The organism is Halomonas campaniensis, from assembly GCF_002211105.1.
GTDB lineage: Bacteria > Pseudomonadota > Gammaproteobacteria > Pseudomonadales > Halomonadaceae > Vreelandella > Vreelandella campaniensis_A.
Map to the genome: position 1 here is coordinate 1 of NZ_JPUA01000037.1, position 56488 is coordinate 56488.

Sequence of the window (56488 nt, forward strand, 5' to 3'; positions counted from 1 at the left end):
GGTGGTGATCTCCGGCGGCCGCGGGATGGGCAACGGCGAAAACTTCAAGCTGCTCGACGGCATTGCCGACAAGCTGGGGGCTGCCATCGGTGCTTCCCGTGCCGCGGTAGACGCAGGCTTTGTGCCCAACGATATGCAGGTCGGCCAGACCGGCAAGATCGTCGCGCCGGATCTGTATATCGCCGTGGGCATTTCCGGTGCCATCCAGCATCTGGCGGGCATGAAAGACTCCAAAGTGATCGTCGCGATCAATAAAGACGACGAAGCACCGATTTTCCAGGTGGCGGATTACGGCCTGGTGGGCGATCTGTTTGAGATCCTGCCGGAGCTTGAGAGCAAGGTGTAAGCGCATCTAAAAGCAGTTCACGGAAGGCCCCAATCGGGGCCTTTTGCAGATTACCTCACAATAACAACCAGCGAGTTGCCCATGCTAACGCGCCTAACCGCTTCATTAACCCTGCCGGTGATCGGTTCACCCATGTTTATCGTCTCCGGGCCTGAGCTGGTGATTGCCCAGTGCCAAGCGGGCATTCTGGGTGCTTTCCCCGCGCTCAACGCCCGACCTGCTGACGTATTACGTGAGTGGTTACAGCAGATCACTCAAACCCTGGCCGACTATGATGCGCAGCACCCCGAACAACCCTCAGCACCCTTTGCGGTCAACCAAATCGTGCACCCCACCAATGATCGCCTAGAACACGATGTCGCGCTATGCGCCGAGTTCAAGGTGCCGCTGGTGATTACCAGTCTGCACGCGCCTAATCAAGTGGTGGAAAAGGTGCACGCCTATGGCGGGCTGGTGTTTCATGATGTGACCACGTTGCGACATGCCAAGAAAGCGATTGAGGCGGGGGTCGACGGGCTGATACTAGTCTGCCACGGTGCGGGCGGGCATGCCGGGCGGTTAAATCCCTTTGCGTTTGTGGCGGAGGTGCGTCGCTTTTACGACGGCCCGTTAGTGCTGGCGGGGGCGATTAGCAAAGGCGAACAGATCGTTGCCGCCCAGGCGCTGGGAGTAGAGTTGGTGTATATGGGCACGCGTTTCATTGCCACCCAAGAGGCAAACGCCCAAGCGGACTATAAACAGATGGTGCTCGACGCAGCGGCAGGCGACATTGTCTATACCAACCTGTTTACCGGCGTGCACGGTAACTATCTACGGCAAAGTATCGAACAGGCAGGATTAGATCCTGATGCGCTACCTGAAGGCGATAAAACCGCTATGCGCTATGGTTCAGGGGGGAGCAGTAAGGCAAAAGCGTGGCGGGATATCTGGGGTGCGGGGCAGGGCGTCGGTGGCATAAGATCTATGCACAGCGTGGCCGAAGAAGTGGCCACGCTGAGTGCAGATTATCAAAAAGCGCTGGATCAATTTCGGCGACTTTAACGAAATGCCGCCGCTCTCAGGCAACAGTTAACAGCTCGCTGACCGTTTCGAGATGATAGTCGCTGTCTCCCAGGTAGTGATCGAACATTACCAGATGCTTAGCGTAGTTCGCGACATAGCACTCTTCGGTCATACCCATCGCCCCATGCAGCTGGATCGCCTGTTCGGCAATAAAGCGAGCCGACTCGCCACAGTAGGCTTTGGCCGCGGCAATTTTGTAATCCCGTTCGCTGGCAGGGAGTGCGAGGCTAGTGGCGGCTAAAATTGCCATGGAGCGGGACTGCTCCAGGTGCAGGTGCATATCTACCATACGGTGCTGAAGCGCCTGAAAGGTGGAAAGCGGTACGCCAAACTGCTTGCGCTCTTTTAAATAAGCGAGCGTTTGGTCGCAGGCCTCCTCCATTGCACCGATGGCTTGGGCGCAGAGCGCTGCCCGGCCAACGGCCAGCACCTCTGCTAGTACATAGCTAACATCTTCACTCAGGCAGTTGGTTAACGGCAGCGTGACGCTCTCCAGGGTCAGATCACCGGCGGGCTGATCGTCGATAGTGCGGTAGAGGTGGGTAGCTGTGCCCGGGGCATCAGCGGGCACAATAAACAACCCTAGCTTGCCGTTAGCTAATCGGGCGCTGACCAGCGTACCCGCAGCGGCTTCAAGGTTCAGTACCACGTCTTTTCTGCCGGTTAGCTGCCATTGGTCGTCTTGCTGGGTAGCCTGGGTAGCTACCGTAAAGGCGTCGTAACGGGCGCCAATCTCCTGCCAGGCAAGCGCCAACTGATGCTCACCTTCAAGTAGTGGGGCTAGCCATCGGGTTTGCTGTTCGCTGTTGGCGGTAACGGCCAGCAGTTGGCCGGGCAGCACTAGGCCAGCCAGATAGGGCTCGGGCACTAAGCCGCGGCCCAAAGCCTGCATAATAATCATCAGGTCGGTGCCATCGCCCCCTAGCCCGCCCACGTCTTCGCTGAAGGGCATATGCAGCAAACCCAGCTCGGCAAAGGTGCGCCATAGTGCAGAAGCGCGGTTTGGAGCAGCGGCCAGCATAGCGCGGCGCTGCTCGGCGGAAACCTGGTCGGCCACCAAACGGGTGAGCGTCTCTTCGAGCATGCGCTGCTCGTCGGTTAAAGCAAAATCCATGGTGACCTCACATATTTAGAATGGTTTTGGCGACGATACTTTTTTGTATTTCATTGGCGCCGCCATAAATCGACAGCTTGCGACGGTTGAAGTACTGGGCGCTGGCTGCCGCACTTTGGGCACGCTCATCATCCAGGCTGTCGTCGCCATGCAGGAAGTCGGGAAAGAACGGCAGCGCAGCAGGGCCCAGGGCGCGTCGGGTAAGCTCGCTTAGCTCCTGGCGAAGCTCCGAGCCACGTACTTTCAGTAGCGAGCTCTCTGCGCCGGGTACACCGCCATCTCGGGCAGCGGCAATCACGCGCAGGTTGGTCACTTCCAGCGCCATTAGTTCGAGTTCCGCTTTCACCACCCGCTGACGGAAGCTGGGTAGCTCCAGCAGCGGTTTACCGCGATGTTGAATCCGGCTCGCCAGGGACTTCAAGTGGCGCAGCGCCTGCTTGGCGTGACCAAGTCCGGCAATCCCGGTACGCTCATGGGTGAGCAGAAACTTAGCGCATGTCCAGCCCTGGCCCTCTTCACCGACCCGGTTCTCTACGGGTACGCGCACGTTATCTAAAAAGATTTCGTTAACTTCGTGGGCACCATCAAGGGTAATAATTGGCCGTACGGTGATACCCGGTGTCTGCATATCAATCAACAGAAAGCTGATGCCCGCCTGCTTCTTGGCGGCTGGGTCGGTGCGTACCAGGCAGAACAGCATGTTGGCGTGCTGGCCCAGGGTGGTCCAGGTTTTCTGACCATTGACGATATAGTGGTCGCCATCGCGAACGGCGCGGGTATTTAGACCTGCTAAATCAGACCCAGCGCCGGGCTCTGAGTAGCCTTGGCACCACCAATCCTGATTGCTCAAAATGCGCGGCAGGTAGTGCTGTTGCTGCTCGACACTGCCGAATTTCATGATGACGGGGGCCACCATATTAACGCCGAAGGGAACGACCGTAGGCGCATGGGCTGCGGCACACTCTTCGTCGAAAATATGCCGCTGTACCGGCCCCCAGCCTGGGCCGCCAAACTCTTTTGGCCAGTTAGAGGCTAGCCAGCCCTGTTCGCTGAGGATGCTCTGCCAGCGCAGGTGATCATCTGCACGCAGGTGGCGTCCTTGGCGTACGCGTTCGCTAATATCGCTGGGCAGTGCATCGGCTAGAAAGCGGCGTACCTGTTCGCGAAATGCCTGCTCTTCGGGGCTAAAGGTGAGGTTCATGGGCTATACATCCTTAGCTGCAGTTGAGAGCGTGGCCTGGCGGTGTGGCCCTCCTAGGTGACGTGGATAGCCAAACGCTTCCACTGCGAGCAAATCGAGGTCACTTTCCCGGTAGCAGAAGCCCTGTTTCGCCATATTGACACTCAGCTGTTCAAGCGCTGACTGCCTTTCACTGGTCGGGGCTTGCTGAGTGGCAGCATGCATCGCACGAAGCATGCTTTTTTGCTGGCTGACCACGATGTTTAGACGCAGCGCTTTAAGCGTCAGTGCGGCTCGCTGCTGAATAAGTGGTTCTGCGCTTACGTTGATTAGCTCAGCGATATGGCCGTTTTCAGCAATGATCAGGCTTAGCGCACTATCTTTGGAACTGGCGCTGTCGCTGCCGGCGCCAATCTCTTCCAGTGCGATAACCGGGCGCGCCTTGCCCGAATCTCTGGGGGCATTGGGCGCTAGTAGGCAAAGTTCGGTGGCCTCGTCGGGTGCGCTGGTTAAGCTAATACCCGCCTTTTGCGCGGCTTTTTGAAGGCGTACAAAGAGCGGATGCTCACCAATCAGTGCAACGTGTTTAAAAGCACTGGCTTTCTCAACATCGGGCACCAGGTGCGGGCTGCGTGCGGCAAAAAAGAGATGAATAAGCCCGGCGCGCTGGGGGGAGTCCATACAGGCTAGAAACAGCTCTCGCTCGCGGCGCAATCCGGCCTCAAGTGACTCGGCATCCACGCAGGCCTGAATCGCTTCGACAATGCGAAACGGTGAAAACAACTCGGGAGATTGCTGGTTAAGATGTTCCAACGTTTTAGTGATGGCCTGGGAATCCGCCGCCGGGGCAGGAAGTTGGCCGGTGATACGGGGCGTTTGGGCGTCTGCCAGCACTTCCTGGGCGGCGGCTAAACCCGCTTCAAGAGGCGTTTTGGCGTCGCTAATGGCGTCGATGATGCCCGCCTCAAGCGCTTCTTCAGCCTCCACAAAGCGACCGCTGGTAATCATCTCTAACGCCCGCTCAACGCCAACTAAGCGTGGCAAACGTTGTGTGCCACCGGCGCCAGGCAGTAGGCCAAGCTTTACCTCTGGTAGCCCTACGCGGGTTCCTGCCAGCGCGATTCGGTAGTGGCAACCGAGTGCTACTTCCAAACCGCCGCCCAGGGCCGTGCCGTGCAGGGCGGCGATCAGCGGTTTTGGGCAGGCTTCCAGGTGGGTAATCACATCGGGCAGGAGGGGAGCTTGGGGCGGCTTGCCAAACTCACGTATATCCGCCCCGGCAATAAACGTGCGGCCATCGGCCAGCACGACCAGCGCTTTCGCATCTGTGTCGGCAATACCCTCTTTGAGCGCGTTGACTAAGCCGCTGCGCACGCCCTGACCCAGGGCATTAACCGGCGGGTTAGCAATTTGGATAACGCCTATATCACCGTGGCGCTGGTAGTGAACGGACATAGTTAGGCTCTCGTATTTCGCATGATAATGAATTAAAAAATAACCCTGGCGCTCTATCTGTTACGCAGCAGAGGCGCTTTGCGTACGCCGATGGTGGCGCTGGCTTAAGCGCGCCATCAACACGCCGGGCACTAGTGCAGCAAGCGCAAGGCCGATCAGTTCCCACTGGCTAAGGGGGATCATTCCACCGCCAGGCAGTGCCAGTAATAGTCCCGCGACCAGTACCAGGGCGCGAATAATGATCTCCTGCAGCGCGCCATAGCCCAGTCGCCCAACGCCCATCAAGTAGCCTTGCATGGCGGAGGCAAACAGAATGATGCCGAGCACGGCCTGGATAAACACGGCCACGATCACCAGCGGTGCGCCCTGCATAATCAACGCCGGATTAAGCACAAAGAGGAAGGGGATAAAGTAGATCACGCTACCCAGGCGCATGGCCTGCAGACCCGTTTCCATGGGCCGGGCACCGGCCACGGTGGCGGCGGCAAAGGCACCGAGTGCGACCGGCGGAGTAATGAAACTCAGCATGCCCCAGTAAAGGATGAACATATGCACCGCCATGGGATCCAGCCCTCCGCCTTGAATCAGCGCGGGAGCTAGCGCAACGGCGAGGAAAATATAGGCGGCAGTCACGGTCATGCCAATGCCGAGCACGAAACTGGTCACGGCGCCCATAATCAGCAGGAGCGGCACGCTGCCGCCGGCAATATTGATAAAGTCGTTAGCGATGGTGCCAGAAAGACCGGTCATCGAAAGCGCACCGACCAGCATGCCCACGCCGGCCAAAATAGCGATGAGCTCGGCAAATAGCTTGGCGGCAGACGACAGCGTATCGGCCACGTCTTTCCAGCCCCAGCGGTTATGCTTGGAAAGCTGGTTGAGCACTAACAGCAGCGCGGTGGCGTAAAACGGCGCTACGGCTTCGCGCTGCATAATCAGCAGCATCCAGACTAATAACGCGAAGACAAAAATAAAGTACCACCCCTCTTTGAGGGTTTGCCAAAGCGAAGGCAGCTCAACGGCGGGTAGGCCTTTAATATCGTGGCGGGCAGCGTAGGCATCAATCTGAATAAACAGACCCAGGAAATACAGAATCGAAGGAATGGCGGCGGCCAGCGCCACAGCGGAGTAGGGGATGTCCAGAAACATCGCCATGACAAAAGCAGTAGCACCCATAACAGGGGGCATCAATACACCGCCGGTTGAGGCGCAGGCTTCTACACCACCGGCAAAGGAGCGGCTCATGCCGATACGACGCATGGCGGGAATCGACAGCACGCCGGTGGTGAGTACGTTACTGATCACGCTGCCGCTCATGGAGCCCATCAGGCCGCTGGAAAAAATCGACACCTTAGCGGGACCGCCCCGTACATGGCCCAGCAGCGCAAAGGCCAGATTAATAAAAAACTTACCGCCGCCGCTTTTCTGCAGCACGACACCAAACACCAAAAAGCCAATCACCAGGCCCGCGAATGCCTGCAGCGGCACCCCCATGATGCTTTCGGTGCTCATGGTGTGGTACATGGCGGTTTGTTCAAGGGTGGAAGGAAACGCCTGGATAGGGCCGGGGACGATATCGGCCACCAGCGGATAGAGCGAGAATACCCCGGCAATAATCGCAATGGGTAAACCACCCGCCCGGCGTGCTGCTTCGATAATCAGCAGCCAGTAGGCATAGCTGGCATAAATAGCGATTTGAGGCGCAGAAAAAGCCCAGCCGCGCTCCAAAATGGGCACAGCGTTGTAAACAAAATAGCCGCCAACGATAAGTGTGATGGCGCTCAGCGTGTAGTCATACCAGGGAATGGGCTGCTCTTGTTGGCGACTGCGCATGGGCCAAAGCAAAAACACCAGCGGTAGCAGCAGCGCCACAACGGCGTAGTAGAACTGCGTCTCCAGACCCGTAACGAACGTCAGTAAGCCAAGGTTAAACAGATAATCCAGGGTCATCGCCATCAAAATGACGGTAACCGTGGCGGGTATCCAGCGCAGCGCAGGGGGAAGCTGACGAATTTGGCTGATCTTTTCTTTAACCTGCTGATGATTGGCAGGTGAGGTATCTGAGGTCATGGGAGGCATCCGTCAATCAGCAGGGGGCGGCAAGTACCGCCCCGTGGTGTATCACTCAAAGATCGGCTCGAAACCGGCATCGCTAAGCGCGGCGGCACGGGCTTCCATCCAGTCGGCAGTAAAGGTCTCATCATTACTGGGGGCGTCTTGCATAAAGTCTTCCCAGGCGGTTAACAGCACGTTCTGGCGTTCAACGAGCTTGTCCTGATGAGCCTGCATTTCATCAGTCCATACGTCGATCTCTTTGTAGTACTCCACGACCGCATCGTGGAACGGCACTACCCACTGAAGGTCTTGCTGTTCCAAGGCGTAGCCAAGCGCCCCAGGGGCGTTATCTTTATAGTCGTCAAAATTTTCCTGCATGGCTTTGATCAGGCCATAAGCCACGTTGTCGTCCAGGTCTTGGTTGGCCACAACAATAGGATAAGGGTAGCTAGCGCTGGGCACCGGGTTTTCGGCGCTGATGCCGCCTGCCCCGGAAGTGACTTCGTGAGGGCGGAAGTAGGGCGCCACCGCAGCCATACGCTCCCAGCCGGCTTCGTCGTTGGGGTCAAGCACCGGCCAGCTAATGCCGCGGGGGCTACTGGCCAACTGCTGGGCGGGCGGGGTCACCGTTGTGGTGAAGGAGGCATCCACATCGCCAGCGATAATGCCGTCGAACGAGCGGCCGTAGCCGGGGTAATCAACTCGCTCTACGTCATCCCAGGTTAAACCGCCGAAGGCGAGGTACGCCTCTGTGCCTTTATTGAGCGCATCGTCGCCGCGGATATAGGCGATGCGTTTGCCCGCCAAGTCAGCGGGCGTTTCAACGTCCAAGTCGCCCGCGACTGCCAGGGAGAGGCCAAAAGAGGCGGTGGAAGTGGTAATCACGCGTAGTGGCTGAGGGCCCCAGTCACGGTCGGCAAACATCATTACACCTTCCGCGCCGTAGTAGCTGGCGATCCCGCAGGCGCAAAGGTCAACGCGGCCCTGCTTGAGTGGCGTCATGCGTGATACATCGTTATCACCTGGCAGAATACGTACAGACGAATTGTATTTGTTCTGCAGCATATTGCCGATGGCGACGGCTTGGGCATAACCACTTGAGTTGGTGCCATAGGCTGTCCAGGCCATGGTGCCGGGCAGTTCAATTTCGTTGGCATGGCTGACTGCTGCGCCGAGTAGCGATAAAGGTAAGGCGGCAATAAGTAGGCGTTGAGCGAAGGGGCGCATTGGGATGCTCCTTTATTGTGGTTGTAGTGACGTTGATGGTGACGTTTAGTTGCTGGTTATTTGATTGAGGGTGTTTTGCTATGCGGTATTGTATTTTGCTAAATGGTCGAGTGATAGTAGAGAAGCCGCTGGGTGGCTGTCAATGCTGTTGTTAGCAGCGGTGCCCGTTGGTTAACAACAGGCATAAAAAAACCAGACAAAAGCCTGGTTTTTCAGAGCGGTAGCGAGAGCAATACAGTTAAGAAAACTCACGCCAAGCAGCGTAGGTGCTTAGAAATACCCGCCCGGTAAGCGCATCCAGAAAGTCACTCTTCTTAAGCTGATCCATCACCGGGCCTTTGACCTCGGATAAATGCAGTTTTACATCGGAGTCTTTTAAACGGGCGTTGATCGCATCCAGGCTCTCAAGCGCCGAGGCATCTATCAGGTTAACCGCCGAACAGATCAGCACAACGTGCTCAAGTTCGGGGTGACTCGCCACCAGGTTATAAACGGTGTCTTCCAAATAGCGGGCATTGGCAAAATAGAGGCTTTCATCGATGCGCAGCAGGGCAACGGTATTGACCGTTTCGACATCGTGGCGGGTGGTGTTTCTAAAGTGTTCGGTACCGGGCACGCGACCCACCAAGGCGCTATGGGGGCGGCTGGTGCGGTACAGAAATAGCGCAATAGAGAGCGTCACTCCGCTGATGATGCCGGCTTCAACGCCTTCGCAAAGCGTGAGTAGAATCGTCACCGCCATGGCGGCAAAGTCGCTGCGGGAGTAGCGCCAGGTTTGGCGCAGCATGGGAATGTCTACCAGCGTCAAAATCGAAACGGTAATCGTCGCGGCCAGAGTGGCGATGGGCAGATAGTAGAGCCAACCGGTAAATGACAGGGTGACCAGCGCAATACCTAGTGCCGCAAAGGCACCAGCCGCAGGTGTTTGTGCCCCTGCATCGTAGTTAATAACGGTGCGGGACAACCCCCCGGTTACCGGCATGCCGCTGGAAAGTCCGGCGGCTAAATTACTGGCACCCAGGCCCACAAGTTCCTGATTGGGAGAGATGCGCTGGCGCCGCTTAGCGGCCAGCATCTGGCCCATGGAAACCGACTCCACAAAGCCGACCAGGCTAATCAGTAGCGCTGGGATTAACAGTGCCCGCCATAGCGAGTAGTCAGCCCAGGGAAAACTAAACGCGGGTAACCCCCCAGGAATTTGCCCCACCACGTCGACGCCTCTATCGGCCAACTGCCAATGCCAGGTCACCAGGGTGGTAATTACGACGGCAAACACCGGCCCCGCTTTAGCGATCAAGTCCGCCAGGGTGCTTGGCAGGCCCATCCTGATCAGGGTGGCTTTACCATAGCGGCGCATAGCGATTAAAAACAGTAGGGTTCCACCGCCGATCAGTAAAGTGGCTACGTTAAAGGTGTCTAAATTGGGTACCAGCGTGATAAAGCGCTCTACCAAGGTAAAGCCACTGCTCTCAACCCCTAACAAACTGCCAAGTTGGCTAGCGGCGATCAAAATGCCCGATGCCGTCAAGAAGCCTGAGATAACCGGGTGGCTCAGGAAATTGCTGAAAAAGCCCATTTTCAGCAGCCCCATCACGACCAGCATGCCACCGGAAAGTAGTGACAGGATCAGCGCTGCCTGTAAATAGGTCTCCGTGCCCGTGGCTGCTACTGAGGAGAGCGCGGCACCGGTCATCAGCGCGATAATTGCCACCGGCCCGACCGCGAGGGTTTTGCTGGTACCAAACAGGGTATAGAACAGTTGAGGCAGTATACTGGCGTAGAGGCCCACCACCGCGGGTAGCCCGGCCAGCAGCGCATAGGCCAGCGATTGGGGAATGACCATCACGGTGACAATCAAGCCCGCCAAAAGATCGGCCCCCAATAGGCGTTTATGGTAGTGGGGTAGCCAAGTCAGGATCGGCAAATAGCGCTTTAGCATGGATTCCATGTGTTGTAGAAATGGCAGAATAGAGAGAGTAAGGGATATTCCTATTTATTGCAGTGCTTATATTCATTTGCACTGCGCTAACCTAATGATGGCCAAGCGCTTATAGGCCTTCGGTCTTCCCCCAAAGTGCTACTTCTTTCATCAGCGTAACACGCTAAGCTTAGCCGCAAAGAGGAGTTAAGCCCCCCGCTAATAGGGGTTTCGATACTCAATAATGTCAATAACAGAGTACTGCTCATGCGCTTACTGCGACTGTTTGTTCCGGTGCTATTCGTAGCGCTGTCTATAGGGCTTGCTGCACAAGGTGGCCACTGGTGTTATTTGGCGCTCTTTTTTTCCGCACTGGGGGGTGGCGCTGTGCTACTCAATGCGCTGGAAGGTGTGTACCGAGCCGACCAGCGTCGCCTTGAGCAGCGTCAGCGTGGTTTTAAACCGCTACGCGATTACCGTTCGCTACGTGCCATGGCCTACCGGTTGATGAACCGCGCCAGCAGCACTGCGATTGCCTCGGCAGAAGTGTCGCACTACGCCGACCTGATGGATCAGCGTCTAACCAAACAAGAGACCATGGCCCGTGAAGCTTCATCGAGTATGACGGCCATTAATGCAGCCATTATGCAGGTGAGTGCCAGCGCCAGCCAAGTGGCGGCGCTGGCAGAGAGCGCCCGGGAAGCCAGTCATCACAACCATGCAGAGCTGGACGATATTATCCAGGACATGAGCGACGTTGCTGAACGCTCCAACCAAGCGCTGGAAATGCTCACAGCGCTGAACGATAAAATTGAGCGTGTGCGCAGCGTCACCTCCATGATTGAGGATATCGCCGAGCAAACGCATCTACTTTCGCTCAATGCGTCTATCGAGGCGGCGCGCGCAGGTGAACACGGCAGAGGGTTTGCGGTGGTCGCTGGCGAAGTACGCAACCTTGCGCTGAAAACCTCCACAGCCACGCAGAGTGTCGATGAACTAGTCAAAGATATGCATGTAAGTGGCCAAACGGTGGTCGATACCATTGGCGATCTAATGACCCGGGTTAGCGAGCGTTCAAAAGGCTTGCAGGGAGTAGGAAATAGTCTGGGTACAATGACCCAAGAGTTCGACCAGGTGCAGAGCGAAATCACCCGGGTTGCCGACGCAATGGAGAATACTCGCCAGCATAGCCAAACCGTGGCGGACAGCCTGAGCCAACTAGAAGACGATGTAGATGAAGGCAACCGCAATATGCACGATTTGGCCGAACAGGCCCGCGCATTGATGGAGGCGGCGGAAGGCGTCGACGGTGAACTGGCGCAGCAGCATTTAGAGGGACGCCACCAGCAGGTGTTCCACGCTGCACGATCAACCGCCGACAAGTTGGGTAAGCTGCTGGAGAAGGCGATTGCCAGCGGCGAGCTTTCAGGCACCCATCTGTTCCAGCCTCACTATGAGCAGATTCCCGGTACGCAGCCGCCGCAATATAAAACCGGTTTTGACAGCTTCACCGATCGCTATCTGCCCGAACTGCAGGAGCCTTTACTCACTCAGCTGAATTTAAGTTATGCCATTGCCTGTGACCGTAATGGCTATGTACCGACCCATAACAAAGCGGTGAGCCTCGCGCCAACCGGTGACTACGCCCACGATTTAAAATTCTGTCGCAATAAACGGATTTTCGATGATCCGACCGGCAGCCGCTGTGGTGCTCATGAAAAGCCGCTGCTGCTACAAACCTACAAGAGAGATACCGGCGAGATCATGCATGACCTCTCAGTCCCGGTGTATGTACAGGGTAAGCATTGGGGCGGCTTCCGGGTCGGCTACCAGCCTGAACGAGACAGTGTGTCGTCGCCTATGCCTCAAGCTGCTGCCGATGCTAATGGATCACCGCCGTTGGCATTAACTGGTCGCAGCGTAGCGCGGGCGTGATTGCCACGCTGACCAGGAGTAAAGCGCGAGCCCGATCCAAATAAGCACGAACGTTGCCAGCTGTATAACGCCCAGGGGCTCGCCGAACACGGTTAAGGCAATCAGAAACTGAATGCTGGGGTTGATGTACATCAAAAAGCCCAGGGTCGCCAAACGCAACCGGCGTGCCGCGCCGGCAAAGGCCATTAACGGTAGCGCGGTCAAAACGCCACTGGCGATCAGCAGGCCAGTCGAGGACGAATCCTGTAGAAAGTGTGAGCTGCCGTTCCAGCTTAACCATGCTAAGGCGATCAGAGCGAGGGGGAATAGCAACAGGGTTTCTACAAACAGTCCGGATAAACCGTCCAGCGGCACCTGCTTACGAAACAGGCCATAACTGCCGAAGCTTAACGCCAGTAGTAAACTAATCCAGGGCAGCTCGCCAAGCATCACGAACTGCACTGCAATGGCCACACTGGCCAAGCCCAAGGCGACCAACTGCAGCTTGGCCATCACTTCCCGCAGTACCAGCATGCCGAGCGCGACGTTCACTAAAGGCGTTAAGAAGTAGCCCAGGCTCGCCTGCAATACCTGCTTTGACTCCACCGCATAAATATAGATACCCCAGTTAAACCCGATCAGTAGCGCGCAGGCCAACACCCGACCAAGCCGTTTGGGTTCGCCCAATGCAGTGACAACGGGCGGCCAGCGGCGCAGAAGGGTAATCAAACCAACCAGAAACAGACACGCCCAAATGATGCGGTGAATCAAGATTTCAAAGGCGGGAACGCCGTCGAATAGGGCAAAAAATAGCGGAAAGCAGCCCCACATGATGTAGGCGGTCAGCCCAAACGTAACGCCTTTGACGGCAGCAGGATCGCGTGTTGGAGTAGGAAGCATAGCAGCCTCATTATTTAAAGATGCTAATCTAGCATAAACGTTGCCTTGAGACTGACGAATTGGAGGTGTTAAGTGAGTCAACTTAGGAACACGCTAGTGCAGTGCGATCTGCGCTGGGAAGACCCCCAGGCCAACCACGCCCATCTTGAGCAGTTGCTGGGCGAGCTGGATAGCCGCGATACGGATCTTATTGTATTGCCTGAGATGTTTGCCACAGGCTTTACCATGAACTCCCGCGAAATGGCCCAGCCAATGGCAGAGAGTCAAAGCGTTGCCTGGCTACAGGCCCAAGCGAAGGCACGCAACTGTGTGATGACCGGCAGCGTGGCGATCGAAGAGGGTGGCGAGTTTTATAACCGGCTAATTTGGGCAACGCCGGAGGGGGCGTTGACCCACTACGATAAGCGCCATCTATTTCGTATGGCAGGCGAGCATGAGCGCTATGGCATGGGCAGTGAGCGCAAGGTGGTAGAGCTTAACGGCTTCAAGCTGCTGCTGAGCGTTTGCTACGACCTGCGTTTTCCGGTGTGGATGCGCCAGCAGCCAGCAGAGGGAGAGCATTTCGAGTATGATGCGCTGCTGTGTATCGCCAACTGGCCAGCACCCCGTCGTCACCCTTGGCGCACGCTGCTGCAGGCCCGTGCGGTCGAGAACCTAAGCTATGTCATTGGCGTAAACCGCGTTGGAGAAGATGCCAAAGGGCTTGCCTATAGTGGCGATTCCCTGTTGGTCGACTTCAAAGGCGAACCGCTCATTGATCAACCTGCCCATACCCCGTTTATAGAAACGGGCACGCTGGATAAAACTGCCCTTGATGCTTTTCGTGAAAAATTTCCTGCCTGGCAAGATGCCGACCACTTTCAACTGCTGCCAGGAGTGGGTTAATGATGCGCCTTGATCGCTTTTTGAGTGAGACCACACCGTTAACCCGTAGCCTGGCTAAGCGGGCACTCAAAAATGGTGAGGTAACCCTCAACGGCGAGCCGATCAAGCAGTCGGCGACCCAGATCGATACCGATAACGATGTGGTGGTGCTCAACGGCGAGCGGTTGGCGCTGGTTGGCTTGCGCTACATTATGCTGCACAAGCCCGTCGACGTTGAGTGCAATGCCCGCCGAGGACTCTATCAGCGCGCGATAGACCTGATAGATCTGTCCAAAGCCGATCGGTTACAGCCGGTAGGGCGGTTGGATGTGGATACCACGGGGCTGCTGCTGTTAACCGATGATGGCCAGTGGTCGCATCGTGTCACCTCGCCGCGCCATCGCTGCGCCAAAGTGTATATCGCTGAACTCGCGGAGCCTGTCGAAGGTGCCGCCGCCGAGTGGGCGATTGGCCAAGTGGCCGAGGGCATTATGCTGGATGGGGAAGAGACGCCGACGCAGCCCGCAATGTTGCGGTTTTTATCGCCCAACCAAGCGGAGTTGACCATTACTGAAGGGCGATACCATCAGGTGAAGCGAATGTTTGCTGCCTTGGGTAACCATGTGAATTCGCTGCACCGCAGCTCCATCGGGGACTTAGCCTTGGATGCCAACCTGGCGCCCGGTGAGTGGCGTGAATTAACCGCCAATGAAATCGCGCTTTTCTGAGTCAATGGTTTAACGCTTTAGCCGCTTCCTACTATGGCAAGCGGCTCTATTTTTGCTTCGATTTTATACCGTTATCTTACGGATTGACTCAACCTATTGCTAAACTTGAGTGCTCACAGAAAAAAAAGAGTTACCAGCTGCCTTCCGCCAGAGCAGTTAGCAGCATACGGCTTTTTAAGAGGTTAAGTGCGCAGCGGCAATCAGTGCTTGGGTGTAGGCGTGCTGTGGCGCTGAAAGAACCTCCAGGCAGGGGCCCTGTTCGACCACTTCGCCATCCTTGAGCACAATAATACGATGGGCCATGGCGCGGACCACGGCTAGGTCATGGCTAATAAACAGATAACTCAGCTGGCGGCGCACCTGTAGATCGCGCAACAGGGCGACCAGCTGTTTCTGGACGGTGCGATCTAACGCCGAGGTTGGCTCATCCAGCACCAGCAGTTCTGGTTCTAATATTATCGCTCTTGCTACAGCAATGCGCTGGCGCTGACCGCCGGAGAACTCATGTGGGTAGCGCGCGGCACAGCTCTCGGGCAAACCTACTTCGTGCAGCGTTTGTTTGACCCGCTGGGCGACTTCTTCAGTGGTGAGATGGGGGTAGTGAAAGCGCAAGCCCTCGCTGACGATATCAAACACCGGCATGCGGGGTGAAAGGGCGCCATAAGGGTCTTGAAATACCATCTGTAGGCGATGCCGGTGACGGCGTAACGCATCGCCGGTTAGGGCGCTGAGTTTATCACTGCCCAGCGTCACATCGCCTTGACTGGTGACCAGCCGCATGACAGCCGACGCTAGCGTGGTTTTACCCGAGCCGGACTCACCCACAATGCCCAGGGTTTCTCCCGGTGCAATGTGGAAATCAGTAGGTTGAAGCGCCACGAAAGCGGGCGGCTGGCGCTTGAATAAGCTGGTTTTAGGCCGCTTGAAACTGACGCTCAACTGACGTGCTGTCAGTAGCGGCGCTTTTTGCTCAATATCCTGGGGCCTCCCTTCCGGCTCTGCGGCTAGCAGCGCCTTCGTGTAATCGCTCTGCGGATGTTGAAAGACCTGCTCCACCGGGCCGATCTCCTGAATGCGGCCCTGGTACATGACGCAGATACGATCCGCATAACGGCGCACCAGGTTCAAGTCGTGGCTGATAAACAGCATCCCCATGCCATGGTGATCGCGCAGTTCACGCAGTAGAGCCAGAATCTCTTGCTGTACCGTGACGTCCAGTGCAGTGGTGGGCTCATCGGCAATGAGTAGTGAGGGATTGTTGGCGATCGCCATGGCAATCATGACCCGCTGGCGCTGCCCACCCGAGAGCTGGTGAGGCCAGGCATCCAGCAGCTCATCGGGTCGCGGCAACTTCACCTGCTCCAATAGCGCTTTGCTGCGTTGGCGGGCGGCCTCGCCACGCAGCCCCTGATGAAGGCGGAGCGCTTCGCCGATCTGCTTACCCACGCGATGCAGTGGGTTGAGGGAGGTCATCGGTTCTTGAAAGATAAAACCGACTCGATTACCGCGTATAGCGTTCCACTCACTTTCCGTTAAATTAGCCAGATTGGTATCACCCAGCCAGCGTTCACCTTTAACGCTGGCATTACTGGGCAGCAGGTTCACCATGCCCAGCGCCGATACCGATTTACCCGAGCCGGACTCGCCGACAATGGCGAGGGTTTCACCTGCTTGGAGGGTGAGTGAGAGTGAGTGAACCACCGGGGTGTTATCAAAGGTGACATCAAGATGTTCAATGCGCAGCAGGGGATTAGGCATGCTGACTCTCCTGGGCTGGGCCTGCTTGGCGCTGTTGTACGTGGCGGGGATCAAAGGCGTCACGCAAGCCCTCACCGATAAATACCAGCAGTGACAGCATGATGGCCAGGGTCATAAACGCCGTGATGCCCAGCCAAGGGGCGTGCAGATTGTTTTTGCCTTGGGCGGCAAGCTCACCCAGCGAGGGAGCACCCGGCGGCAGGCCGAAGCCGAGAAAATCAAGAGCAGTCAAGGTGCCAATAGCGCCGGTAAATAGAAAAGGAATAAATGTCAGCGTGGCGACCATGGCATTGGGTAGCACGTGACGCCACATGATCAGGCGTGACGGCAGCCCCATGGCTTTGGCCGCGCGCACATACTCCAGATTGCGCGCACGGAGGAACTCGGCACGTACGATGTCGACCAGGCCCAGCCATGAAAAGAGCAGCATAATCCCCAGCAACCACCAAAAACCCGGTTGTACAAAGCTGGCCAAAATAATCAGCAGGAACAGCACCGGTAAGCCGGACCAAATTTCAGTGAAGCGCTGACCGATTAAATCAACTTTTCCGCCAAAGTAGCCCTGTACACCGCCCACCACCACACCGACGACTAACGATCCTGCAGTGAGTACCAGGGCAAAGGCTACCGAGAGTCGAAAGCCATAAATCACCCGTGCGGTCACATCCCGGCCCTGGTCATCGGTGCCCAGCCAGTGGCGGCTATCTGGCGGTGCTGGAGAGGGGCGGGTCATATTCATATCCAGGGTCTGGTATGAAAACGGAACGATGGGCCATAGCGCCCAGCCGTGATCATCAATTTGTTGCTGAACAAAGGGATCCAGATAGTCCGTTCGGGTGGGTAGAAAACCGTCAAACTCTGTTTCTGGGTAGTCCACCAGCATGGGAAAGTACCACTGACCGTCGTACTGCATGATGATCGGTTTGTCGTTGGCTATTAGCTCGGCAAACAGGCTGAGGATAAACAGCGTGGCAAATAGCCAGAGTGACACCCGGGCACGGCGATTGGCTTTGAAAGCCGCCAGTCGACGGCGAGTGATCGGTGATAAACGTGATGATAAAGAGGCCATTATCACGACTCCCGTGTCGAAAAATCGATACGCGGGTCGACCCACACGTAAGTCAAATCGGAAATCAGCTTGAGGATTAAGCCGATGACGGTATACAGGAAGAGGGTGCCGAATATCACCGGGTAATCCCGCTGCATGACCGCCTCAAAACCGAGCAGGCCTAGCCCATCAAGGGAGAAGATAACTTCGATGAGCAGCGCGCCGGTGAAGAAAATACCGATCATGGCGGAGGGCAGACCCGCAATAATAATCAGCATGGCGTTGCGAAACACATGGCCGTAAAGCACGCGTCGCTCGTCGGCACCTTTGGCGCGTGCGGTCATCACATACTGCTTGTGTATCTCATCGAGAAAGCTGTTTTTGGTCAGCATCGTCAGCGTGGCAAAGCTGCCAATCGAGGCGGCGATCACCGGCAGCGTGATATGCCAAAAGTAGTCTTTGACTTTGCCCCAGGCTGAAAGCTGGTCGAAGTCGGGGGAGGTCAAACCGCGTAAAGGGAATAAGTCCCAGTAGGTGCCCCCGGCAAACAGCACAATGAGCAGGATGGCAAACAGGAAGCCTGGGATGGCATAACCAACAATCACTAAGCCCGACGACCAGACATCAAACCGGGAGCCGTGGCGCAGCGCCTTTTTAACCCCTAACGGGATAGAGATTAAATACACCAGCAGGGTCGTCCAGAGCCCCAGCGAAATAGAAACTGGCAGCCGCTCAATCATCAGCTCGATGACCGGGCGGTCACGGAAGAAACTGGTACCAAAATCGAGGGTGAGGTAGTCCGCCATCATGCCGATAAAGCGCTCGTGGGCGGGTTTGTCAAAACCAAACTGCTGCTCTAGCTGCTCGATAAAGCGCGGGTCAATTCCCCGGGCGCCCCGGGAGTCATCGCTGACCTGAACATCGGCGCCGCCCATATCCAGACGAGTGCTGGCCATGGCGTTGGCGCCTTCAAAACGCGCCAACATTTGATCAATTGGCCCGCCCGGCGCCGCCTGAACAATTATAAAATTGAGAAGCATAATCCCGAAAAGGGTCGGAATCATGAGCAGCAGTCGGCGTAAGGTATAACGGGCCACAGAGCACTCCGAGGTTTATGACGATGAAACCGTTGAGGATAAGCCGTTGCGATTAAGTCGTTGTCATTCAGCCAGCGTTAGCGGCCACGCTGACGGCGCTGCAGTTCTGCTTCACGGTCAGTGTCGACCCACCACGCATCCAGATCCATGGCATACTTTGGGAACGGTTCGGGGTAGCCGAACTTATCCCAAATGGCGATTCGGGTCTCCCCAGAGTGGTAGTGGGGAATGACATAAAATCCCCAGCGCAGCACCCGATCCAGCGCGTGCGTGGCGGTATCCAGCTCTTCGCGGCCACTAGCACTAATGATCTCCTCCACCAGAGCATCGACTGCCGGATGCGCCAGTGACATCCGGTTACGGCTTTGCGGTGCCTCGGCGGCGGCACTGGTCCAGAAGTCACGCTGCTCATTGCCCGGATTGTTCGACTGCGGGAAATGGCTGATCACTATGTCATAGTCATAATTGCGCTGCCGGTTTAAATATTGATTAATATCAACGATACGCAGCGATGTCTGCACCCCCAAGCGGGCCATGTTGCGAAGCATGGGTTGAACGACCCGTTCAAGGCCTGAGTCATAGAGCAATACTTCGAGGCTTAGCGGCCGTCCAGTCTCCTGATTGACCAGCACGCCGTCCTCTACGCGATAACCTGCCTCACGCAGCAGGTCGAGCGCTTTACGCAGCCTCTCGCGCAAATCAGTGGGCTGCTCAATGGGCAGCGGCTCGGTAAAGAGACGGTCAGAGCCGTGAGAGGCTATTAACGCTTCGCGGAAAGGCTCCAATAGGGCCAGCTCTTCTTCAGAAGGTAAGCCGGTGGCTTCCATTTCAGAGTTTTGGAAAAAGCTCTCGGTGCGCTGGTAAGTGCCGTAAAAAATATTGGTGTTGAGCCACGGAAAATCAAAGGTCAGGCTCAACGCTTCCCGCACCCTCGGATCCTGAAATTTCTCTTTACGAAGGTTGAAGACAAACGCCTGCATCATGGAGGGGTTCACATCAGGCACTGTTAGCCGCTTAACCAAGCCCTCTTCATAGGCTGGAAAATTATAGCCAATCGCCCAGGTGGCGGCGCGTGCATCGGTACGGAAGTCTGTCAGTCCCGCTTTAAAGGCTTCCCAGGCAATATCGCGGTCACGGTAGTAGTCGTAAACGATGCGATCAATATTGTAACGACCAACGTTGACCGGCAAATCCTTACCCCAGTAATTCTCATCGCGCTGGTAAACAATTCGCCGACCAGGGTCTACCTCGCTAATACGGTAGGGCCCGGAACCTGGGTGTGCTGCCAGCGTCGGCGAGGTGAAATCTCTGGGCTCCCAGTAATGGCGAGGAAGTATGGGCAGTTGGGCAACGATTAACGGCAGTTCCCGTGACTCGGTATCGTTAAAGGTAAAGCGTACCTGATGCTCATTCAGAGCGATGGCTTCTTCTACGCCAGCGTAGTAGCTGCCGTAAAACGGATTACCCTCTTCACGCAGCAAGTTAAGCGAGAACACCACATCGTAGGCGGTGACCGGTTCGCCATCCTGGAAGCGAGCTTCCGGCCGCAGATCGAACTCAATCCACTCCCTTTCCGGGTCAAGACGCACACCCTCAGCCAACAGGCCGTAAAGGCTAAAGGGCTCATTGGGGTTGCTGGCCATTAGGGTGTCGTAAATTTGTGAGATGCCGGTTACCGGCGTGCCACGAATGATAAACGGATTGGTCGAGTCAAAACTGCTCCCCACGGCAGTATGGGTGATGGTGCCGCCTTTGGGGGCCTGGGGATTTACATGGGGGAAGTAGGGGAAGCCAGCCTCTAGGGCAGGGCTATCGTAAAGCGATAGCCCGTGAACTGTTTCAACCGGTACGCCATTGTTTGCGTCTGTATTTAGATCGCCTACCACGTTGTTAGCGCTAGAGGTGGTGATAGACGAATCACTGCTAGACGTCGACTCTGACGCTATCGTTTCTGAAGCCAGTATCGATGCGTTGAACAGCAGGCCACTGATGAGTAGAAGCGATTTCGCAAAAAACAAACCACGCGGCATTGGAGACATCCCATGTGAACAAAGCCAATTAGTTAACCCGGTTTAACGCCCTGAAAGTGTCAGCAACTGGCCTGGTTGTAGAGCGCCGGGGCGGTCAATCGCATTCCAGCGGATAAGATCTTGTTGATTGACATTATACCGGGCAGCAATCGCGGAGAGACTATCGCCTCTTTCAACGCGATGCGTATCGGCAGCGCTATTTTGCGCTACTGCCTGAGTGCCACCCTGGGAAAGTTGCGCAAGCATCTGTGTATCCACTTCTTCAGGAACCAGCAGCGTCTGGGCACTACGAGGGTCAATACTGCCATTCAGCAGGCCAGGGTTTAATTCGGCTAATGCGGTTTGGCTGACATCCAGCAGTTGGGAGGCTTCGGAGAGGGTCACCGCATGGGCCAATTTAACTTTCGCGAACGCCGGATCAACATGTATTTCCGGCAAGCTGACGCCGTACTCTTCAGGGGCATTAATGATCGTCGCGATGGCTTTTAGTTTGGGTACGTACTGCATGGTTTCATGGGGCAGTGAGAGATCCCAGTAGTCACCCTTCAGGCCTTGACTTTGAGCTTGCCGCAAAGCGCGATTAACCGTTCCCGCTCCAGCGTTATAAGCGGCTAATGACAGCATCAGGTCGCCTTCGTACCACTGATCAGCCTGCATTTCCAGGTAGTCCAGCGCTGCCTCGGTGGAGGTTAAAACGTCTAATCGGCCATCGTAGTTACCATTGCGAACCAGGCCCAGTGCATCTCCGGTGCCAGGCATAAACTGCCAAAGCCCAGCGGCACCGCGATGACTTCGCGCACCTGGATCAAAGGAACTCTCTACGAAAGGAATGAGTGCGACTTCACCCGGTAGACCACGTTCGCTAACCTGTTGGGTAATCCAGGCAAGCCAGGGCGTGGCGCGTTCGGTGATGGTGGCAATATTGTCGGGGCTGGACAGATAGTACTCAATCCACTCGTCTACCCGTGCTTGGGCCTCGGCTGATAGTGACTTCTCCTGCCACTGAAAACTCTTACGCAGCGTCGTCCAGGCGTCTTGGGGTTCTAGCTCCAGCGCCTCCCAAAAATGGATTTGAAACGGGGTGGGGTGAGGTTTTGTGGCGTCTACTGATGTACTTGTTGCAGCAGTAGATCCTTCATAAGCTGTAGCAGAGGCTTGAGAGCTTGCCGCAGCGGCTAACATTAGGCCCATAATTACGGTACTGCCAGCGCTCAGCATTAAGCGCTGGCGAATCGTTCGATAGGTCATAGTTGCATTCGTTTGGTTTCGATAGCGTTCTTAAAAACGGTTCTTCCACTCGCGTAGAGTGGTGAACGTTGCGAGGTCGTCATTATTAACACCCTGGGTACCTGCCGCTTGGCGCACGCTATCAGTGCCCACGCGAAGGTAGGGATTAATTTTCAGCTCGCGTCCTATCGTGCTGGGTAAGGTGGGGCGATCCAATGCCCGCGCCTTCTCACACTCCTGCAAGGCGTGTTTGACGTCTTCGTTTTCAGGATCCGCAGCACGGGCAAACGTTAGGTTCGCCTGAGTGTACTCATGAGCTGCAAAGACCAGCGTATCTTCAGGGAGTTCCGCAAATTTTTTCAGTGACGTGTACATTTGCTCAGGCGTACCTTCGAATAAACGACCGCAGCCTGCGCAAAAAAGGGTGTCACCGCAGAACAGCAGTGCAGGGATACCCGCTGTGAAGTAGCTGATATGATCCAGCGTGTGGCCGGGGGTCGCTATGACGTCAAACAAACGGCCCATAATGCGCACTTCGTCGCCATCACCCACGTGTTCATCAATGCCTTCAATTTCAGGATTGGCTGGGCCAATCACATGCGGGGCGTAGCGTTTAATTAATTCCGCTAAACCACCGGTATGATCATGATGATGGTGGGTAATCAGGATGCAACTGAGGGTTAGCGACTCACGCTCAAGAAACTCGATCACCGGGGCAGCTTCACCGGGATCCACCACACAAACACTTTGACTGGTATCTTGTCTTAATAGCCAAATATAGTTGTCGCTAAGGGCGGGGATCGGTGTCACGCTCATCATCGGCGAGATCCTTTAAGTTACGAAAAAACACATCAAACATTGCGCTTATTAGCGCTAAATCGGTGCGTAAAAGGCGTTAAAAAGCCGTTACTGTGGAGGGAAGCGCTGTTCATGTCAAATTCGACGACGGCCACGACACTGGCTAAGCGCTTACAAAGTAGCCAGCCTTATTGGCAATCAGAAGCGGGGCGTTCGCTTTGGGAAACCCAGCGAGCCTGCTTAGGACCCGTGGTGGAATCACGTGTGGGCGGCCATAGCCTGGAAATGAGCATGGGACCGGCGCTGATGACCATGTCGGCTGTTGCGCACCCTATACGCTGGTCGCCTACGCTTCAGTTAGCCGAAAACGATAGCACCTTGGTATGCCCACCGGATCAGCTCGCGCTGCCCGATCGCTGCCTGGATGTAATGGTCATTCACCACTGGCTTGAGTACTTAACTGATGCCCACTTCACTCTGCAAGAGGCCGCACGGGTGACCGCGGACAACGGCATATTGGTGCTGTTTGGCTTTAACCCAATAGGTGTGAGCGGTCTTGCCAGGCAGTTGCGCAAGCATCAGCAGACGTTTCCCTGGAGCGGAAGCTGGCGCTCCGCAAGTCGTCTGCGCGATTGGTTGGCGTTTGTCGACTTTGAGGTGGAGCGGGTAGACTATTGCTGCTTTCGAGGGCGAATGAGCGCCAAGTGCGGAGAGTATTGGGAGTCGTTAGGGCGTAGGCATAATCTGCCGCTGGGCGAAAGTTATATGATTCAAGCGCGCCGACAGCAGCGCCAAGCGCCGGTGCAGCGCTTGAAATTTGGCTTGAAGGCGCCAGCGTCTCCGGCGTCGCTGGGGGTTACCCGCTCTGGCTCATCCGCCCACTATCAATCCCGTCAAGCACCTGCAACGCATCAGGATCAAGCACGGCAAACTGATTTACAGAAATCTGTTTTACAGAAACCTGTTCTACACAAACCTGTTCTACACAAACCAAGGGATCAAGAGATTGACTAAAGAGGCGGCCGGACATCTACCTCGGGTAACGGTGTATACCGATGGGGCTTGTAGAGGCAATCCAGGCCCCGGCGGGTGGGGCGTCGTGCTGGCAAGTGGCGAGCATGAGAAAACCTTGAAAGGCTATGAGGCCGAGACCACTAATAATCGCATGGAGTTAATGGCTGCGATTATGGCGCTACGCACGCTCAATACCCCTTGCGAAGTGGCGCTCTGGACGGACTCTCAGTATGTTCGCCAGGGCATCACCCAGTGGATTCATAACTGGATCAAGCGCGGCTGGAAAACCGCTGCCAAGCAGCCGGTCAAAAATGCTGAACTGTGGAAGACCCTCCACGAAGAGACCCAGCGCCACCAGGTCGAGTGGCACTGGGTGAAAGGGCACAGCGGCCACCCTGGCAACGAGCGCGCCGATGCGCTGGCCAACGAAGCGATTGATGAGCACCAAAAAAGGAGAGCATGATGCGTCAGGTGATCTTGGATACTGAAACCACGGGTATCGACCCCAAAGATGGCCATCGCTTAGTCGAAATTGGTGCTATTGAAATGGTTAATCGCCGCTTCACTGGTCGCACTTATCACCAATACATCAACCCCGAGCGGCATATCGACGCTGAAGTCGTCGAAGTTCACGGGATTGATGACGCCAGAGTTGCTAACGAGCCGGTATTCGCGGCCATTGCCGATGAGTTTTGGGCATTTATCGAAGGTGCCGAGCTCGTGATTCATAACGCCCCTTTCGATGTGGGCTTTATTGATCATGAGCTGAGCATGTTGAACCAGCAGCGGAAATCCCCTGTATTGGGGCCGGTTAGAGATCATTGCGGCGTATTGGATACGCTGACCATGGCGCGCAAGATGCACCCCGGCCAACGCAACAGCCTGGATGCCTTATGCAAGCGCTATGATATCGACAATGGCCACCGGGTATTGCACGGCGCACTGTTAGACTCTGAGATCCTGGCCGAGGTCTACCTGGCGATGACCGGTGGGCAAACCGCGCTAACCTTGGACGCGGCCACCGCCGCAGAGCAGGAGCAGGCGGATACCTCCAATGAGGGGATGTCGATTCAGCGTCTCTCTTTAACGCCCGGCCAGCTGCGCGTGGTGCGCCCAACCGACGCAGAACGCGCTGCCCATAAGGCCAAGTGCGAAGCGTATCAATTGAACTGGTTTGAAGGTGCGGCCAGCGATGCTTAGGCGAGAAATACCCCATCACGAACAAGCCGGTAGGGTTATCCGACTGTCGCGTAGCCTGTTGGCGCCCGCACCCTTAAACGGTAGTGAAGAGCTCACCCCGCTGCAGCCTTATCAACCGTGGACAGAGCAGATGCAGCCGCTCTGTTACTGGAATGATGAGCCAGTGGCGTTGCTTGTTGAGCCTCAGGCCGGTAGTGGTTGGATTGATGGTCGCCAATGGATGAGTGAACTTTCCACCGCCTGGTTTAGCCTACTCTCCACGGCGCTGCAGGTGGGGGCTTGGTTAGAGAATCACCGATTCTGCGGCCGCTGTGGTGCACCGGCCACCAAGCTGACTGCGGAATTCGCTATGCACTGCCACGCCTGTGGGCACCGCAACTATCCGCGTATTTCACCGTGCATTATCACGCTGGTGACCAGCGGGGAGGCGATGCTGTTGGCCCGTAGTCCGCGCTTTCCACCCGGGCGCTACTCCACCTTGGCGGGTTTTATCGAGCCGGGTGAGTCAGCGGAAGAGGCGGTGCACCGGGAGGTGTTTGAGGAAGTGGGCGTGCATATCGATCAACTGCGTTATCACCAGAGTCAGGCGTGGCCATTTCCGCACTCGCTGATGTTTGGTTACTTCGCCGAAGCCACTACCCGGCGCATTCGCATCGATGGGGTGGAGATTAGCGATGCGGCGTGGTTTTCGCCTCGTCAGCTGCCCTCTCTGCCGCCGCCTTACTCGATATCCCGGGAGCTGATCGAAACCCATTTGGCACGCTGGCGCGAAGAGTAAGCGGCGCCGCGTGCCGATATGATGATTACTCGCTAGGGAATAAGCTAGTCAGCTTAGTGGCCAGCATGACATTACCGGTCGCTTTTAGCTTACCGGTCATAAAGGCCGTCATGCCATTGATCTCACCGCTCATAATGCCTTTTAGCGTGTCAGTGGTAAGGCTCAAGCTGACAGAAGGATCGTCATGCTCACCCTCTTGTACGTCCAGCGTGCCATCCTGGATATTTAAGTAGTAGCTGCCTGCATCGGTAAAGTGAAACTGGAAAACTTCATCCATGCCCTTTGCTGCTGCAGGATTAAAACGCGCTTTTAGCTTCTCAAGGGTGTTGTTTGACATAACATATCTCTCGGTTAAGTAGATCAGGCTAAGGCTAGCGACCATAGCCAAAAGAAACAATCGTAAAGGCAAGCGAGGTTATTTCATACGGGCGTTCCAATCAAGCGCGCTAGTCACTATCAACAAACGCATATACAACGCACGAGCTATAAAAGAATTAATCCTCTAATGGAGAACGTCAATGAGTGAATGGGTAGCAGAGATAGGCACCTTTGTTGTGCAAACCACCATCGTGATGGCGCTAATAGGCTTTGGCCTGCTGCTGATTGCACGAACCAAGCAGGACAAAGAGAGCGAGCTGAAACTCACGATCGAGCCACTTAACGATCAACGCCGCCGTCGTGTTCGGCGTTTGCGGCTGGCTGCCACGCTTCCTGGTGCACGCAAAAAACTGCTGAAACTATTTCGTAGTGAAGATAAAAAACGTCACAAAGAGCACAAAACGGAGCAGGATGCCGCCTCAGCGGCGCGGGTTTGGGTGCTCGACTTTCACGGCGATCTGAAAGCCTCGCAAACCGAGCATTTTGCTCAAGAGGTGTCTGCCATCATCGGTGTCGCTGCTAAGGAAGACGAGGTAGTGGTGCGGCTTGAGTCCGCGGGTGGACTGGTGCATGCCTATGGCTTGGCGGCGGCACAGTTAGACCGGCTGCGCACGGCGGGGCTAAACACAACCGTGTGTATCGACAAGGTGGCGGCAAGCGGTGGTTACCTGATGGCCTGTACCGCGCAGCACATTAAGGCCGCGCCCTTTGCAGTGATTGGCTCTATCGGCGTGGTGGCGCAAGTGCCCAATATTCATCGTTTGTTAAAGCGCCACGATGTTGACGTAGAACTGCTGACCGCCGGTAAATACAAACGTACCTTAACCGTGCTGGGTGAAAATACCGAAGAGGGCAAAGCAAAGTTCTTGGAGGACTTGGAGAATACGCACCGCTTGTTTAAACGCTATGTGGCAGAGCGGCGCCCCTCCATGGATATCGATACCCTGGCCACAGGGGAGATTTGGTACGGTAGCGAAGCACTGCCCCTTCAGCTGGTCGACAGTGTGGGTACCAGCGAAGCCTATTTGGTTGAGCGCATGGCCGAAGCGCAAGTATTAACTGTCAAGCTGGAAGCACCTAAAACCGTCAGTCGTAAGCTGGGATTGGCCATATCGGAAGGCGTCGAGAAAGCCGCGCTGAAAGCACTGGGGCTAATCGACGCCGCTGGGTGGCAGCGGCGCTGAGCCTAAACCTCACATCGTTATGCAGCGTAATGATGCGCCAAGGTCGCAATGACGGCCTTGGCGCTTTCACTGCTCAACGAGTAGTAAATCGTTTGTGACTCCCGCCGGGTATCGACGAGTTCATCACGCCGCAAAATAGCCAGATGTTGAGAAAGCGCCGACTGGCTTAACGCAAGCTGTTGATTAATTTGCGTCACTGACAGCTCTTTCTCGGCAAGCAGGCAGAGGATTTGCAGCCGTTTTTCATTGGCCAACGCTTTTAGCAGGTTGGTTCCCGCCTCAATAGCGCGACAGTTATGTTCAAGCAGGCGTGTAGCGGCGCTTGTAGAAGCAGACATAATGATCTCCTTGCCTACACTGTTGCATCAGCGTTTTATAAGCATTGTTTTAAAGGCGTCGTTTTACGTTGTCGAGGCATCGTCGCGTCGCGAGGATCAAGTTGTTTAATGATCAGTAATTTAGCGAGTTTTGTCCAAGCCGCTGTTTAACGATTAATCAATGGTAGTTTTTCGCCACCTTGTCGACAATGTTTTGTTCTGTCTACCGCTTTGGTCGCTATTTAGCCCATAGTATGAGGGCGGAATGTCGGTTTCCTTTATACAGTGTCAACAATCCTGCTTAATCGTTACTACAAAAAAGATAGGGACACCATGAGCCGCTACCAACACACCTTCCAACGCTCCATCGAACACCCTGAATCGTTCTGGGCCGAGCAGGCCAAACGTATTCCCTGGTACACGCCGCCTCAAACCATCCTCAGCTACGACGGGCAGAGCCCTGGGACAGCGCATGCCCGTTGGTTTAGCGACGGTGAAATGAACCTTAGCTACGCTGCGCTGGATTACCATGTCGAAAATGGTCGAGGCGACCAGGCGGCGATTTTCTGGGACTCGCCTGCGGCACAGGCCAAGCAAACCATTAGCTACCGCGAAATGCGCGATAAGGTGGCGCATTTCGCGGGGGCGCTGATGCAGCTAGGCGTTACTAAGGGTGATCGTGTGGTGATCTATATGCCGATGATCCCCGAAGCGCTGGTGGCCATGTACGCCTGCGCCCGGCTTGGCGCCATACACTCGGTGGTATTTGGTGGCTTCGCCCCTCATGAACTGGCGGCACGTATTGAAGACGCCGAGCCTAAAGTGGTTGTTGCCGCTTCCTGCGGTATCGAGCTGGGTAAGGTGTTGCCCTATAAGCCAATGGTAGACCAAGCCATTGAATTAAGCGCCTATAAACCGGATGCCTGTGTCGTTTATCAGCGTGAAGCGCACCGGGCTGAATTGGAGGAGGGCGATTACGACTGGGAAGAGTTGGTTGCAAAGGCGTCATTTGCTGAGTGCGTGCCGGTAAAGGGAACCGACCCGCTGTATATCCTCTATACCTCAGGCACCACAGGAAAACCCAAAGGCGTTATGCGCGATACGGGTGGTTACGCGGTGGCGCTGGCCTATTCGATGCAAGCGATCTATGCCATGGAGCCAGGTGAAGTGTTCTTTACCGCCTCGGACGTGGGCTGGGTCGTTGGGCACTCCTACATTGTTTACGCCCCCTTGCTAGTGGGTTGCACCACGGTGGTATACGAAGGGAAGCCGGTAAAAACCCCTGATGCGGGCAGCTTCTGGCGCTTGATCGAGGAGTATCGGGTGAAGAGCTTCTTCACCGCGCCCACGGCGTTTCGCGCGATTAAGAAAGAGGATCCCGATGCCAAACTGCTACAAAACTACGATATTAGTAGCCTAAAACATCTTTACGTGGCCGGTGAACGCCTCGATCCACCCACGTTTCACTGGCTGGATGACCTTTTGGACGTGCCGGTCATTGACCACTGGTGGCAAACTGAAACCGGCTGGCCGATCGCTGCCAACTTGCCCGGCATTGAGGCCGTTCCCACCAAGGCGGGATCCGCAACGTTCCCCGTTCCTGGCTTCAATGTGCAGGTGCTCAACCGTGACGGCGAGCAGGCAAAACCCATGGAGCAGGGCAGTGTGGTGATTAAACAGCCCATGCCACCTGGTTGCCTAACCGGCGTATGGCGCGATGAAAAGCGCTTTCATAGTGCCTATATGGCGGCATTCCCCGGTTACTACTTAACCGGCGATGGCGGTTATTTTGATGAGCAGGGCTATCTGTTCATTATGGGCCGCACAGATGACGTCATTAACGTGGCAGGGCACAGACTCTCGACCGGTGAAATGGAAGAGGTGGTGGGTGCCCACCCAGCAGTGGCCGAGTGCGCGGTGATTGGGATTCATGACGACCTTAAAGGACAACTGCCGATTGGTCTGGTGATCCCCAAAGATGGCTTTAATGGTGATGAAGCCACCCTTGAGGCCGAGCTCATTGCCCGGGTTCGCGAACACATAGGCCCGATTGCCTGCTTCAAGCAGGTATTAGTGGTCGAGCGCTTACCCAAAACCCGCTCGGGTAAAATTCTGCGCAAACTGCTGCGTACGATTGCCGACGGCAAAGAGTTTGGTATTCCCTCCACCATTGATGACCCCACCAGCCTGGCCGATGTTCACGCCGCCATGCGCGAACGCTCGGTAGGCGCTGCGGACAAAGCCACACCACTGGATTGATGCGTCTAAATTAGCCAAGTGCGAGGGCAGGTTGAAGCGAGGGTCTTTCGCCATGGCCGGAAAGTGTTCCCGACAATTCCGGCATTTCCGCCATCCATGGCGGTCAGATGGCGAAAGTAGCGCCCAAGGATGGGTTCACAGCGCCCTCGCGGAAACCTGCCCTCGCCACGAGTGGATACAGATTGGGCTTTCATTGCTTGGCTTTTAATATCATTCAGAAGCCGTATAATGCGCTCCCCAGACTGGCGTACTGTTTTGTTATAAGCTGACCGACTGCGCTTACTACCCCGAGGGTTCCCTAACCCCTCTTCTCTATTAAAAAAAGGTCTACCCGCATGTTTGCATTGAGTGAGACTCAGCACCGCCGTTGCCTACTGGTGATGGTGGCTTTCCATATCGGCATTATTGCCGCCAGTAACTATCTCGTTCAGCTGCCGTTTACGCTGTTTGGCTTTCATACCACCTGGGGCGCGTTTAGCTTCCCGTTTATCTTTCTAGCCACCGATCTCACGGTGCGTCTGTTTGGTAAAGGGCCGGCGCGGTCGATTATTCTGCGCGTTATGCTCCCCGCGCTGCTGGTCTCCTATGTGGTATCCGTGGTATTTCCCCGCGGCAGCTTTGCCGGCATTGAGGCACTTTCGGAGTGGAATCTGTTTGTCGCCCGTATCGCCCTGGCCAGCTTCCTGGCCTATGTCATTGGCCAGTTGCTGGACGTTCAAGTGTTTGACCGCTTGCGCCAGTGGGCATGGTGGGTAGCGCCTGTTTGCTCAACGGTGCTGGGCAATCTGGCCGACACCTTTGCATTCTTCTCGGCGGCGTTCTATAACAGCCCAGACCCGTTTATGGCCGCCAACTGGGTGGAAATTGCCGCCGTCGACTATGCAATCAAGCTCGCTATCAGCCTACTGTTTTTCCTTCCGCTGTATGGCTTGCTGCTTGCCTGGCTAACGCGCCGCTTGGTGGTTTGGACAGGCCAGGTGGATGCCGAGCCCCGCACGGCGTAATCGCGTAAATAAACAGAGTTCGCAAGGCTGAGGAGCTAGCATGACTGACGTTGCCATCGTTGATCTCCACTTTATCGATATGCCCGCCGAAGAAGCCGCGGCGGATGCCACCCCGCTGGTAGTGATTCATGGGTTGCTGGGCAGTGCCGATAATTGGCGTTCGCACTTGAAAGTGTGGCAGCGCAGCCGCCGGGTGATTGCGCTGGATCTGCGCAACCATGGCCGCTCGCCCCACGCAGAGGGAATGCGTTACGCCACCATGGCAGATGACGTGATTGCGCTATTGGACAAGCTCTCGATTAAACGTGCTCACGTGCTAGGCCACTCCATGGGCGGCAAAGTCGCGATCAGTCTGGCGCGCTTGGCGCCTGAGCGGGTGGCGTCGCTGATTGTGGCGGATATTGCCCCGGTGGCTTATGACCACGGTCATGACGATGTCTTCGCCGCGCTAGAGAATGTGCGAGAAGGGCGGCCCAAAAACCGCCGTGAAGCGGACGATCTGTTGGCCGAGCACGTGGACTTCCGGCCCACGCGTCTGTTTTTGGCCACGAACCTCGTTCGTAACGATGATAACGTGATGGCGCTACGAGTAGGCTTAGATCAGATCAAGCGTGGCTATAGCGACATTATCGGCGTGCCGGATGGTGAGCAGCCTTACGATGGTGCGACGCTGTTGCTGCGCGGCGACGATTCCCATTACGTGGCTGACGATATGATCCCCACACTGCGTGAAGTGTTGCCCCGCGCCCGTGTGGTAACGCTTAAAAATGCCGGCCACTGGCTACACGCTGACCAGCCAGAAGCCTTTCAACAGGCGGTCTTGGCGTTCTTAGACGCCCAGTAGCTGCGCTTGCAGTAGGTGAGGAGCAAGCCGTGCGGTGTTTCAGAGTGGCGTAATCGTCAAGCCGTGCTGCGCCGGGTAGCGCAAGAAGCGGTTCAAAATTCGGTAGCTATCCACATCGAAACTTGCCGGCGTTGCCGCCAGGGTTTGCGCTTTCTTAAGGCTTGACGCACTGCCTAGGTAACACCATTGGCGGACAACGTGCCAGGCGGGGGATGCACTGCCCGTTGGCTGTTCTTCAATTGCGATACTGCCTGGCCAGGGCCAGACATTGACCTGAAGCTGTTTGAGCGCTGCCTTTGCCCGCTGGGTATGTGCTGCTATTGACTCCTGACCATTGCACGCTCCAAGGCACTTGCCCACCTGGTTGGCAAAACAGCGCCCCTTACCTTTTTCAAGCCCCAGCACCCGAGGGCAGAGTTGTTGCTCCTCGGCAATCGCGCGCAGCGCGTTCTTGGCCTCCCGGGCATTGCGAAACAACCCATACAGCGTGCCACCTAGTGGCATGCTCAGCGGCTGGCTGAGGGCGCTCCCACTCAGCATTTCAGGGTGGTCGGTTTCCTCAGCCCAGTGCCAGGTCGTTAACTTACGCTGCTTGCGTAGTTGGCGGTTCATAATCGGCATTAACGTTTTCACCAACTGCGCTTCACGCAGCTGGGCGCCTAAATCACCAGCGGTCTCTTCCCACTCGATATGCTGCACCTGCTGAGCAAGACGCATCTCTTTATCGTCCTGGTGGTCGCGCTGAAAATGCCCGAGCACCCGGCTACGTAGATTGATGCTTTTGCCCACATAGAGTGGCAGCCGGTTATGGCCGTAAAACAGATAAACGCCGGGGCAGGCGGGTAACCCTTCCAGCTGTGCGCTATCCAGGTGGGCGGGCAGCGTGCGGTGGCGGCGTTCATCCCCCAGCAGGCGCTGCCACGCTTCATCGCTGTGCTCTACCTGCCACGCTTGCCAGAGTGACCACAGCGCTTCCACGTCGTCTCCAGCACGGTGTTGGCGGATGGCGGTGATGGCGTAGCGACTCAGCAGTGCTTTCAGGTTGTGCTGGCGCTCTTGAGGCGCTATCCGGCGGGATAAGCGTAGCGTGCATAGCAATGACGCGCGGTAATCCTGCCCGGCGCGCTTAAATTCGTTGCGCAGAAAGCCATAGTCAAAGCGCGCATTGTGGGCCACTAGCTGCCCGTCACCTAGCCACTCCCGAAGTGATTCGGCTATCTGCGCAAAGCGGGGCGCATTAACCAGCATGTCGTCACGAATCCCCGTCAGTTGGGTGATCTGCGCGGGCACCTTGCACCCTGGATTTATTAAGCTCGTCCAGCGATCCACTAGCTCGCCGTTGACGACTTTAAGGGCGGCTATTTCAGTAATCCTATCCCGTGTCGTCCGGGTGCCGGTGGTCTCAACGTCTACAAAAATTAAAGCTGTTTCGCTCATGGGCCGCCATGGTAGTGGATGGAAAGCGATCAATACGTGGTTATAACGTGTGGGGGTCTACCGCTAAGCGCGTGACGGGGAGTGTCGCGTCTGTAAGGCCCATTTGGTTTAAGAAGGTTTCAAAACCAGCGTAACGGCGGCTATCTAACGCAGCGGGGCTCAGCGCTATGCGACGTAGGATATCCTCCCAGGCATTGGCGTTAATGTCGTTGTCGAGTACAGGGTGCGCGCTAATCAATTGCTCCCAGGCGGCGTCAGGGTTGTCGATAATCCAGTGGCTCGCCTGCTCAAGGGCAAGCACGAATCGAGACCAGGTATCGGCGCGGCGAACAAGCGTATCACTATTGGCCAGCACTACCAGACCATCGCTACGGGGAATGTCCAATTCATTGAAGCGAATGACGTGAGTGTTGATACCTTCAGTCGCCAACTGCTGGGGGAGGTAGTGGTAAAAACCATCGGCGACGGCGTCAATCTGGCCTTCGCGCATTGCACGAATGGGATCAAAATGCAGATTGGCGGGTGGGGTAAAATCATCGGTTTGTCGCACGGAGCTGGGTATTAAACGCGGAATGCTCAGGTCGCGACCTTCACCGGTGGTATAACCGTAATGTAACCCAGCCAGGGTACTCTCTGTTTCCGCCTGCGCTTGACCTGCCACGATGACCGCTGATAACGATGTTTCAATTAGTGTCGCGATGCGTGTAATGGGCGCGCCGTTATGGACATACAAGTGAAGCAGTGGCTGGCGGGTTAACGCCAAATCGACTTCGCCTGCGGTTAATAGCTTGATGGCAATAGAGGGGTCGGCTGGAGATTGAATGTCTACCTCAAGCCCTTGAGCTGCGTACAACCCCCGCTCCTTGGCGATCACCAAAGCGGCATGTTGTGGGCTCAAGTACCAATCCAGCATGAGCGTGATGTGCTTAACCGGCGGCGGCTCTAGAGGTGGCGCCGGGGTCTGCGCCATGGTGGGCACTTCTTCGGCACTTTCGCTGTCAATGGGTCGCCAAAATGCTTCTGGCACTTCGACGTCACTGTCCAGCGTCAGCGGAGTGCTTTCTGGAGAGCTTTCTCCATCTTGCAGGGATTCTTCTTCTAGAGAGCTTTCTTCTTTAGCGCTTTCTTCGCTCTCTTCATTTGCGTAAATAACTGAATTAGAAAACAGTACGGTAATGATGATACTCAACAGAATAGGGTGCCAACAGCGTGAGAGGCAACGCAACATAGTCAGTAACTCCAGAGGTTGTAGCGGCGAAGTGTAGCCGCCCGGGAAAGCTTCTGACCAGCCCCTTGAGCACAAGAGGGCACTGAGAAGAGACAGTAAATTCAACGGTTACATGCAATAATAGCGCTGTATTGATGTAGAGACGGAGAGTCATGGACGCAATTTATATGTTCTTTTTGGTAGGCGGTTCCCTTATGGCCCTCAGTATTCTGGCCAGCCGCTTATCGTCGATGATGGGTGTTCCGCTGCTGCTGATCTTCCTTGGGTTAGGCATGCTGGCAGGCGAGGAGGGCGTGCTGGGCGTCGTGTTTGACGACTACTCCATGGCCTTTGCCATTGGCCACCTCGCGCTGGCCATGATTTTGTTGGATGGTGGTTTACGTACCCGCCTCAAGACCTTCCGGGTAGGGTTTAAGCCCGCGCTCTCCCTAGCGACCTTTGGTGTTTTTATCACCAGTGCCATTGTTGGCATTATCGCCATGTGGATTTTTGACCTAACGATAGTGCAAGGCCTGCTGGTCGGCGCCATCGTAGGTTCTACCGATGCCGCTGCGGTTTTCTCCATGCTCAGCGGCCGCGGGGTTAATCTCAATGAGCGGGTAGGTGCAACGCTGGAAATCGAGTCGGGTACCAACGACCCGATGGCGATTTTCCTGACCTTGATGCTGGTTGAGCTGCTTGTCGGTGATATTGGCGGCCCTGTTGAAACTCTACTGTTTTTCCTTTCTCAGTTTGGTATTGGTTTGATTATTGGCCTTGGCGGGGGCTGGTTGAGTGCCAAGCTCCTGCGCTGGCTCGATTTAGCCCCGGGCCTTTACGCCATGTTAGCGCTGGCGCTAGGGTTCAGCGTGTTCGGCTTAACCAGCGTGCTGGGCGGTAGCGGCTTCTTAGCGATTTACCTGGCCGGGCTGATGATTGGTAATCAGCCAGGACGTCACCTTAATTTTATTTTGCCCGTCCACGATGGCTTGGCGTGGTTAAGCCAAATCGGCCTGTTCCTGGTGCTTGGCCTGCTGGTTACGCCTAGTGAGCTGTGGGACGTGGCACTGCCCGCGGGTTTAGTGGCACTGGCGCTTATTTTTATTGCCCGCCCGCTGGCCGTGCTGATCACTATCAAGCCGTTCTTCAAGTTCCGCTGGCGGGAAACCTTCTTTATCGCCTGGGTAGGCTTGAGAGGGGCGGTGCCTATCGTACTGGCTATTTTCCCGGTTATTGGCGGGGTCGAAAACGCCTCGCTCTACTTTAACGTTGCCTTCGCTGTGGTCTTGATGTCGCTGCTGATCCAGGGCGGCTCGCTGACACTGATGGCCAAGTGGCTGAAGGTGGAGGTGCCGGTGGGTACCGTACCTAATCGACGCGGCCCGCTGGGCATATTGCCGGAAAATGACTTTGAGCTATTTGTGTACGGGGTCGAGAACCAGGATTTAGAGGACGTGCCCATCCGGCTGCTGCGTTTTCCGTCAGGGGCGCTGATCTCGGCGCTATTCCGCGACCATACCATGCTGCACCCCAAGGGCAGCACACGCTTAAAGCTGGGCGATGTGATTTGTGTAATCGGCCGCTCAGAAGACTTGTACGCCCTTAACAGACTCTTCAATGGCGATGCCAAGCTCAAACAGGAACGCGCCTTCTTCGGTACCTTTACCCTGGATGGCAGCGCGCAAATGCAGGACATCGCCCAAGCCTATGGTCTAACGCTCAGCCCCGGCGAGCAGAACATGACGCTGGCGGAGTTTATCGCCCTGCGCGTGGGTGGACACCCGGTGGTCGGGGACGACGTAGACTGGCACGGCATCCATTGGGTAGTCAGCGATATGGAAGGCGGAAAGATTACCCGCGTCGGGTTACGTTTGTACTAAAAGGCGTTGACTTCCAAGGAAAAGCTGTTAGTATACGCACCCATAAGCCGGAGGGATGGCAGAGCGGTTGAATGCACCGGTCTTGAAAACCGGCATAGGTTAATAGCCTATCCAGGGTTCGAATCCCTGTCCCTCCGCCACCTTATCTCGAAAAGCCCCTGATTCTTCAGGGGCTTTTTTAGTTTTTAGGCCTTGCGATTGCTGCCTAATAGCCCTTCCATAGAATGCACCGGTCTTTCACTGTGTTCAGAATGTGTCTGGGAATTCTGAATTACCTCTGCCTGGGCGTGGTACATACCTCGATTTCCTAATCTCATTAAGAGAGATCAGTCAGTGCTTCAGGGTGTTTTTCAGCGACTCGCAGCAGTGTCCGTGCAGTGCCGGTGGGCACGCGACGGCCTTGCTCCCAGCCGCGAAGGGTGCCAGGGCTTACGTCCAGTAGCTTGGCAAACTCACCTTGAGAGAGCCCCATGCGATGGCGAATTTCTGCGGCCTTGGGTACTTCTACCTGCGTCTCACGAGCAGCTTTGCCTTGCTTCATTTGGCGTATGGAAGCCAGCAGCGTATTGCCAAGCTCTTCACCGGTCATAAAGTCATCACTCTGCATCTTCAATCTCCTCTTTAATCTGCTTGAGAATGTGAGAGGGGATATTCCCACGTACTGATTTAGCGTATATCACCAATAGCCAAATCTTCCCATCCGGTAAGCAGTTGTAATGAATGACACGTACACCGCCACTTTTCCCTTTACCCTGTAGCTTCCAACGCACCTTTCGGCACCCACCCGATCCTGGAATAACATCACCAGCTTCAGGGTTTTTGGCTAGCCACTCGAAGAAGGCTGTTCTTTCAGCTTCACTCCAAAGTGAGTCAGCGCTGGCTTTAAAGATATCTGTTTCGGCGATCGTGTACATGAACTTATTGTGCGTCACTGACGTATAAATGGCAAATGTAAGTTTTCAGATGGGTACTAGCGAGGTGAAGCTCGTCGCTCGGCAAATGCTGGCTGTGCCTCAAGAGCAACGTAAAAGCGGGATTCAACCAGTGGGCAAAAGTGTTTACGAAAATCATGCAGAAAAAGGTGAAAAGCGTTTGGGATCAAGTCGTTGACGAAAGAAAACGAAACGCCAAAGGCAACAAAACGCAACAGTTGCGCAACAACGCAACGGTAGGGGGAAGTGATGCGATATATCTCAGCTCGACAGATGATCTTTGACGCGTATCACGAGCAGCGTGGCAGTGTGATGGCTTATGCGCAGGAGATTGCTCGAATGGGTGCGCAGGTGCAGACTACTCAGCGCAATAACAATGATTGGCGCATTGTTAATGGGCTGGAAGCGGGCGCAGTGATCAGCGCTGTTGAGCGCCAACCTCAGCACCTTCAGGCGTTGGCTCGGTACTGCTTTGGGCCGTTTACCAAGAATGAGCTGGCAGGGGATAGAGAAATTGTCGAGATTGCGCTGTACCAGCAAATGATTCATGACGGTGTGAAACTACCAGGGCAGGGCAAGGGCAAGCCAACTGCCCAGCAGCTTGAGACCCTGCGATACCTCTGCATGGCTGCGCTTTATCACCATAGCGAGACGACATGGCCTTACTTAAGAAAAGGGCTTAAAAATCCAAGAGACTTGAAAGAGTGGATGTATGATAGTTTTGGGATCGAGCTTGATATAAGGCGTTGGAGCTCAATCTCCCATGGAGCTCAGTGGTCTAAATCATGGAAACAGGCTCTAGACTGCTTGGATTCGTGGGAAGCTGAGGGCTTAATTCCGGTCGCGAGCCTGATAAAATCTAAAGCAGCGTAGGGGGTAGTATGGGAAGTTTTTGGGGGGCTGTAGTAGGGGCTATATGTGCAGTTGTTGTAACCACTATGTATCACCAGTGGCGCCATAATGTTGAGGTGTCTAGAGAACTATTCAAGAATTGCCAGAAAACAAAAAAAGATTTCGCACTTATTGCTAATGGTTATTTAGACGTCATTGAGCAGCGCAATAGCTATCAGCAATCTCTAGATTTTTTAATAAAAAATAATGTCTTGCAGAGCGATGCACAGCATGACCTTCGAGCCATCTTGGAGGTCGAGCCCTTATTTTCTGACCAAAAAAACACCCATGAGGAGTTGATTGTTAAAATTCAAGAGCTTACTAAGTTTGGGACAGGGGTTGCTTTAAACCATCCGCTTTATTTGGATCAAAATGCCAAGGACGAATTGTTAGTTTTAAAGGGTGAATTAACTAACCTCATAGATGAGGTGCGTAACAGGGCCATAAAAGAAGCAAAGGTTACATTTTTAGGGTACTGCATTCGAATGGTTTCAAGCTGGTTCGTCAAAGCTAAGGAAATGGCGTTAGCCATATGGATGTGGTTGACAAATCTGCCTGAGAGGTTAAGATAATATCACTATCTAATTCTACGCCCTGGCTTTGAGCTGGGGCGTTTTGCTATGAGGCCCTGCGAGTGCCACGTGACAATATTGCTGACTTTAACCTATGTGCGGGCTTAATTTTTTCTCAAACACTCGCAGCTTTCCCTAATGAGATTTTTTTAGATAAGAAAGCTATCTGCGAGGTTTTGCTAAATAAAGAGCTGCAAGAGCATAAGCAGGACGCTTATGGACAGTTATATCTTGACGATTCTGAGCATGAAGAAGCTTTAAAATTTGTAAATGGAACGGGGCGCTGGCTTGTTGATGAAGGCTACTTGCGTTCGCGCTCTCAATTCCACGAGCCCGGCGCAGTGACTCTTACTCAAAATGGTTTTTACATTCTGGGCACTGAGGCGCTAACTAGTCGAGGTGAGCGCTTAGGCCGCAAGCTTTCAGAAAACGTGGAGGCAGGAATGTGGGATGCTGTACGTGAAGTAACCTCTGATGTTCTCCTTGCTGGTATTAAGCTAGGCTGGCAAGAGCTTATTAAAGCGCCAGGATCAACAAGCTAATAGCAGGACTATTTTGCTAAAACATACCTAAAGCCCTGCCAACCGGCGGGGCTTTTCACTTTCTACTGTCGTGAGACAGCAGGTGTCCCTATGCCCCGTATTACTCCCCAAGCCGCTGGCGGCGAGAACGTCTGCGCGTTTCTAGATGTGTTGACGTTCGCTGAGATCGGCAAGCCGATGCTACTAGACCCACGCACCGATGACGGTTACCGCGTCATTGTGGGCTCTATCCCTAGCAAGCTTATTCTGCTGGATGATTACGCCGACCACCCGCGCCAAAGCGTGAAGGTGCGTAAAGGCCTGCACTCAACAGCAGCAGGCCGGTACCAGCAGGTAAGCCGCTTTTGGCCCCACTACCGCGACCAGCTTGGCTTGCCCGATTTCGGGCCAATCAGCCAAGACCGTTGTGCTATTCAGCAAATTCGAGAGCAGCGTGCCTTGCCACTCATTCAAGTAGGCGAGATTGCAGAGGCTATTCATCGGTGCCGGAATATCTGGGCATCGCTGCCAGGTGCAGGCTACGGCCAACATGAGCATTCATTAGAGCGCCTGCTGCTGGAGTTTAAGCGCGCCCAAGGTGAGCTGTGTGCTAACGACCAGACCTGGTACGAGCGAGCCAAGTTACGGAGGGCGGCGTAATGCCCCAGGAGCGCGACGTGAAACCCTCAGTTTTCGAGCGGCATATGCAGGCAGGAATCCAAGTGCTGCTGGTGGCACTGATCATTTGGGCGGGTACCGAGCTTGTGAAGCTTGGGCAGCAGTCGGTCGTTCTTGAGGAGCGACTGACAACCCAAGGCTTGATGCTCAATGAGCTACGCCAAGAGCTAAGGGAATGGGGTGATACCTACTACCGAACCACGGATGCCAGGCGTGAGCTGGATGAGAGAGAAGGGCGTATCGATAACTTGAACAGCCGTGTATCGGCGCTGGAGACTAGGCAATGAGCATCGCAGCTAAAGCGTTATCGGTGATTACCGGCCCGCTGTTCAGCGTGATCGACAAGGCCGTTACTGACAAAGACGAAGCCGCCCGACTGAAGCACGAGATCCAAACTCAGTTGATCGATGCCGAGAACAGCGCACTCAAAAGCCAAATGCAGGTGATATTGGCAGAAGCGGCTGGAGAGAGTTGGCTGCAACGCAACTGGCGCCCGATTCTCATGCTCACGATTGTGGCTATCGTCGCGAATAACTACCTGATCGCGCCATATCTGTCTGCGATGTTTGGCGTGGGGCTAACGCTGCCATTGCCCGAAGCGCTGTGGAATCTCATGACGCTAGGTGTTGGTGGCTATATCGCTGGCCAAACCGCTGAGCGTGGTATTTCAACCTGGCAAAGTGGGCAGGTGGCCCGTGAACAGGCTAAAGCGCAGCAGGGCATTTACCAACAGATTCCAAAGCAATAACCGATTCTCGCCGAGAGGCGACAAGGCAACGCTGTGAAGCGCCGCCTAAGGCCATGTCGTGAGGCATTGCCATCAAGCGCCCGGCACGTCGTGAGACGTCCCGGGCATCTACTATTTATCTAACATTTTCCGTAAATATCTAATTGACCTATTCTTTTTTCCGGCTCTTCCTAGCTCAAAGAAGGAATGAACTGTCATGATAAGGAGAATCATTAGAAGAGCTGTATAAGCATAAATTTCATTGCTGGTATTAAGAGTTATCGATTCTGGCTTAAAAAACATCAGAAACCAGAGAGATACAATTGAGACAAGGTAGTAAGTAAAGATCAAGGTGGATTTAATGATATCAAGTGTTTTGTTGCTTGATATTCTGATAATGCTTTTAGATTTTGGGTGATAAATAAACAAATGGCCAGCGTGTTTCAAGCTTTCTATTGCTTGTTCTGAATCTGGTCGATTTAGACACACAATAGTCATCATGAAACAGACTTTTCTGTGGTTGCAAAAATCGTAAAGGGCATTCCGCATTAAACCGACATCAACATGATTGCTGGGGTATTGATTATCCCATTGGCTAGCCAGGTCAAGAAGTCTGTTCTTTTTTTCACAGTGGTGCTGTTTTTCAAAGGTAAAGTGACTGTGAAAAAGCTTTATCAAAGTGATAATTACAGCTAAGGCAGCGATTGCCATTGCGAATACGTCATTAATAGGAATTGATTCCATATCCAATTTTTCCCTCAGTAAAATTTGATAGATCGTTAATTAAAAATGAAAAGGGCGCTGCCAGCAATGGTGGTGTTTTTTTATGGCCAAACGACACGACTGGGAGCTGATCGAGCGGGAATATCACACCGGTCGTTTCTCTCTCGCTCAGCTAGAAGCGCGCCACGGCGTGAACCGCTCGAATATTTCTCGCCGTGCCAAGGAGTATGGTTGGCAGAAGGATCTTACCGAGCGTGTACGTGAACGCACCCAGGAGAAGATTACCCGCGCCACGTTGTCGCCTGAAGCGCAAGCCGCTTACAACCAGGACGATGAGCAGGTAGTTGAGCAAGCGGCCAGTGAGGATGCTGCAGTGGTTAAGGGGCACCGAAACCTTGGATCGATGGCGGGGTATTGCTGAGCGTTATGTCGAGCGGCTGGAGAGTCAGTTGGCAGAAGGCAAGATCAAGGTTGAGCTATCCTCGCCATCATTTCACCGTGTGCTTATGGAACCTATTCCTCTGTTCGCAGTTAAACAGGGTTGGGTACGGCAAAAGGAGATCTGCCATGCAGCATTTCGATAAGTGCGAACAGTGCGGTAAGGAATACAACCCCGTCGTTAATAAAGACCTAGAGGAAATCCCCAAATGCGATGCTTGTGGTGCTGAGTTAAACGTGCGTGACTCTCGCTCTACGTTTGATGTAGACGTAGAGAAAGATGATGAGCATCTCGTTGAAAAGGGCCTGCGAAAGGTGACTGATGGAATTACCGGTAAAAAGACGTAGTTAGTAGTCCAATGATCAACGTCTAGTAAACAAACTCTTAATTGTGCTTCTTTCATGATGCCCCCTTGATCTGATAGCAATAGGGGGCATTCTGGCTGGCTCGCTCACTGGAAATGCTCAACGAATAGATCGTCATAGATGATTATATTTATGAATGAACGTTTTCGATGCCAAAATGGCCGGTGGCTGTCCGCCTATCTCCCATTATTCATGTGGTTGAATAAGTGATTGATACTCCCCCTTGGGAAGTGCCTGCAGGTTCATATACGAAACGTGAACGGCCATTTCCGTCATTTTGAACGTTGCCAGCTCATCAATCAGAGAAAGGGAAAGGTCGTAGTTGGAGAGGCTAGAGGCAATGCCAGGTGTCCAGTGGTGAGCTTTGATGGCGCGGACTATTAGCACGTCCCGATCAGAGTCGAGGGGGAGTGCAGCACCTCGGTAGGCATCACGCCAGTGGTCGCAATAACAAGCAATGACAAACTCCCGAAAGGTGTTAATCAGCATTTTGTGCAGTGCTACGATATTTTCGACGCCAGACTCCGGCAGATTGCTATATTCCCGCTGCATCTGCTCTAGCTGATCCCAACGCTTGTGGTAGGCGGCCTTATCCAACGCTGTCCCCTTATACTTAGTTTAGAAACCAGCAATATAGCGGTGTTAGATGGCTTCGTTCAATTCCTCTTTGGCCTGAGTGCTCGGTGTGCCAATACCGTAAAACCACTGCCGACTTCCGCAGCCTGGGGGGCGTTGAACAGCTAGCGACGCGCAAGCAGTCTATATTTAAGCATTAGTATTGATAGCAGACCGTTTGCTCCATGCGCCTGACCTAACTCCTAAAACTAACACCATGAATTCGGCTAGGTTTCCAGCTAGTCTAGACAGAGATTGATGCCCAATCCGTTACCACGAGGGGAGAACGCTATGCGGCAACGTGACGAATTCGTTGAAGAAATGAAAGCCAGGCTCGACGAGTGGAATGCTGATATCGATAAGCTGACTGCCAAGGCGCGTCAGGCGAGCGACGAGGCGAGGGTGAAGTACCAAGAGGACATCGAGCGGCTCAAGAAGCGACAGGCGGAAACCCAGCAACGGCTCGAAGAGCTCCAGCATGCCAGTGGAGCGGCCTGGGAGAGTGTCCGTCAAGGGATGGAAGACTCTTGGGAGCTAATGCGCAAAGCCTTCCGGGACGCCTCTGATCGTTTCAAATAGCTATTATCGTTTCAAATAGCTATCAACTGCCACAGTCAGCTGGGGTCGCGACCCTCCTGAGGTTGCGACTTGTTACCTTCTTGAAGACGCTCAATGGAGGCATTGCCCTGCTTCGCCAGGGCCGCCATGCGGTTGATTTGCTCGTCCAGGCGGGGCAGGGCGTCTTGCCGGTAGCTGGATAGATCGTCAATGGCACTCATCACCTCGCTGAAAGCCTCCTCGAGTACTTGCATGTCGAGCATTGCGGAGGAGGCCCGTTTCTGGATATCCACGCCTTGTTGACGTAGCGCTTTGGCGGTGCCGCCAATCATCTGTGCTGTGGTGGTGTTAAGGGCTTCGATGCGATCCAGCACTAAGCGCTGATTCGCCATCGCCATCGCCACAGTGACCGCGACGGTGAGCGCCGAGACGGTGACGTTAATCGCCCTGTCCACACCGCGCATCAACTCTCGGTTGTTGCGGATGATGACCTCCAGCGCCAGTACGCCTTGCTGACTTATAGCCAGTTGCTGCTGTAGGTCGACAATGCGCTGACGAAGGGGAAAGAGCAACTCCTCCTCTAGGAAGTGACGCCGCGGATCATCACTATCGCGAGCGGCGATTTCATCTTGCAGACGGCGATCGATTATGCGGCCCAGGGTAATCTGGCGGTTCAGCTCGCCTAGAATTTTAGTTAACGCCTGCTGGTCATCGTTCAAGGTGAGGTTGTCACGGTGTAGCATGTCGCGGCCGCTTTCCAGATCTTCGATGATCGCGTCCAGCGCTTGTTGGGTATTCTCGAACTTGCGAAAGTAGCGCTGGAGACGACTGTCGAGGCCGGGAATGACCGCCAGAACGCGATCCAGCGTGGTCGGAGACAAGCGGTGGCGCGCGGGATCGAGCCCTTCCATGCGCCCACGCAAATCGGTCAGTGCCTTGGCAACTGGCCCGCCTTCGTCACCCTGGTGGGCCAGCTTGCGCAGCGGCGTCTGTAGCATGGCACTGCGATGGGCTGCCTGCTGTTGCAGCTCAAGCCCCATCTCGTCTACGGCACGGCGCTGGCGAACCGTAGACTCCTCATCTCCTTCGGCAAGGATATCCTCGACAAAGCGGTCGGCCATGGCTTCAAGTTCAGGGTCTATCTCAAGGTCTATGTCATGCGCGTCAGGGGCGGTCGTATCGGCCTGGCTTGCTGCGAAGTGACTGGCTTTCAACTGGTCAGCGATCTCGTCCACCGGCGGCAGGGAGAGGCGACGTCCGTCATCAGGTTGCTGAGCCATAGAGTTCTCCCAAGCTATTAAAATGAGCGGTTTAAAAAGCGCTATCAAAGTAAACGATTAACGAAAAATATAAAGAAAGCTACGCGGTGGCAATGAAGGTTGGATTACTCCTTGCGGGCATAACGATCGGCGCCTTCTACAAAGAGGCGCAGATCCTCCAGCGCTTTCTCAGTGGTGACCGACGCCTGGGGGCGCGCCGTCTCAATACGCGCCATGGAAACAGCGGTATCGTCGAGGACGGTCAGGGCGGACTCGATGCGCGCTGAGAGCTTATTCAGGCTATGTTCGGTCTCCACGAGCAGATCAAGGCGTCGTACCAGGGCGGCCCGCTCCTCATCGCTTAACCGTTTGCCCTCCCGCTCCAGCCGACTTCTCACGTAGTTGCCATCCACACTCACCACGCCACGTGCTTGTGACGCCATGGTTGTCAATGTATCAACCGCGCCAAAGCACACTTGAGTGACCAGCCCTTGCGAACGTTCGAAGGCCAGCTCGCCAGTGTGGAACCGCTCACCCAGCACGTCCATCACGTGACGGTAGCGGCTGTAGAGCCGGTCGGAGAGGATCGCTAGATCAGGGCGCTGGACGTCGAGTAGGCGCTGCTTGGCCCGGCACATGGCCAATACCAAATCGTTGGCTCCCTCGGGTGGTCTTGCGGGATCGAGCACCAGGACGCCCGCTTCAAAGGCATTGCGTTCCTCTTGAGCACGGCGACGCTGTGCTTCAGCCTCTCTTTGGGCCTCATGGCGACGCTGGCGACGGCGGGCCAGCCAGCCGCGTAGCGTTCGCTCGGCGGGGAGTGCCATAGGAATGGCGACAAGGCCTGTAAGCCAACCAAACAGGCTAGGGCTGAACCCACCCCACAGGGATGTCAGCCACAGCAGCATGCTGATGGAGGGGACTACCAGGCAATAGCGGGCGATCACCTGGAGGCGACTGGGCGCCATCACTGGAACCGCCAAGCCAGGATTGAACAGGCCGACCAGTAGCCAGGGCAGACAGGTCATAAACAGGCCATAGGAAAATCCCTGCAGGAATCCCAACATAGATACGGCTATCCTTCAGTCATGGAGCGCAAACAGAAGTGTAGAGTAACCGAGGTTGGGACGCTAAGCACCCGTTGTGCAACGGCAGGCCGCTGACTGTGAGCCGCTATTTCATCTTGCAGGTATTGAGACCGAAGAGCTTGTAGCGGGGCAGTAGTTAAATAACCCGGTGGCTAGGAGCAGCACAACCGATCCAGCCCCAGACGCCAATGGTGCCTGTTAGAGCCAGTACGATCAGTACAATGATGTTGCGGCTTCAAGTACCCATAGCGGGGCGTGCTTAAACCGTGACATTATCTGCGGCAATCTAGGCCGGTATAACTGGGATTTTCCACGTTACCGTTGCCGCGCTTTAGGGGTTTCATATTGTTAACACTTCTTCTCTGGATCATCCGTTTGTTGTTGCTCTTGATGGTAGTGGTGGCCTTGCTGCCATTAATACCCAGTGGTCAGTGGTGGATCAGGCTGTGGGATTTCCCACGCCTGCAGCTAACGAGCGCGCTGGTTTTGCCAGCGCTCCTTCTGGGCGTTCACGCTTGGCTTAAACGCCCACGAAAAGAGCACGCCGTGTGGGGAGTGGTCATTCTTCTGATAGCCGGATGGCACTTAACGCACATCCTGCCGTTCACATCCGTTTGGTCGACTGAGGTGCCCACCGCTGAGGTAGAGCCCGACGAAGGCCAGATAACGTTAAAAGTGCTGACGGCAAATGTTGATTACAAAAATGATCAGTATGCTGAGGTAGTGGCAATGGTTCAGCGGGAGGATCCCGATTTACTGTTGCTAATCGAAGTCAATAACGCCTGGGCCGAAGGCTTGGCGCCGCTAGACGAAGAGTACGCCCACCGAATAGGGGAGGTTCGCGATGAGGGTCTTGGGATAATGCTTTGGTCGCGGATTCCGCTGCTGGAGCAGGGAGTAGAATATTTAGTCTCAGACCGTAGACCCTCCATTTTTGCAACGATTGACGTACCAGACATCGGGCCAGTGCGCTTCGTTGGCGCCCATCCGGTTCCGCCAGGGCTGCAGGAACGAACTGTCAGCAACGAGGACGAACGACGGGACAGCCGAGAACGCGATGCAGAGCTCATGCTTATTGCTCGCCATGTGGAAAAAGACCCAGACAACCGTTGGATCGTCACCGGTGACTTTAATGACGTTGCGTGGTCTGACACCACCAAGCTTTTCGCTGACTTGAGTGATCTCAAAGATCCCCGCCGTGGTCGGCGATTGCTCAGCACCTACCATGCCGAATATCCATGGTGGCGATACCCGATTGACCACCTGTTCGTCTCTGACGGTTTCCATCTTATTGATATCGACAGAGTGAAGGTGCAAGGCTCTGACCACTTCGGTCTCTCTACTACGCTAACCGTTGGCCGCAAAGATCATGGGAAGCCTGAGGCTTCCGCAGAAGAAGAGCAGGAGGCTGAAGAAATGGTCGAGGAGGGAGCTGAAGACGCCGCTGAGCATGATGATGGTTAAGCGAAGACGCATAAATAAAGGCTCGATATTCTAAATTTTTTTGGATGTGTGTGGTTCTGTTGGTCAACAACGCTTTAAAAATTATGCCCATCTATCAGTGAGATAACTTCTACAGTTATTCAACAGAAACTCTACAGATTAATTGCCATATGTAACTGGATCGACTAACTTAGTTACACGGGTGCGCTAAAACTTTCCTAATGCTGGCTTACTCAATCGCTCCTGAACACAACTGACTGTGGCTCAGTTCACTTGGTGCGCTCCAATCTCAGCCCAGCCAATGTGGGTCAACCAGCAAGGAGGACATCGAATGTCGATATCATCAGAAAAGCAAATGCCCGAAGCAGTAGCGGCTTGGCGTGATCCTGAAATGGACTCGGTCAAAGGCACGGAGACCCCTAAAGATCCGAACAAAGGTTATATCGCTCTACTGGGCTGGAGCATCAACGCGATCAAGGCGGCGCAAAAGTTTGACCGCCGTTATATCGTTGTGGCTCCCGAGTGGGCAGCGGATTTCTGCACCGCCAATAACATTCCTTTCATTCCGTGGGACTTTATTCGTCTGAATGATCGCTCCATGGAAATTGCCGAACGGTTGAAGGAGGAGGGAGTCGATGTTGCCATCCCGCTGTTCGAAGAAACCGTTGAGTGGTCTGGCGCGATCAACTCTGTTCTCCTCGACAGCCCGCGCATGTTCGGGCAGTCCATTCTGTTCCGCGATAAGGCGTTGATGAAGCGCCGCGCGCAGCTGGGCGGTATCCGCGTAGGGATATTCGAAGAGGCGCACGAGAAAGAGGACATCGTCCGTTTTATGAAGCGCGTCAATCAGACGTTGCTGAAACTGGATGGTGATCCGGATGACCCGATTCACGTCAAAGCGTTCGACAAGGCCGGTTGTCTTGGCCACCGCATGATCCGCACAATAGAAGAGATCGATAACATCCCGGATGAAGAGTATCCACTGCTGATGGAAAGCCACTTGAGCGGCTGGGAGTTTGCCGTTGAAGCCTGGATACACGACGGGAAAATTCAGTTTTTGAACATTTCGGAATATGTGACGTTAGGTTACTCGGTATTTGTACCCGCAACCGCAGAACTCGAGAGCTGGCGCAATGCGATTACCAAGCAGATCGAGTTACTGATCAAAACCTTCGATATCCAGTTCGGCTTGATTCACCCCGAGTACTTCGTGACGGCTGACGGTGAAATGTACTTTGGCGAGGTTGCTTACCGCCCACCCGGCTTTAAAGCGTTTGAGTTGATTGAGAAGGCCTACGGATTTAACGCCTATCAGGCGTCAATGCTGGTGTTCGATCCGAAAAGCAGCAAAGAGGAGGTGGCTGCCTTCTTCCCCAAAGAAGTTGTCGATGCTAAGGGGTATGCAGGCTGCTTTGGCGTATATCCACGCCGTCGTGTGGTCAGTAAGCTGGAAATGCCCGAAGAAACGATTAATCACCCTTACTTCGAGTCACATGAACTGGTAGCACCCGCTGAAGAGACGGTGCCTGACCGGTCAGCCTTCGGAACACACTGGGGCCTGATCTTCTTCTTTGGTGACGACCCCATCAAAATGCGCGATCTGCTGAAAGCCCAAGAGGATCTGGACTTTTACGTCTAACCTTGGTTAATGCATTAAGCTGAACCATGGGCGCTTTTATCAGTATCAGGCGGTCTCAATACCCTGATGCTGGTAGCAGCGCCTTTTTTGGCTTTTTCATTTAAGTATTTCGCGACTACTCTACCTGCTCCAGCAAGACCGCCATGATATCGTCCATGGTGACAAAACCTAGCAGGTCGTTGTCTTCCAGTACCAAAATGCGCTTTACCCGGTGTTCGGTCATCATCGCTGCTACCTGCCGTACCGACAGGCTCTTGCCGACCGACAGCGCTGGTTTGGCGCAGGCGTCATAGACGTTAAGAAGGTCGATATCGCCTTCCTCTGCCACCACTGTTTTCAGAACATTGGTGTAGGTGATAAGCCCATAGGCATCGTTGGGATGCTGTTTGTCAACAACCAACGATTTTACGCTGTGCTTCTTCATCAAGCTTAGCGCTTCGCGAAGCTTAGCAAAGGGAGAAACGCAAGCCACATCGCTAACCATCACATCTTTGACCAGTTTCATCACTGAAGCTCCTCAAATATTCTCTTTCAAGTGTTGTTCAAATTTATGGAACTGGGATACATCAATGCCGCCGAGATGCTCTAACGGAAAGGTAAACACCAGCCCCTGAGAGTCGTTTTCCTGGGGCATCAGTTGCTGTTGGATGGCTTTTAGAATTTGCAGCGACAGGCTTTTTTCGAGCACCATCAGTAGAACGCTCTGGCTACCGTCGTAGGTAAGCCCGAAAAAGGTTTTCTTGGCGGTATTGCTTATGCCACGACCGGTCATCACCGTAATGCCTCCGGCGCCAAGATCACGGGCGGAATCGATGCATTCCTGTTCCTGATCTTCCGGAACAATGGCCACGAGAACGGAAAATTTCATGAGCGCACCTCTCTGCGATTTGTCCACCAATGCATCACAATGGCATAGGTCATAACGGTAACAATAGGGAAAATAGACGCGAAAGCAATCAGGCCGAAGCCGTCAATCAGGACGCTGCGGCCCTCAATATTGGCGGCTAAACCAATGCCCAGCGCGGTTACCAGCGGCACGGTGACCTCTGAGGTAGTGACACCCCCCAAGTCGTAAGCCAGGGCAACGATGTATTTAGGCGCTAGCGCGGTCAGGATGATCACTAGCGTGTAGCCACCCATGATGTAGTAGTGCATTGAGCCACCGACAATGATGCGGTGCACGCCAATGCTGATGCCAATGGCCACGCCAAGGGCAACCAGTAGTCGGATGACGTTACCATTAATCCGCCCTGCGGCAGCTTCTTCTGCTTGCTTGCCCACCGCCAGCAACGCCGGTTCGGCCATGGTGGTGGCAAACCCAATCATAAAGGCAAATAGATAAATAAAGCCGAAGCGTTCCAGCTCAATGAGTTGTTCGGCCATGCTGGTGCCGATCGGGAAAAGCCCCATTTTCAGGCCCACCACAAAGGCGTAGAGCCCAAAAATGACCAGCACAAAGCCAAACACTATTTTGCGAGGGTTAGAGAGTCCGCGCCGCAGCACAATGTATTGGAAAAATAGGATGGTCAGTATAATGGGCAGCACGTCTCGCACCATCTCCGCCAGCTCCAATAGCATCTTAAGCGCGCCGGAAATAGCGTTACCTTCATCCTTTTGAGTCAGTACCTGCACCTCGTCTGAGCCCTCGCCGCTGTAGACGATAATGCCGTAGAGCTGCACGGTGATCATCGGCACCATGACGGCCAATGCAACCAATCCAAAACCATCGGTCAACGGGTTTCGGCCGCGGATGGACGCGGCCAGGCCAATACCCAGGGCAGCAATCAGGGGAACCGTGACAATATTGGTGGTAACACCCCCTGAGTCATAGGCCAGGCCGATAATTTCTTCCGGGGCAAACCAGGTGACAATGACCACCGTGATATAGCCAATGATCATAAACCAGTGCAGAGGGTAGCCGATGATGATACGGAAAACCCCCAGCGCAATGACTATGCCGACGGAGGTGGCGACCAGCAAGCGGAGAGTAAGCGCATCGATTTTGCCCGCGCTAACATCCTGGGCCTGCTGAGCGACCGCAATGAGCGCCGGTTCGGCGACCACTGCAGAAAATCCCATCGCAAACCCAAACGTCAGCAGGATCGGCACCGAGCCTCTTTTGGCAAATTGATTGGACAAGCTTTTGCCGACCGGGAAAATGCTCAACTCAAGGCCCTGCAGAAACAGCGCAACGCCTACCGCCACGATTAACAAACCGACTGCCATGCTCAGCGTGTTTTCAGGCGTTTGTTGAAGTACGACCAATTGAAAAAACACCACGACCGCCACAATCGGCAACAAGTTTTTCAAGGCGTGTAGCAACGATTGACCGAAAGCGCGGACGTAGAACACTGAGTACCTCTCTGTTAAAGGTGAGCTGTGTGCTTGTGATCCACCAGGTGGCTAAACCATAGCATGTTACCGCCCGCTGAAGATGACTTGAGTCAGAGTTGATCAGATTCGGAGACTTCCCAATCTAAGCAACCAGCCACCCACCTAGATTGCGGGCGTTAATCTCGCACCTACGTGGTGCCTATCGTCAAGCGGTGGAGCCTTCGTAGTGAAAAATAAGGTTCGCTGACGCCTTGGCGTTATCGGCTAATGACTCCTATGTTGTTGGAACGACAGGGGAGGAATAATAATGGATGCACTAGCGAGGAAACTGGGTCTCAAGACGGATCCCACTATTTTTTTCACGTCCGCAGGGATCATGATCCTTTTTCTTGTGGTGCTACTGATTGCGCCGGATCGCATAGGGGCGGCCTTTGGTGCAGGGCGGGAGTGGATCGTTACCAACCTTGGCTGGTTCTTTATCTTAGGGGTGACGAGCTGGGTGGCCTTTCTGCTGTGGGCGGCGCTTAGCCGTTACGGAGCGATTCGTTTGGGTGGCAATGATGCAAAGCCAGCCTACGATAATATTTCCTGGTTCACCATGCTGTTTGCGGGGGGGATTGGCACGGTGTTGATGTTCTGGGGGGGTGGCGGAGCCTATTTCCCACTTTTCTAACCCACCCAGGCCGGATGTTGTGCCTTTCTCTGTGGAAGCCGCCGACGATGCCATGAGTTTTTCGATCTATCACCTGGGACTGCATACCTGGGCGATTTTCACGATGCCAGGGTTGGCGTTTGCGTACTTCATCTATCGCTACAACCTGCCGATGCGCTTTAGTTCAGTATTTTATCCGCTGCTAGGAGAGCGTATTTACGGGCCTCTTGGCAAATCCCTTGATGTCTTCGCGATACTGGGCACGCTGTTTGGGGTAGCTGTCTCTATCGGCTTGGGCACCCAACAGATCAACGCGGGGCTAACGGAACTGTTTGATATTCCAGATGCCGTTATCACCAAAGTAATCATCATCGCCATACTCACCTCTGTCGCCGTGGGGTCGATTGTCGCGGGTCTCGATTCAGGCGTGAAGCGCCTCTCTAATATCAATATTGCCATGGCCGTTGGCCTTTTGTTGTTTGTGCTCTTTACCGGTTCGACCGTTTTCCTTTTGCGTGCTGTAGTCGAAACCTTCGGCCTCTACATAACGAACCTGCTGCCGATGGCGTTCTGGAATGACACGCTTGCAAGCTATTCCAGAGAGGGCGGCGCCTGGGGGTGGCAGGGTAGCTGGACAGTCTTCTATTGGGCCTGGACGGTAACGTGGTCGCCATTTATCGGTATCTTTGTTGCGCGCATTTCACGTGGGCGTACCATTCGCGAATTCGTTCTTGGCGTGCTTTTCGCCCCCTCCATCTTCACGCTGGTCTGGTTCGCGATCTTTGGTTGGTCGGCAATGGAGATTGATGGGATTGGCGCTGATGCCCGAGAAGCACTGGGTGAGCAGGCTGGCCTTTTATCCGCCGCCGTAGATGAAAGCATTCCACTCGCTATGTTCGCTTTCTTTGAGAATTTCCCGGCCGCCACCTTAATCCAGGGGTTGGCCGTTGTGATCGTCGCCATCTTCTTTGCCACCTCATCCGACTCTGCATCCCTGGTCGTCGATATGCTATGCACCGGCAGCGCGGATCCCGGCCCATGGCACCAACGCGTGTTTTGGGGCGTCTCAGAGGGCATGCTGGCCGCGATGCTCATTGTGCTTGCAGGTGATGCCGGGCTTACCGCTTTGCAGGAGGTGATTACGGTAGTTGGCCTGCCGATGTTCATTTTAGTGTTTGCTATGATGTTCGCGTTGTACCGAGGCCTATCCCATGAGGATCTCAGCGAGGTGAGGGTGGGTGCCCCACCTAAGCGGAAAGAGTTGGCGCCAGATGAGTAAGTAAGGGAGCGCTTTTTAGCCTGCATTGTTGAAAACTCCCATTGCTATGTTCGATAGCGCACGGTGAGTGTTTGCTTTAAGGGCCATCCTACAGGTGAGCGAGGCAAAGGATATGCCTAAACAAGGACGTTGCGCTATGCGCTTCAGGGGACGCAGCGCCCCTTTCTCATCGTAAACCGATTGTTCGATAGTATCTCATTCTTCGTACTGCGCTTTGCCCTTGGCATTAGGGATCGTTACCTGGCGCTGCTCTCAACGAGTGGTTTCTATCCTCGGTTTGGCAGAAGTAAACTGGTAAAGGAGGACATATGCCGACATCTTCAGTTAGCCACGCTCGTCTTACCGACTTGAAGCAATTCGGAACTGACCCTGGGTCGTTGCATGCGGACACCTATGTACCGAAGAATTTCCCAAAGAACGGACCGCTAGTCGTTGTGCTACACGGCAGCACCCAATCGGCGGAGGGTTATAACCGCGGATCAGGTTGGTCTTCCCTCGCTGATGAATGCGGGATAGCGCTTCTATATCCGGAGCAAAGAAAAACCAATAACCCGCTTAGTAGCTTCAACTGGTTCAAGTCTGGCGACAGCCGCAGAGGCGATGGTGAACCACTCTCTATTCGTCAGATGATCGAGCAGGTCGTTGATGATCATGACATTGACCCCACTCGCATCTTCGTCACGGGGATGTCTTCGGGGGGCGCCATGACATCTGTGATGCTGGCCACCTATCCTGAAGTGTTTGCAGGCGGGGCCATCATCGCTGGATTACCCTATCGCAGCGCGGACAACCTGATAGAGGCGATGGTTCGTATGAAGGGATATGGTGGCCCATCGGATCACAGGCTCAACAAACTTGTACGCGAAGCCTCGACCTTTGACGGTCCTTGGCCAACAATATCGGTTTGGCATGGCGGTAGCGATTCGACCGTCGATAACGCCAATGCCGATTCCATTGTTCGGCAGTGGCAGCAGATCCATAAGGTTGAAGGGCCACCGACACGTGTAGAGGAGCTCGATGGTTTTCCCCGCCAGATCTGGTGCAACGCGGGTGGTCAGGAGGTGATTGAGGAGTACATCATCGAAGGAATGGGGCACGGCACGCCGATCATGGCCGGCGGAGAAGAAGGTCTCGGGGAAGCAGATAAATATATGCTGGAAGTAGGTATTTCTTCGACCCGGCATATAGCGCAATTTTGGGGCCTAACAGAGTAAAGAAGCGGTGGTCGTGCATGTACCATTACCACCGCTTTATAAGATTCCCACTGTGTTTGATCGTTACCTCCTAGAGTTCACACCAAATCCGCTCTTTAAAGTCTTCGTTGAGTTCCGATACCCTGCGTATACGGTTAAATGTTGCTTCTGTCATCTCGCCAGCGATTTGATGGTAGCAGGATGTCATCGATTCCGGCGTCAGCGGCCCGTTGAAGCCCAGCATGCAGTGTGTGATCTTGCTGTAGACAGGCGCCATGGTCGCAAGGAAGTCGATTTCATGGCGAAATGCGTCGTTAAGTGTTTCTAGCCAAATACATTGTAGCTTGGCTGCCGAACTGGACGTTTCAACCCAAGGTTGATACCAAAAAACAAGCAAGTCATTGTTATTAAATACGTTGGTATTGGCTGTATTAGGGGAAGCTTTTTGAAACACCGATGTTGTCATTGTCTGCCCTCCTCACGTGAGTAGAGAAGTATAGTATTCACCGCTTTTACTGAAAAATTTAATTGTTACTACGTTGATCGATATCAATGTTTTAATGCGAAATAATTATTAGCAATTATCCGGTAAGTATAATGGATGTTTGCTGTAATACGATTTATACCTCCGTTTTCAATAAGTTTTCTCTTTATCCTGGTAGGTGTGAAGAAGTTATTTTGAAATATTTACAGCTAATTTAGACTAAATAATAGAAGGTGAAAATTAGCATTTTTTAATTAGGATATGACAGTGAGCTTTATCTAGCTCTTTGCTCAGGATCAATGAGTTGCTTGTTTGGGAGACAGCATGGAACCCCCCACTGCCAATACCGGTGCGCCATCAGAAAGCTTGCCACAAGCAGTGCATGCCAGGCTTGCCGAGGATGTCCTTGCCGACTTGAAGACTTCACCATCTGGGCTGAGCGTAGATGAAGCGGCAAGGCGCTTGGAGAAGTATGGGCTTAACCAGTTGCCGGCAGTTGCTGGCCGGCATCCGCTGCTGCGCTTCTTCGCGCATTTTCATAACGCACTGATCTATTTCCTGTTGGCGGCTGCCGTCGCTGCTTCTTTGCTGGGGCATTTTGTGGATGCGTCGGTCATTGTTGCAGTGGTTTTGGTTAACGCCGTGGTCGGCTTTGTACAGGAAGGCAAGGCAGAGAAAGCACTCAATGCAATCGGTAACCTTATCGCACCACACGCCCACCTGATTAGGGAAGGGAAACATGTGGAAGTGCCCGTCGATGAGATTGTTTTGGGTGACATTGTTTCGTTGGAGGCAGGAGATCGCGTGCCTGCAGACCTGCGTCTGATTCGTGCCAGCTCATTGCAAATCGAGGAAGCTATCTTGACCGGCGAGTCGGTGGTGGCAGAGAAGCGGGTGACACCAGCGCCAAAGGAGGCCGCGTTAGGCGACTGCCACTCTATGGCTTATTCGGGCACGCTGGTAGCCACTGGGCAGGCGACAGGGGTTGTGGTGGCCACCGGGAGTGATACTGAGATCGGGCGAATCAGCACGTTGCTGCGCGATGTTCAACCACTCACCACGCCGCTGCTGCTGCAGATCAATCGCTTCGGCACGCAGTTCACCTGGGTTACGTTGGCTGTCACGGTCGTACTATTTGCCTTCGCAGTATTGGTTCGCGGCCACGTCTGGTCGGAGGCGCTCTTAGCGGTGGTGGCCTTGGCCGTCGCGGCGATACCAGAAGGCCTGCCAGCAGTCATTACCATCACCCTGGCTATCGGCGTTCAGCGTATGGCACGTCGCAACGCCGCTATTCGTCAGCTTCCTGCGGTGGAAACGCTGGGAGCTACGTCGGTTATATGCTCCGACAAGACCGGCACGCTAACACGCAACGAGATGACCGTACGCCGGCTGGAAGCCTGCAGTGGCCGAATAATGGTGTCCGGGGCTGGTTATGTACCGGAAGGGCGACTGACAGCGGAGACGGTGGGGAACGTCGAGGATACCCGGCCGGCGGATATCGACAGCCTGATCCTGGCCGGGCTGCTGTGTAACGATGCCCAGTTAAACCATACCGCCGGAGAGTGGCATGTGATTGGCGACCCCATGGAAGGGGCGCTGGTGGTGTTGGCTATGCAAGCTGGCCTGGAACCCGAGTCTACCCGGCATGAGTGGCCCCGCCTTGATGAGATTCCTTTCGATGCCAAACATCGCTTTATGGTCACGCTCAACGGCCATGCATCGGAGGGAACTCGGATCTTTGTCAAAGGTGCCCCAGACGAACTGCTGCAACGATGCTCACTTCAAGAGACTGATGAGGGGAGTGTGCCGCTGGAAATGGATGCCTGGACGGCACGCATCGCAGAGGCAGCTGCCCAGGGCGAACGGGTGCTCG

Annotated in this window: 56 protein-coding genes and 1 tRNA gene (1 of these 57 cut by a window edge); 30 read left to right on the top strand and 27 right to left on the bottom strand. The window is 54.6% G+C overall.

All coding sequences use genetic code 11. The annotated features are described in order from the left end of the window. Together JI62_RS17295 and JI62_RS17300 are read left to right on the top strand one after the other, a co-directional pair. Window positions 1-346: FAD-binding protein (locus JI62_RS17295; RefSeq protein WP_205737548.1), on the top strand; the 346-nt coding region annotated here is incomplete at its 5' end. Between the two features lie 81 nt (window positions 347-427). Further along, complete coding sequence (locus JI62_RS17300) at window positions 428-1387, top strand: NAD(P)H-dependent flavin oxidoreductase (protein ID WP_088701372.1); 960 nt, start codon at window positions 428-430, stop codon at window positions 1385-1387. A 16-nt stretch (window positions 1388-1403) separates the two neighbouring features. On the opposite strand, the gene JI62_RS17305 is transcribed toward JI62_RS17300, so the two are convergent. The 6 genes from JI62_RS17305 to JI62_RS17330 form a co-directional block, all read right to left on the bottom strand. After that, the gene (locus JI62_RS17305; protein ID WP_088701373.1) at window positions 1404-2522 is read right to left on the bottom strand and encodes an acyl-CoA dehydrogenase family protein; all 1119 of its coding nucleotides are present in this window, start codon (window positions 2520-2522) and stop codon (window positions 1404-1406) included. 7 nt (window positions 2523-2529) lie between these two features. Continuing rightward, window positions 2530-3723: an acyl-CoA dehydrogenase family protein gene (locus JI62_RS17310; RefSeq protein ID WP_088701374.1), complete on the bottom strand. Its 1194-nt coding sequence runs from the start codon at window positions 3721-3723 to the stop codon at window positions 2530-2532. A gap of 3 nt (window positions 3724-3726) precedes the next feature. Beyond that, entirely contained in the window at window positions 3727-5157 is a 1431-nt protein-coding gene (locus JI62_RS17315; protein WP_088701375.1) for an enoyl-CoA hydratase/isomerase family protein, read from the bottom strand. Between the two features lie 60 nt (window positions 5158-5217). Next, complete coding sequence (locus JI62_RS17320; protein ID WP_088701376.1) at window positions 5218-7227, bottom strand: TRAP transporter permease; 2010 nt, start codon at window positions 7225-7227, stop codon at window positions 5218-5220. A gap of 51 nt (window positions 7228-7278) precedes the next feature. Further along, complete coding sequence (locus tag JI62_RS17325; RefSeq protein ID WP_088701377.1) at window positions 7279-8439, bottom strand: TAXI family TRAP transporter solute-binding subunit; 1161 nt, start codon at window positions 8437-8439, stop codon at window positions 7279-7281. Window positions 8440-8677: 238 nt separating this feature from the next. Next, complete coding sequence (locus tag JI62_RS17330) at window positions 8678-10378, bottom strand: SulP family inorganic anion transporter (protein WP_088701378.1); 1701 nt, start codon at window positions 10376-10378, stop codon at window positions 8678-8680. A gap of 246 nt (window positions 10379-10624) precedes the next feature. Between JI62_RS17330 and JI62_RS17335 the strand changes: the two genes are divergently transcribed. Next, on the top strand, window positions 10625-12292 hold the full coding sequence (locus tag JI62_RS17335) for a methyl-accepting chemotaxis protein (protein WP_088701379.1): 1668 nt from the start codon (window positions 10625-10627) through the stop codon (window positions 12290-12292). Here the strand turns inward: JI62_RS17335 and rarD are convergent. Further along, a complete protein-coding gene (gene rarD, locus JI62_RS17340; protein ID WP_088701380.1) occupies window positions 12263-13171 on the bottom strand; it encodes an EamA family transporter RarD in 909 nt (302 codons plus the stop codon). The two genes, JI62_RS17335 and rarD, sit on opposite strands and share 30 nt — an antisense overlap. Before the next feature lie 72 nt (window positions 13172-13243). On the opposite strand from rarD, the gene JI62_RS17345 reads away from it, so the two are divergent. Further along, window positions 13244-14056 (top strand): amidohydrolase, encoded by an 813-nt coding sequence (locus tag JI62_RS17345; RefSeq protein WP_088701381.1) that lies wholly within the window; start codon window positions 13244-13246, stop codon window positions 14054-14056. 2 nt (window positions 14057-14058) lie between these two features. Then, the gene (locus tag JI62_RS17350; protein ID WP_088701742.1) at window positions 14059-14763 is read left to right on the top strand and encodes a pseudouridine synthase; all 705 of its coding nucleotides are present in this window, start codon (window positions 14059-14061) and stop codon (window positions 14761-14763) included. A gap of 174 nt (window positions 14764-14937) precedes the next feature. Here the strand turns inward: JI62_RS17350 and JI62_RS17355 are convergent, their stop codons facing one another. The 6 genes from JI62_RS17355 to gloB all read right to left on the bottom strand — a co-directional run bounded on the left by JI62_RS17355 (window position 14938) and on the right by gloB (window position 22742). Further along, window positions 14938-16521, bottom strand: a complete 1584-nt coding sequence (locus tag JI62_RS17355; RefSeq protein ID WP_088701382.1) for an ABC transporter ATP-binding protein — start codon at window positions 16519-16521, stop codon at window positions 14938-14940. Continuing rightward, window positions 16514-17590, bottom strand: a complete 1077-nt coding sequence (locus tag JI62_RS17360; protein ID WP_088701383.1) for an ABC transporter permease — start codon at window positions 17588-17590, stop codon at window positions 16514-16516. Before JI62_RS17360 ends, JI62_RS17355 begins: the two co-directional genes overlap by 8 nt. Before the next feature lie 2 nt (window positions 17591-17592). Further along, complete coding sequence (locus JI62_RS17365) at window positions 17593-18666, bottom strand: microcin C ABC transporter permease YejB (RefSeq protein WP_088701384.1); 1074 nt, start codon at window positions 18664-18666, stop codon at window positions 17593-17595. A 77-nt stretch (window positions 18667-18743) separates the two neighbouring features. Beyond that, window positions 18744-20696: an extracellular solute-binding protein gene (locus JI62_RS17370; RefSeq protein WP_088701385.1), complete on the bottom strand. Its 1953-nt coding sequence runs from the start codon at window positions 20694-20696 to the stop codon at window positions 18744-18746. 42 nt (window positions 20697-20738) lie between these two features. Next, the gene (locus JI62_RS17375) at window positions 20739-21944 is read right to left on the bottom strand and encodes a transglycosylase SLT domain-containing protein (RefSeq protein ID WP_088701386.1); all 1206 of its coding nucleotides are present in this window, start codon (window positions 21942-21944) and stop codon (window positions 20739-20741) included. Window positions 21945-21974: 30 nt separating this feature from the next. Then, entirely contained in the window at window positions 21975-22742 is a 768-nt protein-coding gene (gene gloB, locus JI62_RS17380) for a hydroxyacylglutathione hydrolase (protein WP_088701387.1), read from the bottom strand. Window positions 22743-22853: 111 nt separating this feature from the next. Between gloB and JI62_RS17385 the strand changes: the two genes are divergently transcribed. The 4 genes from JI62_RS17385 to nudC are packed head-to-tail and all read left to right on the top strand — an operon-like array spanning window position 22854 to window position 25713. Then, the gene (locus tag JI62_RS17385; RefSeq protein ID WP_088701388.1) at window positions 22854-23735 is read left to right on the top strand and encodes a class I SAM-dependent methyltransferase; all 882 of its coding nucleotides are present in this window, start codon (window positions 22854-22856) and stop codon (window positions 23733-23735) included. Continuing rightward, entirely contained in the window at window positions 23728-24198 is a 471-nt protein-coding gene (gene rnhA, locus JI62_RS17390; protein ID WP_088701389.1) for a ribonuclease HI, read from the top strand. The genes JI62_RS17385 and rnhA overlap by 8 nt, the downstream gene beginning before the upstream one ends. Further along, entirely contained in the window at window positions 24198-24935 is a 738-nt protein-coding gene (gene dnaQ, locus JI62_RS17395; protein ID WP_088701390.1) for a DNA polymerase III subunit epsilon, read from the top strand. Before rnhA ends, dnaQ begins: the two co-directional genes overlap by 1 nt. Then, window positions 24928-25713 (top strand): NAD(+) diphosphatase, encoded by a 786-nt coding sequence (nudC, locus tag JI62_RS17400; protein ID WP_088701391.1) that lies wholly within the window; start codon window positions 24928-24930, stop codon window positions 25711-25713. The genes dnaQ and nudC overlap by 8 nt, the downstream gene beginning before the upstream one ends. A 25-nt stretch (window positions 25714-25738) precedes the next feature. On the opposite strand, the gene JI62_RS17405 is transcribed toward nudC, so the two are convergent. Beyond that, complete coding sequence (locus JI62_RS17405) at window positions 25739-26050, bottom strand: SCP2 sterol-binding domain-containing protein (RefSeq protein WP_088701392.1); 312 nt, start codon at window positions 26048-26050, stop codon at window positions 25739-25741. Between the two features lie 181 nt (window positions 26051-26231). Between JI62_RS17405 and sohB the strand changes: the two genes are divergently transcribed. Beyond that, entirely contained in the window at window positions 26232-27275 is a 1044-nt protein-coding gene (gene sohB, locus JI62_RS17410; RefSeq protein ID WP_088701393.1) for a protease SohB, read from the top strand. Window positions 27276-27292: 17 nt separating this feature from the next. Here sohB and JI62_RS17415 read toward each other — a convergent pair whose 3' ends face one another. Further along, entirely contained in the window at window positions 27293-27613 is a 321-nt protein-coding gene (locus JI62_RS17415; RefSeq protein ID WP_008956925.1) for an ArsR/SmtB family transcription factor, read from the bottom strand. Window positions 27614-27877: 264 nt separating this feature from the next. Here JI62_RS17415 and JI62_RS17420 point away from each other — a divergent pair, with 264 nt between their 5' ends. The 3 genes from JI62_RS17420 to JI62_RS17430 all read left to right on the top strand — a co-directional run bounded on the left by JI62_RS17420 (window position 27878) and on the right by JI62_RS17430 (window position 31699). Next, window positions 27878-29851 carry a propionyl-CoA synthetase gene (locus tag JI62_RS17420; RefSeq protein ID WP_276206576.1) on the top strand — a complete coding sequence of 658 codons (1974 nt, stop codon included), beginning with the start codon at window positions 27878-27880 and terminating at the stop codon, window positions 29849-29851. A gap of 335 nt (window positions 29852-30186) precedes the next feature. After that, complete coding sequence (locus JI62_RS17425; RefSeq protein ID WP_088701395.1) at window positions 30187-30855, top strand: 7-cyano-7-deazaguanine/7-aminomethyl-7-deazaguanine transporter; 669 nt, start codon at window positions 30187-30189, stop codon at window positions 30853-30855. A 40-nt stretch (window positions 30856-30895) separates the two neighbouring features. Further along, the gene (locus JI62_RS17430) at window positions 30896-31699 is read left to right on the top strand and encodes an alpha/beta fold hydrolase (protein WP_088701396.1); all 804 of its coding nucleotides are present in this window, start codon (window positions 30896-30898) and stop codon (window positions 31697-31699) included. A 39-nt stretch (window positions 31700-31738) separates the two neighbouring features. On the opposite strand, the gene JI62_RS17435 is transcribed toward JI62_RS17430, so the two are convergent. Both JI62_RS17435 and JI62_RS17440 read right to left on the bottom strand, forming a co-directional pair. Then, window positions 31739-33136: a 3'-5' exonuclease family protein gene (locus tag JI62_RS17435; protein WP_088701397.1), complete on the bottom strand. Its 1398-nt coding sequence runs from the start codon at window positions 33134-33136 to the stop codon at window positions 31739-31741. Between the two features lie 40 nt (window positions 33137-33176). Continuing rightward, on the bottom strand, window positions 33177-34364 hold the full coding sequence (locus JI62_RS17440) for an ABC transporter substrate-binding protein (RefSeq protein WP_088701398.1): 1188 nt from the start codon (window positions 34362-34364) through the stop codon (window positions 33177-33179). 152 nt (window positions 34365-34516) lie between these two features. On the opposite strand from JI62_RS17440, the gene JI62_RS17445 reads away from it, so the two are divergent. Continuing rightward, window positions 34517-36223: a potassium/proton antiporter gene (locus JI62_RS17445; RefSeq protein ID WP_088701399.1), complete on the top strand. Its 1707-nt coding sequence runs from the start codon at window positions 34517-34519 to the stop codon at window positions 36221-36223. Between the two features lie 49 nt (window positions 36224-36272). Beyond that, window positions 36273-36363, top strand: a tRNA-Ser gene (locus tag JI62_RS17450). Between the two features lie 176 nt (window positions 36364-36539). Here the strand turns inward: JI62_RS17450 and JI62_RS17455 are convergent. Together JI62_RS17455 and JI62_RS17460 are read right to left on the bottom strand one after the other, a co-directional pair. Then, complete coding sequence (locus tag JI62_RS17455; RefSeq protein ID WP_088701400.1) at window positions 36540-36830, bottom strand: helix-turn-helix domain-containing protein; 291 nt, start codon at window positions 36828-36830, stop codon at window positions 36540-36542. Then, the gene (locus JI62_RS17460; RefSeq protein WP_035579411.1) at window positions 36820-37137 is read right to left on the bottom strand and encodes a hypothetical protein; all 318 of its coding nucleotides are present in this window, start codon (window positions 37135-37137) and stop codon (window positions 36820-36822) included. Before JI62_RS17460 ends, JI62_RS17455 begins: the two co-directional genes overlap by 11 nt. Window positions 37138-37404: 267 nt before the next feature. On the opposite strand from JI62_RS17460, the gene JI62_RS17465 reads away from it, so the two are divergent. From JI62_RS17465 to JI62_RS17490, 6 genes are all read left to right on the top strand, one after another. Next, entirely contained in the window at window positions 37405-38028 is a 624-nt protein-coding gene (locus JI62_RS17465; protein WP_088701401.1) for a hypothetical protein, read from the top strand. 8 nt (window positions 38029-38036) lie between these two features. After that, window positions 38037-38618: a hypothetical protein gene (locus tag JI62_RS17470; RefSeq protein WP_088701402.1), complete on the top strand. Its 582-nt coding sequence runs from the start codon at window positions 38037-38039 to the stop codon at window positions 38616-38618. 62 nt (window positions 38619-38680) lie between these two features. Continuing rightward, window positions 38681-39160: a hypothetical protein gene (locus JI62_RS17475; RefSeq protein WP_088701403.1), complete on the top strand. Its 480-nt coding sequence runs from the start codon at window positions 38681-38683 to the stop codon at window positions 39158-39160. Between the two features lie 90 nt (window positions 39161-39250). Beyond that, window positions 39251-39799 (top strand): glycoside hydrolase family 24 protein, encoded by a 549-nt coding sequence (locus JI62_RS17480; protein WP_088701404.1) that lies wholly within the window; start codon window positions 39251-39253, stop codon window positions 39797-39799. Between the two features lie 17 nt (window positions 39800-39816). Next, window positions 39817-40104 (top strand): hypothetical protein, encoded by a 288-nt coding sequence (locus tag JI62_RS17485; RefSeq protein ID WP_141101340.1) that lies wholly within the window; start codon window positions 39817-39819, stop codon window positions 40102-40104. Then, window positions 40101-40565, top strand: coding sequence for a 3TM-type holin (locus JI62_RS17490; protein ID WP_088701406.1), 465 nt, complete (start codon window positions 40101-40103; stop codon window positions 40563-40565). The genes JI62_RS17485 and JI62_RS17490 overlap by 4 nt, the downstream gene beginning before the upstream one ends. 111 nt (window positions 40566-40676) lie before the next feature. On the opposite strand, the gene JI62_RS17495 is transcribed toward JI62_RS17490, so the two are convergent. Beyond that, entirely contained in the window at window positions 40677-41288 is a 612-nt protein-coding gene (locus JI62_RS17495) for a hypothetical protein (protein WP_088701407.1), read from the bottom strand. 82 nt (window positions 41289-41370) lie between these two features. Between JI62_RS17495 and JI62_RS17500 the strand changes: the two genes are divergently transcribed. Together JI62_RS17500 and JI62_RS17505 are read left to right on the top strand one after the other, a co-directional pair. Next, window positions 41371-41688, top strand: coding sequence for a hypothetical protein (locus JI62_RS17500; protein ID WP_088701408.1), 318 nt, complete (start codon window positions 41371-41373; stop codon window positions 41686-41688). A gap of 146 nt (window positions 41689-41834) precedes the next feature. Continuing rightward, the gene (locus tag JI62_RS17505; protein WP_088701409.1) at window positions 41835-42053 is read left to right on the top strand and encodes a hypothetical protein; all 219 of its coding nucleotides are present in this window, start codon (window positions 41835-41837) and stop codon (window positions 42051-42053) included. Between the two features lie 204 nt (window positions 42054-42257). Here the strand turns inward: JI62_RS17505 and JI62_RS17510 are convergent, their stop codons facing one another. Further along, on the bottom strand, window positions 42258-42668 hold the full coding sequence (locus JI62_RS17510) for a hypothetical protein (RefSeq protein ID WP_088701410.1): 411 nt from the start codon (window positions 42666-42668) through the stop codon (window positions 42258-42260). A 309-nt stretch (window positions 42669-42977) separates the two neighbouring features. On the opposite strand from JI62_RS17510, the gene JI62_RS17515 reads away from it, so the two are divergent. After that, a complete protein-coding gene (locus JI62_RS17515; protein ID WP_088701411.1) occupies window positions 42978-43265 on the top strand; it encodes a hypothetical protein in 288 nt (95 codons plus the stop codon). A gap of 35 nt (window positions 43266-43300) precedes the next feature. On the opposite strand, the gene JI62_RS17520 is transcribed toward JI62_RS17515, so the two are convergent. Further along, the gene (locus JI62_RS17520) at window positions 43301-44524 is read right to left on the bottom strand and encodes a toxic anion resistance protein (protein ID WP_088701412.1); all 1224 of its coding nucleotides are present in this window, start codon (window positions 44522-44524) and stop codon (window positions 43301-43303) included. A gap of 104 nt (window positions 44525-44628) precedes the next feature. After that, window positions 44629-45570 carry a cobyrinic acid a,c-diamide synthase gene (locus JI62_RS17525; protein ID WP_088701413.1) on the bottom strand — a complete coding sequence of 314 codons (942 nt, stop codon included), beginning with the start codon at window positions 45568-45570 and terminating at the stop codon, window positions 44629-44631. Window positions 45571-45936: 366 nt separating this feature from the next. Between JI62_RS17525 and JI62_RS17530 the strand changes: the two genes are divergently transcribed. Next, window positions 45937-47055: an endonuclease/exonuclease/phosphatase family protein gene (locus tag JI62_RS17530; protein ID WP_088701414.1), complete on the top strand. Its 1119-nt coding sequence runs from the start codon at window positions 45937-45939 to the stop codon at window positions 47053-47055. A gap of 310 nt (window positions 47056-47365) precedes the next feature. Next, window positions 47366-48673, top strand: a complete 1308-nt coding sequence (locus JI62_RS17535; RefSeq protein WP_088701415.1) for an ATP-grasp domain-containing protein — start codon at window positions 47366-47368, stop codon at window positions 48671-48673. Window positions 48674-48788: 115 nt separating this feature from the next. Here the strand turns inward: JI62_RS17535 and JI62_RS17540 are convergent, their stop codons facing one another. Genes JI62_RS17540 through JI62_RS23155 form a run of 3 tightly spaced genes read right to left on the bottom strand, consistent with a single transcriptional unit; the run spans window position 48789 to window position 51025 of the window. Then, complete coding sequence (locus JI62_RS17540) at window positions 48789-49178, bottom strand: CBS domain-containing protein (protein ID WP_088701416.1); 390 nt, start codon at window positions 49176-49178, stop codon at window positions 48789-48791. A 12-nt stretch (window positions 49179-49190) separates the two neighbouring features. Continuing rightward, the gene (locus JI62_RS17545) at window positions 49191-49541 is read right to left on the bottom strand and encodes a transcriptional regulator (RefSeq protein WP_088701417.1); all 351 of its coding nucleotides are present in this window, start codon (window positions 49539-49541) and stop codon (window positions 49191-49193) included. Beyond that, on the bottom strand, window positions 49538-51025 hold the full coding sequence (locus JI62_RS23155) for a DUF1538 domain-containing protein (protein ID WP_088701418.1): 1488 nt from the start codon (window positions 51023-51025) through the stop codon (window positions 49538-49540). The genes JI62_RS17545 and JI62_RS23155 overlap by 4 nt, the downstream gene beginning before the upstream one ends. A 358-nt stretch (window positions 51026-51383) precedes the next feature. Here JI62_RS23155 and JI62_RS23095 point away from each other — a divergent pair, with 358 nt between their 5' ends. The 3 genes from JI62_RS23095 (at window position 51384) to JI62_RS17560 (ending at window position 54152) form a co-directional block, all read left to right on the top strand. Then, a complete protein-coding gene (locus JI62_RS23095; protein WP_276206577.1) occupies window positions 51384-51680 on the top strand; it encodes a BCCT family transporter in 297 nt (98 codons plus the stop codon). Between the two features lie 19 nt (window positions 51681-51699). Beyond that, window positions 51700-52938: a BCCT family transporter gene (locus tag JI62_RS17555; protein ID WP_276206578.1), complete on the top strand. Its 1239-nt coding sequence runs from the start codon at window positions 51700-51702 to the stop codon at window positions 52936-52938. A 308-nt stretch (window positions 52939-53246) separates the two neighbouring features. Then, window positions 53247-54152: an extracellular catalytic domain type 1 short-chain-length polyhydroxyalkanoate depolymerase gene (locus JI62_RS17560; RefSeq protein WP_088701419.1), complete on the top strand. Its 906-nt coding sequence runs from the start codon at window positions 53247-53249 to the stop codon at window positions 54150-54152. A 70-nt stretch (window positions 54153-54222) separates the two neighbouring features. Here the strand turns inward: JI62_RS17560 and JI62_RS17565 are convergent, their stop codons facing one another. Further along, window positions 54223-54597 carry a hypothetical protein gene (locus JI62_RS17565; protein ID WP_088701420.1) on the bottom strand — a complete coding sequence of 125 codons (375 nt, stop codon included), beginning with the start codon at window positions 54595-54597 and terminating at the stop codon, window positions 54223-54225. 342 nt (window positions 54598-54939) lie between these two features. On the opposite strand from JI62_RS17565, the gene JI62_RS17570 reads away from it, so the two are divergent. Further along, window positions 54940-56488, top strand: the 5' portion of a protein-coding gene (locus JI62_RS17570; protein ID WP_088701421.1) for an HAD-IC family P-type ATPase. Its footprint extends 1193 nt past the window's final position; 1549 of the gene's 2742 nt are visible here — the first part of the coding sequence; its start codon is at window positions 54940-54942; its stop codon lies off the right edge, out of view.

Excerpts from the sequence above, each read along its gene's own strand:
- JI62_RS17535 (WP_088701415.1), top strand. The coding sequence starts at position 47,366 with ATGTCGATATCATCAGAAAAGCAAATGCCCGAAGCAGTAGCGGCTTGG.
- JI62_RS17440 (WP_088701398.1), bottom strand. The coding sequence starts at position 34,364 with ATGTTGCGTTGCCTCTCACGCTGTTGGCACCCTATTCTGTTGAGTATC.
- JI62_RS17385 (WP_088701388.1), top strand. The coding sequence starts at position 22,854 with ATGTCAAATTCGACGACGGCCACGACACTGGCTAAGCGCTTACAAAGT.
- JI62_RS17335 (WP_088701379.1), top strand. The coding sequence starts at position 10,625 with ATGCGCTTACTGCGACTGTTTGTTCCGGTGCTATTCGTAGCGCTGTCT.
- JI62_RS17415 (WP_008956925.1), bottom strand. The coding sequence starts at position 27,613 with ATGTCTGCTTCTACAAGCGCCGCTACACGCCTGCTTGAACATAACTGT.
- JI62_RS17430 (WP_088701396.1), top strand. The coding sequence starts at position 30,896 with ATGACTGACGTTGCCATCGTTGATCTCCACTTTATCGATATGCCCGCC.
- JI62_RS17470 (WP_088701402.1), top strand. The coding sequence starts at position 38,037 with ATGGGAAGTTTTTGGGGGGCTGTAGTAGGGGCTATATGTGCAGTTGTT.
- JI62_RS17370 (WP_088701385.1), bottom strand. The coding sequence starts at position 20,696 with ATGCCGCGTGGTTTGTTTTTTGCGAAATCGCTTCTACTCATCAGTGGC.
- JI62_RS17305 (WP_088701373.1), bottom strand. The coding sequence starts at position 2,522 with ATGGATTTTGCTTTAACCGACGAGCAGCGCATGCTCGAAGAGACGCTC.
- dnaQ (WP_088701390.1), top strand. The coding sequence starts at position 24,198 with ATGCGTCAGGTGATCTTGGATACTGAAACCACGGGTATCGACCCCAAA.
- JI62_RS17460 (WP_035579411.1), bottom strand. The coding sequence starts at position 37,137 with ATGTACACGATCGCCGAAACAGATATCTTTAAAGCCAGCGCTGACTCA.
- JI62_RS17480 (WP_088701404.1), top strand. The coding sequence starts at position 39,251 with ATGCCCCGTATTACTCCCCAAGCCGCTGGCGGCGAGAACGTCTGCGCG.
- JI62_RS17360 (WP_088701383.1), bottom strand. The coding sequence starts at position 17,590 with ATGGCCTCTTTATCATCACGTTTATCACCGATCACTCGCCGTCGACTG.
- JI62_RS17445 (WP_088701399.1), top strand. The coding sequence starts at position 34,517 with ATGGACGCAATTTATATGTTCTTTTTGGTAGGCGGTTCCCTTATGGCC.
- JI62_RS17320 (WP_088701376.1), bottom strand. The coding sequence starts at position 7,227 with ATGACCTCAGATACCTCACCTGCCAATCATCAGCAGGTTAAAGAAAAG.
- JI62_RS17465 (WP_088701401.1), top strand. The coding sequence starts at position 37,405 with ATGCGATATATCTCAGCTCGACAGATGATCTTTGACGCGTATCACGAG.
- gloB (WP_088701387.1), bottom strand. The coding sequence starts at position 22,742 with ATGATGAGCGTGACACCGATCCCCGCCCTTAGCGACAACTATATTTGG.
- JI62_RS17315 (WP_088701375.1), bottom strand. The coding sequence starts at position 5,157 with ATGTCCGTTCACTACCAGCGCCACGGTGATATAGGCGTTATCCAAATT.
- JI62_RS17300 (WP_088701372.1), top strand. The coding sequence starts at position 428 with ATGCTAACGCGCCTAACCGCTTCATTAACCCTGCCGGTGATCGGTTCA.
- JI62_RS17500 (WP_088701408.1), top strand. The coding sequence starts at position 41,371 with ATGGCCAAACGACACGACTGGGAGCTGATCGAGCGGGAATATCACACC.
- JI62_RS17520 (WP_088701412.1), bottom strand. The coding sequence starts at position 44,524 with ATGGCTCAGCAACCTGATGACGGACGTCGCCTCTCCCTGCCGCCGGTG.
- JI62_RS17515 (WP_088701411.1), top strand. The coding sequence starts at position 42,978 with ATGCGGCAACGTGACGAATTCGTTGAAGAAATGAAAGCCAGGCTCGAC.
- JI62_RS17405 (WP_088701392.1), bottom strand. The coding sequence starts at position 26,050 with ATGTCAAACAACACCCTTGAGAAGCTAAAAGCGCGTTTTAATCCTGCA.
- sohB (WP_088701393.1), top strand. The coding sequence starts at position 26,232 with ATGAGTGAATGGGTAGCAGAGATAGGCACCTTTGTTGTGCAAACCACC.
- JI62_RS17565 (WP_088701420.1), bottom strand. The coding sequence starts at position 54,597 with ATGACAACATCGGTGTTTCAAAAAGCTTCCCCTAATACAGCCAATACC.
- JI62_RS17325 (WP_088701377.1), bottom strand. The coding sequence starts at position 8,439 with ATGCGCCCCTTCGCTCAACGCCTACTTATTGCCGCCTTACCTTTATCG.
- JI62_RS23095 (WP_276206577.1), top strand. The coding sequence starts at position 51,384 with ATGATCCTTTTTCTTGTGGTGCTACTGATTGCGCCGGATCGCATAGGG.
- JI62_RS17350 (WP_088701742.1), top strand. The coding sequence starts at position 14,059 with ATGCGCCTTGATCGCTTTTTGAGTGAGACCACACCGTTAACCCGTAGC.
- JI62_RS17505 (WP_088701409.1), top strand. The coding sequence starts at position 41,835 with ATGCAGCATTTCGATAAGTGCGAACAGTGCGGTAAGGAATACAACCCC.
- nudC (WP_088701391.1), top strand. The coding sequence starts at position 24,928 with ATGCTTAGGCGAGAAATACCCCATCACGAACAAGCCGGTAGGGTTATC.
- JI62_RS17330 (WP_088701378.1), bottom strand. The coding sequence starts at position 10,378 with ATGCTAAAGCGCTATTTGCCGATCCTGACTTGGCTACCCCACTACCAT.
- JI62_RS17560 (WP_088701419.1), top strand. The coding sequence starts at position 53,247 with ATGCCGACATCTTCAGTTAGCCACGCTCGTCTTACCGACTTGAAGCAA.
- JI62_RS17310 (WP_088701374.1), bottom strand. The coding sequence starts at position 3,723 with ATGAACCTCACCTTTAGCCCCGAAGAGCAGGCATTTCGCGAACAGGTA.
- rarD (WP_088701380.1), bottom strand. The coding sequence starts at position 13,171 with ATGCTTCCTACTCCAACACGCGATCCTGCTGCCGTCAAAGGCGTTACG.
- JI62_RS17545 (WP_088701417.1), bottom strand. The coding sequence starts at position 49,541 with ATGAAATTTTCCGTTCTCGTGGCCATTGTTCCGGAAGATCAGGAACAG.
- JI62_RS17355 (WP_088701382.1), bottom strand. The coding sequence starts at position 16,521 with ATGCCTAATCCCCTGCTGCGCATTGAACATCTTGATGTCACCTTTGAT.
- JI62_RS17490 (WP_088701406.1), top strand. The coding sequence starts at position 40,101 with ATGAGCATCGCAGCTAAAGCGTTATCGGTGATTACCGGCCCGCTGTTC.
- JI62_RS17375 (WP_088701386.1), bottom strand. The coding sequence starts at position 21,944 with ATGACCTATCGAACGATTCGCCAGCGCTTAATGCTGAGCGCTGGCAGT.
- JI62_RS17455 (WP_088701400.1), bottom strand. The coding sequence starts at position 36,830 with ATGCAGAGTGATGACTTTATGACCGGTGAAGAGCTTGGCAATACGCTG.
- JI62_RS17495 (WP_088701407.1), bottom strand. The coding sequence starts at position 41,288 with ATGGAATCAATTCCTATTAATGACGTATTCGCAATGGCAATCGCTGCC.
- JI62_RS17540 (WP_088701416.1), bottom strand. The coding sequence starts at position 49,178 with ATGAAACTGGTCAAAGATGTGATGGTTAGCGATGTGGCTTGCGTTTCT.
- JI62_RS17425 (WP_088701395.1), top strand. The coding sequence starts at position 30,187 with ATGTTTGCATTGAGTGAGACTCAGCACCGCCGTTGCCTACTGGTGATG.
- JI62_RS17435 (WP_088701397.1), bottom strand. The coding sequence starts at position 33,136 with ATGAGCGAAACAGCTTTAATTTTTGTAGACGTTGAGACCACCGGCACC.
- JI62_RS17525 (WP_088701413.1), bottom strand. The coding sequence starts at position 45,570 with ATGTTGGGATTCCTGCAGGGATTTTCCTATGGCCTGTTTATGACCTGT.